Origin of the sequence: Capnocytophaga sp. oral taxon 335 str. F0486 (genome assembly GCF_000277665.1) — a bacterium.
GTDB lineage: Bacteria > Bacteroidota > Bacteroidia > Flavobacteriales > Flavobacteriaceae > Capnocytophaga > Capnocytophaga ochracea.
Genome location: NZ_AKFR01000003.1, coordinates 1 through 52680 on the forward strand (window position 1 = coordinate 1; position 52680 = coordinate 52680).

The 52680-nt window shown below is 41.7% G+C and carries 34 protein-coding genes and 2 tRNA genes; 4 read left to right on the forward strand and 32 right to left on the reverse strand.

From position 1 onward, the window contains the following. Positions 1 to 242: 242 nt before the first annotated feature. From HMPREF1320_RS00280 to HMPREF1320_RS00375, 20 genes are all read right to left on the reverse strand, one after another. A complete protein-coding gene (locus HMPREF1320_RS00280; protein WP_232207514.1) occupies positions 243 to 590 on the reverse strand; it encodes a transposase in 348 nt (115 codons plus the stop codon). 623 nt (positions 591 to 1213) lie between these two features. Beyond that, positions 1214 to 3670 (reverse strand): beta-galactosidase GalA, encoded by a 2457-nt coding sequence (gene galA, locus HMPREF1320_RS00285; RefSeq protein ID WP_009417050.1) that lies wholly within the window; start codon positions 3668 to 3670, stop codon positions 1214 to 1216. Then, entirely contained in the window at positions 3671 to 4459 is a 789-nt protein-coding gene (locus tag HMPREF1320_RS00290; protein ID WP_009417047.1) for a glycoside hydrolase family 16 protein, read from the reverse strand. It abuts the gene before it with no gap. A 32-nt stretch (positions 4460 to 4491) separates the two neighbouring features. Then, on the reverse strand, positions 4492 to 6048 hold the full coding sequence (locus HMPREF1320_RS00295; RefSeq protein WP_009417037.1) for a DUF1735 domain-containing protein: 1557 nt from the start codon (positions 6046 to 6048) through the stop codon (positions 4492 to 4494). 134 nt (positions 6049 to 6182) lie between these two features. Then, positions 6183 to 7883 carry a RagB/SusD family nutrient uptake outer membrane protein gene (locus HMPREF1320_RS00300; RefSeq protein WP_034553701.1) on the reverse strand — a complete coding sequence of 567 codons (1701 nt, stop codon included), beginning with the start codon at positions 7881 to 7883 and terminating at the stop codon, positions 6183 to 6185. Positions 7884 to 7887: 4 nt separating this feature from the next. Then, positions 7888 to 10641 carry a SusC/RagA family TonB-linked outer membrane protein gene (locus HMPREF1320_RS00305; protein ID WP_009417022.1) on the reverse strand — a complete coding sequence of 918 codons (2754 nt, stop codon included), beginning with the start codon at positions 10639 to 10641 and terminating at the stop codon, positions 7888 to 7890. A gap of 24 nt (positions 10642 to 10665) precedes the next feature. Next, entirely contained in the window at positions 10666 to 12414 is a 1749-nt protein-coding gene (locus tag HMPREF1320_RS00310) for a RagB/SusD family nutrient uptake outer membrane protein (RefSeq protein ID WP_009417041.1), read from the reverse strand. 12 nt (positions 12415 to 12426) lie between these two features. Continuing rightward, entirely contained in the window at positions 12427 to 15711 is a 3285-nt protein-coding gene (locus HMPREF1320_RS00315; protein WP_009417028.1) for a SusC/RagA family TonB-linked outer membrane protein, read from the reverse strand. A 764-nt stretch (positions 15712 to 16475) separates the two neighbouring features. After that, complete coding sequence (locus tag HMPREF1320_RS00320) at positions 16476 to 16934, reverse strand: CopD family protein (protein ID WP_009417021.1); 459 nt, start codon at positions 16932 to 16934, stop codon at positions 16476 to 16478. A 75-nt stretch (positions 16935 to 17009) separates the two neighbouring features. After that, on the reverse strand, positions 17010 to 17576 hold the full coding sequence (gene pth / locus HMPREF1320_RS00325) for an aminoacyl-tRNA hydrolase (RefSeq protein ID WP_009417045.1): 567 nt from the start codon (positions 17574 to 17576) through the stop codon (positions 17010 to 17012). A 27-nt stretch (positions 17577 to 17603) separates the two neighbouring features. Continuing rightward, on the reverse strand, positions 17604 to 18905 hold the full coding sequence (gene rimO / locus HMPREF1320_RS00330) for a 30S ribosomal protein S12 methylthiotransferase RimO (protein WP_015782236.1): 1302 nt from the start codon (positions 18903 to 18905) through the stop codon (positions 17604 to 17606). Between the two features lie 106 nt (positions 18906 to 19011). Next, positions 19012 to 20196, reverse strand: a complete 1185-nt coding sequence (locus HMPREF1320_RS00335) for a hypothetical protein (RefSeq protein WP_009417055.1) — start codon at positions 20194 to 20196, stop codon at positions 19012 to 19014. Positions 20197 to 20203: 7 nt separating this feature from the next. Then, positions 20204 to 21388: a hypothetical protein gene (locus HMPREF1320_RS00340; RefSeq protein ID WP_009417039.1), complete on the reverse strand. Its 1185-nt coding sequence runs from the start codon at positions 21386 to 21388 to the stop codon at positions 20204 to 20206. Between the two features lie 708 nt (positions 21389 to 22096). After that, entirely contained in the window at positions 22097 to 27571 is a 5475-nt protein-coding gene (locus HMPREF1320_RS00345; RefSeq protein WP_009417049.1) for an alpha-2-macroglobulin family protein, read from the reverse strand. A gap of 151 nt (positions 27572 to 27722) precedes the next feature. Beyond that, complete coding sequence (locus tag HMPREF1320_RS00350) at positions 27723 to 29381, reverse strand: DUF6909 family protein (RefSeq protein WP_009417024.1); 1659 nt, start codon at positions 29379 to 29381, stop codon at positions 27723 to 27725. Next, entirely contained in the window at positions 29371 to 29850 is a 480-nt protein-coding gene (locus tag HMPREF1320_RS00355; protein ID WP_009417044.1) for a regulatory protein RecX, read from the reverse strand. The genes HMPREF1320_RS00350 and HMPREF1320_RS00355 overlap by 11 nt, the downstream gene beginning before the upstream one ends. A gap of 116 nt (positions 29851 to 29966) precedes the next feature. After that, complete coding sequence (locus HMPREF1320_RS00360; protein WP_009417031.1) at positions 29967 to 30347, reverse strand: hypothetical protein; 381 nt, start codon at positions 30345 to 30347, stop codon at positions 29967 to 29969. A 47-nt stretch (positions 30348 to 30394) separates the two neighbouring features. Continuing rightward, a tRNA-Cys gene (locus HMPREF1320_RS00365) sits at positions 30395 to 30465 on the reverse strand. Between the two features lie 45 nt (positions 30466 to 30510). Continuing rightward, positions 30511 to 30876, reverse strand: a complete 366-nt coding sequence (folB, locus tag HMPREF1320_RS00370; protein ID WP_009411038.1) for a dihydroneopterin aldolase — start codon at positions 30874 to 30876, stop codon at positions 30511 to 30513. A gap of 17 nt (positions 30877 to 30893) precedes the next feature. Then, positions 30894 to 31844 (reverse strand): type IX secretion system membrane protein PorP/SprF, encoded by a 951-nt coding sequence (locus tag HMPREF1320_RS00375; protein WP_009417025.1) that lies wholly within the window; start codon positions 31842 to 31844, stop codon positions 30894 to 30896. A 1076-nt stretch (positions 31845 to 32920) separates the two neighbouring features. On the opposite strand from HMPREF1320_RS00375, the gene HMPREF1320_RS00380 reads away from it, so the two are divergent. Next, the gene (locus tag HMPREF1320_RS00380; protein WP_009417040.1) at positions 32921 to 34990 is read left to right on the forward strand and encodes a GDSL-type esterase/lipase family protein; all 2070 of its coding nucleotides are present in this window, start codon (positions 32921 to 32923) and stop codon (positions 34988 to 34990) included. Positions 34991 to 35387: 397 nt separating this feature from the next. Here the strand turns inward: HMPREF1320_RS00380 and HMPREF1320_RS00385 are convergent, their stop codons facing one another. The 3 genes from HMPREF1320_RS00385 to HMPREF1320_RS00395 form a co-directional block, all read right to left on the reverse strand. After that, complete coding sequence (locus HMPREF1320_RS00385) at positions 35388 to 36470, reverse strand: OmpA family protein (RefSeq protein ID WP_034553706.1); 1083 nt, start codon at positions 36468 to 36470, stop codon at positions 35388 to 35390. A 45-nt stretch (positions 36471 to 36515) separates the two neighbouring features. After that, positions 36516 to 37808 (reverse strand): leucine-rich repeat domain-containing protein, encoded by a 1293-nt coding sequence (locus HMPREF1320_RS00390; protein WP_009417035.1) that lies wholly within the window; start codon positions 37806 to 37808, stop codon positions 36516 to 36518. Between the two features lie 1125 nt (positions 37809 to 38933). After that, positions 38934 to 40235: a hydroxymethylglutaryl-CoA reductase, degradative gene (locus HMPREF1320_RS00395; RefSeq protein WP_009417027.1), complete on the reverse strand. Its 1302-nt coding sequence runs from the start codon at positions 40233 to 40235 to the stop codon at positions 38934 to 38936. A gap of 131 nt (positions 40236 to 40366) precedes the next feature. Here HMPREF1320_RS00395 and HMPREF1320_RS00400 point away from each other — a divergent pair, with 131 nt between their 5' ends. Next, positions 40367 to 41041 (forward strand): porin family protein, encoded by a 675-nt coding sequence (locus HMPREF1320_RS00400; RefSeq protein ID WP_034553707.1) that lies wholly within the window; start codon positions 40367 to 40369, stop codon positions 41039 to 41041. A 106-nt stretch (positions 41042 to 41147) separates the two neighbouring features. Here HMPREF1320_RS00400 and HMPREF1320_RS00405 read toward each other — a convergent pair. The 9 genes from HMPREF1320_RS00405 to HMPREF1320_RS00445 all read right to left on the reverse strand — a co-directional run bounded on the left by HMPREF1320_RS00405 (position 41148) and on the right by HMPREF1320_RS00445 (position 49474). Continuing rightward, positions 41148 to 41220 (reverse strand) — tRNA-Phe (locus HMPREF1320_RS00405). A 175-nt stretch (positions 41221 to 41395) separates the two neighbouring features. Further along, positions 41396 to 42112, reverse strand: coding sequence for a pyridoxine 5'-phosphate synthase (locus HMPREF1320_RS00410; protein WP_009417033.1), 717 nt, complete (start codon positions 42110 to 42112; stop codon positions 41396 to 41398). A gap of 12 nt (positions 42113 to 42124) precedes the next feature. Further along, positions 42125 to 42625: a hypothetical protein gene (locus HMPREF1320_RS00415; protein WP_009417051.1), complete on the reverse strand. Its 501-nt coding sequence runs from the start codon at positions 42623 to 42625 to the stop codon at positions 42125 to 42127. A gap of 12 nt (positions 42626 to 42637) precedes the next feature. Continuing rightward, on the reverse strand, positions 42638 to 42877 hold the full coding sequence (locus HMPREF1320_RS00420) for a NifU family protein (protein WP_009417048.1): 240 nt from the start codon (positions 42875 to 42877) through the stop codon (positions 42638 to 42640). Between the two features lie 36 nt (positions 42878 to 42913). After that, positions 42914 to 43249, reverse strand: coding sequence for a type II toxin-antitoxin system RelE/ParE family toxin (locus HMPREF1320_RS00425; RefSeq protein WP_034553709.1), 336 nt, complete (start codon positions 43247 to 43249; stop codon positions 42914 to 42916). Continuing rightward, entirely contained in the window at positions 43225 to 43413 is a 189-nt protein-coding gene (locus tag HMPREF1320_RS00430) for a hypothetical protein (protein WP_009417029.1), read from the reverse strand. The genes HMPREF1320_RS00425 and HMPREF1320_RS00430 overlap by 25 nt, the downstream gene beginning before the upstream one ends. 19 nt (positions 43414 to 43432) lie before the next feature. Then, entirely contained in the window at positions 43433 to 44554 is a 1122-nt protein-coding gene (locus HMPREF1320_RS00435) for an Mrp/NBP35 family ATP-binding protein (protein ID WP_009417036.1), read from the reverse strand. Between the two features lie 319 nt (positions 44555 to 44873). Next, positions 44874 to 45992, reverse strand: a complete 1119-nt coding sequence (gene msrB, locus HMPREF1320_RS00440) for a peptide-methionine (R)-S-oxide reductase MsrB (protein ID WP_009417034.1) — start codon at positions 45990 to 45992, stop codon at positions 44874 to 44876. Positions 45993 to 46630: 638 nt separating this feature from the next. After that, the gene (locus HMPREF1320_RS00445; RefSeq protein WP_009417026.1) at positions 46631 to 49474 is read right to left on the reverse strand and encodes a triple tyrosine motif-containing protein; all 2844 of its coding nucleotides are present in this window, start codon (positions 49472 to 49474) and stop codon (positions 46631 to 46633) included. A 987-nt stretch (positions 49475 to 50461) separates the two neighbouring features. Here HMPREF1320_RS00445 and hutH point away from each other — a divergent pair. After that, positions 50462 to 51976 (forward strand): histidine ammonia-lyase, encoded by a 1515-nt coding sequence (gene hutH / locus HMPREF1320_RS00450; protein ID WP_009417043.1) that lies wholly within the window; start codon positions 50462 to 50464, stop codon positions 51974 to 51976. A 114-nt stretch (positions 51977 to 52090) separates the two neighbouring features. Continuing rightward, complete coding sequence (locus HMPREF1320_RS00455) at positions 52091 to 52438, forward strand: transposase (protein WP_232207514.1); 348 nt, start codon at positions 52091 to 52093, stop codon at positions 52436 to 52438. Positions 52439 to 52680: the final 242 nt, after the last annotated feature.

Consider the following 52680-nt stretch of genomic DNA (forward strand, 5'->3'; position numbering starts at 1 on the left):
TTGAATAAGTAAATCATTATTATTCAATATCATAAAGAACTTATCTCTCCCTATTTTTGCTACCTGATGTATCTTATCTGATAACATATAATAAAGCTTCTTTCCTCCTATCTTGGGCAGTTCTCGACGTATTTCCTGTACCATCTCAATAATTATACTCTCACTGAGTGCTACCTCCTTAAACGATTTAACTGCTTTATAATGAGCTTGTCTACTAATACCAAAACACTTGCAAAGAGCGCTTATCTTTTCTGTTTTGGAAAGTACTTCAATAACTCTTGTTCTAACTTTTTTTTTATTTCATCGCCCATTCCTGTTTCCTGACCAAGAATTTGAAAATAAGTCTTATAAACTTTATTCTCTAAAGTCGTTTCAGCAAAAGCCTCTTTAAGGGCTTTTAACTCCTTTTTAAGAGCTTGAAGCTCCCCGATTTCATCAATTGTTTCCACGCGTACTATTTTATTTAATAAGTGATTTTTACCATACTTTTTAAGCCATTTTTGAATCGTTGTACTTCCTCCAATGCCGTACTTGCGTCGGCAGTTTTCAATACTCAATCCGTTTCTCTCAATCTCTTCTACGATACTCAACTTAAAGCAATCACTGTACCGAACTGTTTCTTTCCTCCCTATTGTCATATCTTTTTATGGTTTTTAGTGTAAACCTATTTCAGGATATGACATCATTCGCCTCTCGTCCCTACACCCCCTCTCCTTGGGAGAGGGACGGGGTGAGGATTCTTTTTCTTTCGCCTCGAAACCCCGTTTTTACCATTTTTTGCATCGCTGTATTATACTATGAGTCAACTACTTATATACCCTTTCTATACCAATCGTCCAAGATTCGTATAAGCTTCCTATAAGCTCTCTATAAGCTAAGTCCACTCTCCTAACACTCTTTTTTCACCAAAAAGTCTCTTAGTCTCCTTCTGAAAATCTTCGTTTCCTTCCGAAAGTCCTAACCAGCCTGATTTGTCCTACGAGTCAGACCTGTCACCCCCCCTTTTTTTATCATTACCCATTTTCTAATTCTCTCATTTTCTAATCTGCTAATTCGCACCACAAAGTTATAAAATATTTGTCAATACAGCAATATGCTCTCTCTCTTTTCTCTCTAAGTCAGTTTTTCCCTTTATTTATTCTTCGTTCAAGCGTTAACTTACTTTTTACTCACATATCCAGCTCTGGAACCTTCTCTGGCTTTACCTTTTACCTTAATTCATTCTCACCACTGCCTCTTTCAGTCCGTTACTTGTAGCGCGTAATTGTACCTTTCCACCTTTTTCACCTGAGCGGATAATCACTTGGCATTTGCCATTGAAAAGTTTACGCTCTACACGCTCTCCTTCGGCAAAAGTATCTTTCTCGTGCGAACTGGGGTCGCCGTTTCCTACTCCTATAATGCGAGCATCTCCTGTAAGCTGAAACTGTATAAGGGCATCGGCATTGGGTACTTCACGTCCTTTTTTATCTACTACACTCACGTTCACTACTACGGCATCTTGCTTACCGGCTTTCAGTTGTGTTTTATGAGGAGAAAGCACAATCGCAAAAGGTTTTTCGGTAGTAGTTATTTCGGAGGTAATCCGCTTCCCATTCTTAGTGCCTACCGCTTTCAGCGTACCTTTTTCGTAGGGTACTTCCCAATATAAGTGTCCAAAAGCAGGTGTTTTTTGTTTGCCGAGCGTCTTCCCGTTCAAGAAAAGTTCCACTTCTTCGGTATTGCTATATACCCACACTTTTACCACAGTGTTTTGGGGCAGGTTCAGATTCCAATGAGGGGCTATGTGCAATACAGGCGATTCACTCCAATGGGCTTTGTAGTAGTAATACACGTTCTTAGGGAAACCACACACGTCCATTACCCCAAAATGCGAACTGATATTAGGCCACGCAAAAGGGGTAGGCTCTCCGCGATAGTCGAAGCCCGTCCATACGAAACCGCCCATAAAACGAGGGTCGTTAGCAGTCGTGCTGTACCATTGCTGTGCTTGTGATGCCCAACTAGGGTAACTCTTGTCTTGGTCGAGCAGATAGGCGCGTAGGGTATCGGCTACAAAATGACCGCTGTAACCGCCTGCTTTGTCAAGTACGATTTCCGGCAGATACACCCCTCGAGTACCCACGGTGCTGGCTACTTCGGTACCGATGATAGGTTGATTGGGGTGCGCTCTCTCATAATCGGTAAGCCCATAGAGGTTGTAATTGAAGCCTCGTACAGGTATGGCAGCACTCACGCCTTCATTTTCATTACCTACGTTGGCGCCATAAGTGCTCACGCGTGAAGGGTCTAAATGCTGTTGTAAACTCACCAACGTACGCGCAATGCGCTCGCCAGTTTCGGTGCTTTGTATTTTTTCTTCTTCATTCCCGATACACCACATAAAGACGCTAGCGTGATTGCGGTCGCGCTTGATAAGGTCTTCAAATTGTTGGCGGTATTCTCGCCCGCTGTTTAAGAGTCGGGTTTCGTCCATCACTAATAAACCCAAACTGTCGCAGGCTTGTAGCACGGCAGGGCTATGAGGGTGATGGGCAGTGCGGTAGGCATTGGCACCCATTGCTTTGAGTAACCCAATACGATAATACTGCAATTCGTCTAATAGTGCAGTACCTACGCCGGCGTGGTCTTGATGTACGCACACGCCTTTTATTTTCATTTTTTTGTCGTTGAGGTAAAAGCCGTCGGGTTGATAACTAAAAGTGCGTACCCCAAAGCGGGTGCGAATAAGGTCGGTGGTCTTTCCGTTGGAAATGATTTTTGTTGTTAAGGTGTACAGATAGGGGTGCTCAGTATCCCAAAGCTGTGCATTAGGAATGTTAAGGTTACTCTTTACAGTTACTTTTTCGTTAGGGGCAAAAGTAGTATTTGCAGATTTGTGAGTGGCTATTACTTTCTTTTCACGGTTAAGAATAGTCCATTCCACCTGAAATGTTTGTGAGCTTGTCTCTCGGTTATGCACAGTGGCTTCGGCGTGCATTTCGGCTTGTTTGCCAATGCTTTTGGTATAGATAAAAACCTCTTCGGGGGAAGAGTGAACAGAGTTGTAAGAGTTTAGCCACACGTGCCGATAGATACCTGCGCCTTCGTAAAACCAACCTTCGTTTTGGGTAGCGTCTACCCTTACGGTAATCACGTTTGGTTTGCCAAAATACACCAAATCCGTAATATCGTACTTTATTCCTGTATACCCGCTGAGGTGATGCCCTACATAAATGCCATTTACCCAACACCTACTGTCTCTAAAAATACCGTCGAATTGCAGTTCGATGCGTTTGCTCGCTTCGGATTTGCTGAGGTCAAAGGTTTTTCTATACCAACCGATACTATGCTCGGGGAAGGTACTGCCTAAGGCTTTATATCCGTGTGACCAATCACCTTTTTCACTGAAAGGGAGAGTTACTGCCCAATCGTGAGGGAGGTCTACGGTTTGCCACGCGCTATCGTCGTAGTCTATGCTCGAAAAGTTAATGCCTTTGGAAAGTGTTTTTGAGAAGTCGTTATATACACGGTAATACAAATCTTTAGTAGGGTCGGTAGCGTGCCCTAAGCTGAATTTCCAACCGTTATCTAACAATATATGCTCCCTAATGGCTTGCCCATAGATGGGGTGAGCAAGCCATAGGAGCATACCGATGAGAAAGGGAAGAAACTTGTATGGATATCTCATTTACTTTTTAGGTACATATTTGTATACCTTTACCCAATCTACTTGTAGTTTGAGTTGTTTGGTAAAAGGTTTGTTAATGTCTTTTTCAGTTTGAAAGCATAAATGGTGAGGTGCTTTAGCCATTGCTATAGGGTCTTTAAGAGTCCATTCAAGTTTACCGTCGATGTAAATCTTTATGTACTCAGGAGCCCATTCCATTGCTACAATATGCCAATCGGTTTTGCTGTAGTTGCGGAAGCTCTGTTGATACTGTTGGTCTTTACCAGATACTGCATAATGGATATAGGTATTCCAAGCGTTGTCCTCGTGATTTGTTTCATAGATGTCGTTTTCGCCATCGTCAGGCCATTTTTCACTTTCAGGCCAAGTAAGTCCTAAACCGCTGGAAGACTTATGAGGGTCTTCGTCCATACGTATTCTGAACTCAAACTTACCGTATTTGTAGTTCTTTTTATGAGCTATTCCACCTGTTATAAACATTCCTTCGCGTTTATAATCTTTGTCGATAAGGCAATTCAAGAAGCCGTCTTTCACTTCTATGGCATAGGTACGGCGCGTATTCTCAGGTTTGAGTTTACCTTCTTTTTCGAGGTATTCATTGTCATACACAGCCCAATTATCTGTGTTTAAGGCATTGCCATCGAAGTTGTCTTGGAAGTCTAACACCCATTCAGTAGGGGTTTCAGGCATAGGGTTGTCTTCAATAGGAGTGTCTCCTCCCGATTTGTTACAGGCAGTAAGCCCGCACAATAACATTGTAATAAAACTAAAGGTTGTTGCGTTTTTCATATGTTTTTTAATTGTCTATTTAATATATTCATTTAAGGTGCTTTTTTAATAAAGATATCCGAAAAGGTCAAGTCTTCGTAATTGTTATCCCAGCTACCTATCTTTATCACAAAGTATAGTTTACCTGTTTTAGTAGCTGTATAAGTCTTTTCACCTGAAGCTAATTCCGACATCAGTCCGCTTTTAGGCGTTTTGATTTCTCCCGATAGGTCAAACACCTTACCGTCGTTGAAGTCTTTGCCTTCTTCAGGTTCCCACTGACTTATATACACTTGTATCCAGCCCCACGCTTTGCCTTTGGCAGTGAGTGTCATATCGTAAGTATAAGTTTCTCCTCCGCTTACTTCAATAGGCTGATAAATTACGTGGTTGAACATCTTTCCTTCGGTGCCCGAAGTGTAATGAATATTACCGTCGGTAATGGTGATATCAGCTTTTTCTGAAAGACCTCCATTGATGCCTTGCAATAGTATTTTCCAAGCGTCTTTTTTGATGCTAGTCTCTACCGGAGGTTTAGGAGGCTTAGGACTATTATCTTTCTTGAATACGATATCAGAGAGGGCTAAATCCTCGAAATTATTATCCCAGCTACCTATCTTTATTACAAAGTAGAGTGTGCCGGTTTTACCAGCGGTATAGGTCTTTTGGTCTTGGATAGCTGAAAGTTCGGCAAATGAACCACTCATAGGAGAGGTGATGTTGTTTTGGAGCTCTAATACCTTGCCATCGCCGAAGTCTTTGCCTTCTTCGGGTTCGTGTTCACTCACATACGCTTGTATCCAACCCCACGCTTTTCCTTTGATTTCCACGTGCATATCGTAAGTGTAAGTCTGTCCTTTTTCTACGTTTACCGGTTGGTAAATCACGTGGTTGAACTTACCACCCACTTTACCAGATGAGTATTGGATATTACCCTCAACGATATTGATCTTAGCATCGGCTGTAATTTTTCCGTCTATACTTTGTTTTAGAATCTTCCAAGCGTATTTTTTAATCATATTTTCCACAGGAGGCTTAGGAGGTTCAGGTGGAGTAGGCAAGAACTTCGCCCCGTCAATCACTACAATAGTAGTCGCTTTGTTTTGGAGGATTCTCTCATTGCCATAAATGCTTACAGCCAAAGCGATGCGATTCTTGTAGTAATCGGGGTGGTCGGTAAGGAGCTTTTGCACATCTACGTCCAAGTAAAACGATTCTTCACTTTTACCAGAGGCAACGCTTACGCTTTCAGGCAAAGTGAAAGAGCCTTCGGGTAGTACTACAGCCGGTTTTTTCTCGTCGTTTTTGTACTTTTCTACATAAGCATTAGTAGCTTGTGCATCAACTTTTACTTTTACAGCAAAGCTATCGGTAGAGAGACCAGAGTTCTTCACGCCGAGCACTATTTTCAATTTCTTAGTAGTCTCGTCGAAAGTGTAGTTTTCGGAGTTTCCGCCGAAAGGCACATTATATTCATTACCTCCGTTGTTCAACGAGGCTTGCGGCATATAAAGTGTAGTAATGCCGGGGTCTTCAAACACATCGTCTTTTTTACAAGCGATGAAGGCTACGAATAGGAGTAGCAATAATGTAATGTTTTTTGTTTTCATATATAAGAGATTGTCCTCACCCCCTCCTTCTCCCCCTCCCCCAAGGGAAGGGGGAGGGAATCCGCAAAAGCGATGAGGTTTGTTATTCAGTTATTTTTTTCAAATTGACGTATTTCGTCACTCGTCATTCGTCACTACCAACCTGGGTTTTGTTTTACAATTCCGTTAGATTTATTGATTTCGCTATGAGGGATAGGGTAAAAGTACATCTTTTCGGTAAAAGTGCGCTTTTCTACTTCTTTTACTTGATAGCTAAAATGATTGCCGTTTTTGGTAGCTTGCACTCCAGTAAGCGACTCATTGAGCACGGTAGTAGCGTCTTTCCAACGGCGCAAATCCCAATAGCGGTGTTCTTCAAAGGCGAGTTCTATACGGCGTTCGTGTTTTACTTTTTCTCTGAACTCCTCTTTTGATGCTGTAGTAATCGCAGGCATTTCCACACCCGTTCTGCCTCTCACCAAATTGATAGCCTCTTTGGCAGTAAGTGCATAACCGTTGTTAGCATCGGGTCCGTAGACTTCGTTCATCGCCTCGGCATAGTTGAGGTAAATTTCAGCCAATCGGAAGACTACCCAAGAGCGGAGTCTTTTCTCGTCTTGTACTAAATCGAGATTGTCGTTCAAAAACTTTTTGAGGTAGTAGCCCGTGCGTGAAGCGTTTTTGGCGTTGTAGTTGTCAGCACCACCTGCATATATTTCCATTGTACGTCCGTTCCACTGGCTGTTGTTGGTTACTATCGTATAGCCGAGTCTAGGGTCGCGATTGGCGTATATATCATTAGGATCAGGGGTGCCTTTGTACTCATAAGCACTTACCAAATTATGTGAAGGCGTAATACCGCTGTTGCCTCCTGCCGTGCCAATGGGGTAGTTTTTCCTTTCCAAATCATTGGTGGCACTTTGGCGAATAGCAAAAATGGTTTCTGAGCTTTTGGCACTTCTGTCGCCGAGGAACAAATCGCGGTAGCTATTGTCGAGGCTGTAGAGATTTAAGCTGAGAAGCTCATTAGCCGCACTAGCAGCTGCTTTCCACTTGTTCACATCGTTAGTGGGGTTGTACAGTGGACTTGCCGCATAAAGCAACACTCTGGATTTGAGGGCTAAGGCAGCTCCTTTGGTAATACGCCCATCTAAGCCAATATCAAAATCTCTTCCCCAATTGGTAATCAAGCTATCTTTGGAAGCATCGATTTCACTCACGATATAGTTCACAACCTCATCTACTGTGTTGCGAGGCAAAAGTGTGTTACTATCGGCGGAAAGCGTTGTTTTTACAAGAGGTACCCCTCCGTAGCGTTTCAGTAGTTCAAAATAGAAATAAGCTCGCAACACGCGGTTTTCAAAGCGCAAAGCCCTTATGCTCTTCACATCGCGATTGTAGTTGTTGATGTCGTTTTGAGTGATGAGGTTGCGGTTCTGCTTTAAGAAAGAAGCATAGTTAGGGAATTTTTCCAAGAAATAAGTAGCCGCTTGTATGCCTTCATAGTTGTAAGCATACGTATTATCGGGGTTGTTGGTGCTATTCCAGCTTCCTTCGTTAAAAACTTGAGTGTTTGAAGGCGAAAGCGTATATTCAGCCTCGTCGCTCACTGCCGCAAACAGATTGCCATCGATGGCATCAAAGCGGTTTTGCAAACGCGTATAGGCAGCATAACCAAAGTCGTACAACACTTGGTAATTGGTTTTTATCTGCTCGTCGGTATCGTAAATATCTTCTTTGGTGTCTAACACATTACACCCGATGAGTGTACTCATCAGCGCAATGCAGCTCACTGCAAAGATTGTTCTGCTCGGTTTATTACTCTTTAACATAGCGATATATTTTCGGTAGTTTATTTGTTTAAAACTTTAAAGACACACCCATAGTAACCGATTTGAGCGCAGGGTAACCCGAAAGCACTTCGGGGTCTAAGTCGTAATCGGTAAGTAGTGATGAGAAAGTAAACGGATTGGCGGCATTTACGTAAATGCGCAATTTGCTAACGCCTATCTCGTCGAGCATTCGTTTAGGAACGCTGTAACCTACCTCTATGTAGCGTACTCTTAGGTAATTAGCTTTCTTTATCCACAAGGTGGAAGGCTGGGTGTTATTGTTGTTGCTCAATAACGACAAACGTGGGTACTGTGCGCTGCTACGGGTATCGATGCCTTGTGCAGGATAGTAAGCCCAGCGGTTTTTGGCGATAGCATACACATTGCCGTTGTTCTCAAAAGCAACTGTTTTTTGGCGTGCATCGTCTAATAAATTCACCTCTCTGCCTTGTACTCCTTGCACGAGCACGCCAAGGTCAAATCCTTCATAACCGAGGTTGAGCGTACCAGCATAAGTGAGTGTAGGGAGGTAGCTTTTGCCTATTTCGGTTTTATCGGCAGGGTCTATACGGTTGTCACCATTTAGGTCGCGGTATTTCACATCACCAGGGGCAACGTTTCCAAAGGAAGGTTTAGGGAGTGAAGGTAGCAGATTGCCATTGCTGTCAAAATCGTTTATGTCGTAGAATCCAGCAGCTTCATAGCCAAAGCGTGTGCCGATAGGTCGGCCTGTTTGAGCTGAACTCTCGCTAGTAGCGTCGTACTCAGCCATATAGTCTATTTTGTTTTTAGCAAACGAAGCATTAGCGCCTATACTATAAGTGAGTTTTCCTGCTGCGTTGCTGTAGAGCGTACTCACTTCAAAACCTCGGTTAGTTACCTTTCCTATATTTTTATAGGGAGGGGTAGCCCCAAAGACACTTGAAATACTGTAATCAGGGGTGATAATACCTTCGTGTTTGTTGAGGAAAGCCTCTATCATCACGTCCCATTTGTTAAAGAATTTAGCTTCCACGCCTATGTTGTACTTATAGGCTTTTTCGGCAAATATACGCTCATTAGGTACGTATTTTAGTCCGATAGCACTATGCCACGACGGGTCATCGTTTCCTGTGGCAAAACCGCCTCCTCCGTAAGAACCGTAATAGCGTTCGTATAAGTAGCGACCTTCGTTGTAGACATCGTTACCCGTAGTACCTACCGAAGCGCGCAATTTTAACCGATTGATATTGGCATTCGCCGAAGGGTGTTGCTCATTGAAAACCTGATAGGCTGCTGAAAGGGCGTGATAAAAACCAAACCGATTGCCTTTCTTGTAGTTATCCGAGCCACCGAAGGCAAAACCAAATTCAGCCGATACGCGTTTGTTCCAATCGTAGAACACACGTCCGCCGATGTTCTGATAGGCGTAGTTGTTGTTCAAACCCGCTTTTCCGTTGAGATTGTCGTCTATATTATAAACGTATTGAAGGTAATTTACCGCTGTTTGGAAAGTGTTTTGTCCAAACTCACGGGCATAACCTGCACCCAACAGAAACTGCAAACGGTTCCATTGGTTGGTACCCCAGTCGTCATCTACTTTGTAGTTGCTATCCCGATGGGTGGTTTGTGCTACCCCATTGAACATACGAGTGTAATCTCTACTTACAATGCGTGTGCCTCGTGTCCACGAACTGAGCGATACGCCTTGTTGTATGTATAAACCAGGGGTGATGAAGTCTAATTTCTCTTTTAGGTTGAAATTAGCCCCTAAAGTGCGGTCGTGTAGCGTTTTGATACCTAAGGCTCGGATAGAAGCGTAAGGATTATCGGGGTGGATGGCTGTACCAGGGAACGACCCATTGGGGTTTTGCGCCGGATAAATGATATTAGGGTAGCTCGCCAAGTTTTGCCAGAGCTTATACTCGTTGTAATTAGGCGATTTACGGTCTTCTATACGTCCGTTGATATTTACATTTCCTTCAAATATTTTGAGCATACTGAAATCTAAATTTGCTTTTACGAGATATTGGTCGAACCTTCCGCTAGAATGCGAATCGTCGTTCTTAGAGGCGTACAAACCACTGTTGCCAGCGTGCCCTAATAGCACAAAATACTTGGTAGTAGCCGAGCCTCCGCGTATGTTCACATCTTGTCTATCAAACAAAGCCGAATTTTTGAGTACTTTGTCGTACCAATCGGTGTTGTATTTCACATCGTTAGGGATATTGTAAAAGCTTGTCCAAGCCCCTGCATCGTTACTGTAAGCCTCGTTGTATAGCTGAGCATACTCGGTAGCTGATAGCGGTTTGCTCAGTACCGTAGGCATTTGCACGCCCGTTTGGAAATCTACTCCTACCACAGGTTTGCCTTCTGTACCGCGTTTGGTGGTAATCCACACGATGCCGTGCGCTCCTTTCATACCAAATGGCGCTAAGGCAGCCGCATCTTTCAAAACCGTAATCGACTCGATTTCGGAAGGCGATAGCAGTATAAAATCACTTTGGTAACCATCGATAAAATAGGTAACCGAAGGGTAGTTGTAAGAACCCAACCCGCGGATATTTAGACTGGCATTGTCCATTCCTCCGCCTTGCAATACAGTGAGCCCAGGTAGCACCCCAAACAAACTGTTGGTAAAGTTAGTTGTGGGCATTTTCAAGAGTTGTTCTCCTTTTACTGATGAGGTAGAAAGTGTTGAGAGCTCTTCGGGTACGTTCAGAGGGCTTTGTGCCTGCACAGCACCTGCCCAAAGCATACAGCCCACAAGGCTACAAAATAATATGTTATGTTTATATTTCATTTCAGTTGTTTTATTAATTGGTTATTAGTACCCAGGGTTTTGTATCAAGTAGCCTTTGTTCACTTCTGATTGAGGGAAAGGCTCTAAATACTGACTGTTGTCCCAATATCCTGTATAGACAGGTTTCACGGCGTAAGAAGCGTAATCCCAAGCGTTCCACCCTTCCGATTTTCCTGGGGCGTACTCAAAAACTACTCCTTTCTTTTCCCCTCCAATGATACCATTGGCGATATCGGTGAGTTTCCAGTGTTTTACATCAAAGTAACGGTGATTTTCTTCATAGAACTCTACCGCCCATTCTCTTTGCACGAGTTTGCGCAAAGCGTCTTGCCCTGTTTCAGTAACATTGGGTAGCCCTGCACGCGAGCGGATAACGTTTAGGTTTTGCAAAGCCTGAGCAGGATTACCTGCTTCGTTATAGGCTTCAGCAAGATTTAAGTAGAACTCAGCCAAACGATACAGAGGAAATTCAAACCAATCGCGGGTATCAGCCATATAAAAGAACTTCACACGGCGTCCTGCGCCTTCACTACCCGCTCTTTTTTCCCAAGTAGAGGCATTTGCCAAAGTCTCACTTGACCAATAATGCGAACCAGGGTTGTTCCACGCTTGTTGTCCTGCAATCGCTGCTGAGGCTTTAAAACGGGCTTCTAACTCATTGCACTTGTTCACATAAGTTGCGTAGCTTTCCCAGTTTTCACCCGTCCACGTTTGGTCGGTGCCATCAGTTTTGTAGTATTGGGTAAGTTGCAAGTAACTCATAGAATTTGCCCCTCCTGGTTGGCTGTGAGGGTTATAAGCCTCTATAAAACTTTGTGATTTAAAGGCAAGGAGTACTTCTCGGTTGTTAGGGGTTGCTACTGCTGTACCGTAATCGGCTAAGGGGTTGCCCGTATTGATGATTTGGTAACCATTGGCAGTTGCCCAGCGTATCACTTGCTCGTTTGCCTCTATGGCTTGTTGCCATAACGAAGCATCGTGTGTGCCAAAACAAATCAGGTTGTTATTGCCACCCAAACTCATATAAGGTGTATTGCTATTGAACAGCGGACGCGCGGCGTACATCAGCGCTTCGGCTTTGATACACATCGGGATACCTTTGGTTACACGTCCTTTTTCCGAAGCGTTGTAGCTATCGGGCAGGTCGGGAATAGCTTTGTTGCAAAGGGCAATAATATGGTTTAAGGTAGCGCGCAAAGTAGCGCGAGGAATATTCAGGTCGGAATCTACTGAAAGTGTACCCTCTATAATAGGCACCCCGCCATAACGTTTGAACATCTCCTCATATCGGTAGGCGATGAGGGTATACATTTCGGCTTTGATACCTTTCTTTTGTACCTCAGTAAGATCGGGGACTTTATCGATATTCTCAATCACCAAATAGCACTGACGGATAGATTGGTAGTTGAACACGAAACCATCGGAGCTAAGGGCTTTGCCATCGGAGTCGCTGGCTACCATTCCAGAACGTTGAATTTTATAGGTGTCTTCCCAACTGAATTTCACATCGTTCACTTCTCCCGATAGGTGAGAGAGCGTTCCCGCTTTCAGTCCGCTAATGCGCCCATTGTCGTAACGCAAGGTAATACCCGATTGCAGGCTCATCGCGTAGGCTTGGGCAATAGCCGAGAGAGATTTCTGTTTGCTCGAAAAGATAGAATCGACATTCACATCGCTCCCCAGACTCTTTTCGAGGAAGTGGTCTTCTAACTTACAAGAAAATACTTGTGAGAAAAAGACGAGGATTAAGGTGGTATAAATGAGCTTTTTCATTGGTTGTATTTTTTAGAATTGAACGTTGAGCCCTACGCTATAAGTGCGGGTCATAGGGTAGAGATATCCAGAGGCAGCGCCGTTAGAATCTTGTTGTTCGGGGTCGTAACCATCGTGCATTTTAGACCACGTATAGAGGTTGTTACCGCTCACCGATAGTTTTACCGATGAGATACCTGCTTTGTCCAACCACATTTTCTTTTGCAAGAGATAGCTTACCTCTACGTTTTTCAGCTTGATATGGTCGGTAGAGAGCAACCAGAAGTCGCTAAACAATCCGTTGATGTTATCACCGGTGCGCATAGAAGCACGTGGGAAAGTAGGGGTAATGCCGTTTTGGGCTTTCTCGGGAGTCCAACGTCCGTCGTACTGATGTTGGAAAGCTGCCCCTGTACCCATATAGAAAGGGTTGCGCGTATAGAAATCCAAAGGCATAGAACCTTGAGCCGTACCGGTGAAGAGCACTGATATTTCAAATCCTTTGTAGCCTACATTGAGGTTTGCCCCAAAGGTATAACGAGGAAAGTTTGCATAACCAATAGGCACGCGGTCTTTCTCGTCGATAACGCCATCGCCATTCACATCTACATAACGGAGGTCACCAGGTTGCACTTTATTGCCATCAAAACGCGAATAAGGGCGTTGCATTACTTCTTGCCAAGTGTTGTAGAAACCATTGGTGAGATAACCTCTGTACTGCCCGATAGAATAGCCCGTTTCATTCATCCAAGGGTGAGGGTTGTTAGGCTCATCGCGGTAGTCAATTTTGTTTTTAGCATAGGATACATTCCCCCCGATACCATAAGTGAAATCGCCTATCTTGTCGCCCCAGTGCACTTGTATTTCGTAACCTTTATTGCTTACCTTACCTATATTGCTCGCAGGAAGGTCGGAACCTACAATACCAGGCACTGTACCTCTGTTCCACAAGATGTTGTCGCGTTTTTCTTGGAATACATCGGCATTGATAGTAAGCCTATCTTTAAACATATTCAGGTCGATACCCGCATTGCTTTTTTTGGCGCGTTCCCAAGTAACATTGGGGTTCCCAACACGCGTTTCCCAAGCACCAGTATAGAAAGGGTCTTTGGTAGTACCATCGCTACTGCCGAAATAGTAACCTCCGGCGCCATAGCCATCGTTGCGGTAGCCTTCATAGCCATAGCCCCAAGTACTGGGCAAGTATAGAAAACGGCGACCACCTACTTGGTCATTTCCTACTTCGCCATAAGAACCTCTGAGCTTTAAGTAAGTAACAATATTGTTTTTAGGGAAGAACTTTTCGTTAGTAACCACCCAACCCAATGAGAAGGCAGGGAAGAATCCGAAGCGTTTGCCAGGAGCGAAATTTTCGGTACCATTATACCCCATATTGCCTTCAATAAGGTAACGGCGGTCGTAATCGTAAGTAACCCTACCGGCGAGCCCCATAATACCAGCAGGCACGTTGAACTCAAAACCAGGGTCATACGTTTTTTGTCCGTTAGCCAAAAGTAAGGCAGTGATATTGTGTTTTCCGAAAGAGCGGTCGTAGTTGGTAGCTACTTCAAAATACAGGCGACGCCATTTGCTTGACTTAAAGCGGTCGGTAAGGGTAGTGTGTTTGAGTCTGCCGCCAAAGAAGAGTAGTTCAGCAGGGTTTTTAGGGTTGCGAGTTACGTTATACGAAGGGATAGAGCGTTCTCTTTTCACACCTTTTCTATACAAATCGTTGTAAGAAAAAGTACCTGAAATAGAAAGACCCTGAGTGATATAATCGAGTTTGTGTTTCAGTTTTAAGTTTAGGTTCAAGTCGGTTTGATAGGTAGTAAGATAAGGTCGCCAGAGCAAGCTGGACAACACCGAATAACCTGTACCTCCTTTACCTACTAAAGGATTTACACCATCTACATATCCATCGATTAAACGCCCATCTACAATACCAGGACCTGCAAAAGGCGTATTAGCCAAGATATGCACTAACATCGACTTTTTGCGGGCTGTTTCGCTGTTTACATCGCCGTCTTGCTCACTACCCAAAATCCCTCCTACCTTTGAAGATACAGCAGCAAGGTCGAGCGTGAGGTTAGTACGGTCGGTAAGTTCAAAATCGAAGTTAGAGCGGAAGTTGTAACGCTGATATTTAGAGTTTACATCGGCGTTGTGGTAGTTAGTTTCTTTGAAAGTACCTCCTTGATAGAAATATCCCAAAGAAGTAAAATAACGCGTTTTCTCACTTCCCCCTGATACGTTTAAGTTGAATTGCGTTTGAGGAGATACTCCGCCAAAAGCCTCTTTGAAATAGTTATGACTGGTGTAATATAACGCAGGGCTATTTAGCAGAGCTTGTTTTTGTTCAGGAGTGAGGTTCATCGCTTCCACCTCTTGAGGTGTATAGTCGCGATTGTTCTTGAACTTCCACAGCTCGTTGTGAAAACCGCTTTCGCTGAACAGTTTATCGAAGTTACTTGGGTCGTTGTCATTGCGAATAGCTTCGTTGCGGAAGCGAGCATAATCATAAGAATTGAGCAGGTCTAACTGAGTAGCCAACTCGCTCATACCAAAGTTATAAGTAAGACTCACCTTAGGAGCGCCAGAGCGACCTCTTTTGGTAGTTACTACTACCACCCCGTTAGCACCTTTCACACCATAGACAGCTGTTGCCGAAGCGTCTTTCAGTAAGTTAATACTTTCAATTTCGTAAGGGTCCATCGCATTTACGGCATTCATAGAGCTTTGGATACCATCTACTACCACCAAAGGTTCTTGGCTACTTGCATTGAAGGTACTCACCCCGCGAATACGAATGGTAGTAGCGTTCCTACCAGGCTCACCACTGGACTGAGTGGATGTAATACCTGGCATACGCCCTACCAGCGCATTGGAGACGTTGGCAACTGCATTTTCTACGAGTTTATTTCCTTTGACAGAAGAAATAGCACCTGTTACAGTTTCCTTCTTTTGGGTACCATACCCCACAACCACCACTTCTTTTAGTTCGGTGGTTTCGGGCAAGAGCTTTACGGTGATGCTGTTGCGGTTTTGCACCTGTACTTTGGTACTCTTATATCCCATAAAGGATATCTCTAAGGTAGCATTTCCGTTCTTCAAGCTGAGTTGGAAGTTACCGTCGAAATCGGAGGTTACGCCGTTTTTAGTACCTACTTCCAATACGGTAGCACCCATCAGAGGCATATTGTCTTCATCAACTACTTTCCCTTTTACTGTTTGGGCAAACAGGGATTGTGCTCCTACGCATAGCCCGAACAGCCAAGCGAGCATCAGTAGTTTGGTTTTGTATGAATGTAATCTATCCATAATTTTGGAATTTTAGTTATATGGAAAATGTCTTATTTCGTTGGGGCAAAGGTAGGGTGTTATAGTTAAAGGGTTGTTATCATTTCTTTTCGTTTATTTATCAAATTCTATCTACAGTAAGAAATATTAAAGTAAAGGAAATGTTTAGGTGCTTGTTATATTGTGTTTATCAAAGGTTTATAACAAAATATTTTTTTCTTTAACAAGTGCAATATTACATATTTTAAAATAAATAAACAAATAGAGGTTTTATAGTGGCTCTACAGTGGCTCTACAGTGGGTCTACAGTGGGTCTACAGTGGGTCTACAGTGGGTCTACAATGGAGACTAACCGAAGATTAATTGAATACTAAATGAACACTGATTGAGTTTAGAATGTTACTAAAACCAATCGAGGGTGGGAAAAAATCAGCAAATTAAAAAATGAGAGAATTAGAAAATTGGAAAGGTTCGGAAGAGGTAATTCAGGTAAAAGATAAGAGGTAAAGTGGGGGCTTAGCTGATAGGAAGCTGTATAAAGAAGAGAGATTTTTTTGTTATGATACAAAAATGCAACTTAAAGAGCTGGTGTAACCCATAACAACTGACTTCGACAATTGCTTTGTAATCGGAATCAGCTAAAAACCTTAGGTGTGAGTGAAAATGGAAAGTTAAGAGGGGTAAAAGCAGAATTTAACCAGTCGGGAAGTTTGAAGAGAAACAATTCGCGTTTAAATCTTAAAGGAAAGAGGGCTAATAGAAGTTTATTAGTTAGCTCTCTAATATTATTGTATTCCTCCTATTCTTACTAAACTACCCAGTACTACCATTACTACCCCTATGAGGGTTACACAGATGATATGCACCGCCATTTCGGGTAATTTGTTGAGCTGACCTTTGCGCAGTTTGGGCAATACCCTTGTTTGTGCCGAAATAGCAAAACAAATAGAGGTTAGCAAACAAATGAGTTTCAGTGATACTACGCGCTCAATAGGAGTAGCGAATGAAAACCAAGAACTGAAACCAGCGTTGTAGTCGTAAGCCATCAAAATACCTGTGATAACTAATACGGCAAGTGAGGGCATACCGATAGGCTCGTAAGTCTTCTCGAAATTGCCTATATAGCTAAAATCTTTGTGTTTAAGAGCTTTTGGCAAATAGCCGATAGCCAATACTAAGTGTCCGCCTACCCAAATAGTGGCAGCAATGAGGTGCAGAATGAGAATGAGGTGATGTGTGTACATAGTTAGGTTTCAGGGGGTCAGGTTTTAGGGGTTAGGGGTTAGGGGTTAGGGGTTAGGGGTTAGGGATTGCGCTTCCTATTTATTATTAAAGGTGTTCATTGTAATATTAAGCCCTGCTAAGCCAAAAGAAAGGACGGCTTCGGCAGATTTCTGTAGGCGTTCAGGCAAGAGGGTTTGCTCTTCGGGAGCCCACTCGCCGAGTACATAGTCTATTTGCCTGCCTGATTCAAAATTACTGCTAATACCAAAGCGCAAACGCGCATATTGTTGGGTGTTCAGTTGGGCTTGTATATCTTTAAGTCCGTTGTGACCCCCGTCGCTACCTTTGCCTTTGATACGGATAGTGCCAAACGGGATATTTAGGTCATCGCAAATGACCAAGAGGTTTTCCAAAGGAATGTTTTCTTTTTCCATCCAGTAGCGTACTGCTTTGCCACTGAGGTTCATATACGTGGAGGGTTTCAACAATATAAAGGTACGCCCTTTCACTTTAATTTCGGCGAGGTCACCAAGCTTCTGAGTAGTAAAAGAAGCATTATGGTCTTTCACCAATGTATCGGCTACAAGGAATCCTATATTATGACGAGTGTTGGCGTATTCAGCCCCTATATTGCCGAGGCAGGCGATTAAATATTTCTTCATAGTGCAAAGGTAGTAATAATTTGCGAATTAGCACGGCTCTCCATACAAATCGTAATCGGTAGCCTCGATAATCTTTATATCTGTAAAATCACCTATCTTTACATAGTGTTTTTTAGCATCGATAAGCACCTCGTTGTCTACATCGGGCGAGTCGTATTCGGTGCGACCTACAAAGTAGTTGCCCTCTTTGCGGTCGATGAGACAACGGAAAGTCTTTCCTACTTTCTCTTGGTTAAGCTCCCACGATATTTGCGATTGTATCTCCATAATCTCGTTAGCACGTGCAAGTTTTACTTCTTCCGGCACATCGTCTTCGAGCGCATAGGCGGTAGTGTTTTCCTCGTGACTGTAAGTAAAACAACCCAAACGGTCGAAGCGCATTTCTTTTACAAAGTCTTTCAGCTTCTGGAAGTCTTCTTCCGTTTCTCCTGGGTACCCCACAATAAGGGTAGTGCGTATAGCCATTTCGGGTATTGCTTCGCGGAACTTTTTCAGCAGTTTAGTAGTCTTCGCTTGGGTAGTACCGCGCTTCATACTTGCGAGGATAGAGTCAGAAATATGTTGAAGCGGAATGTCTAAATAGTTGCAGATTTTAGGTTCAGTCTTCATCACTTCCAATACGTCCATCGGGAAGCCGGTAGGGAATGCATAGTGTATGCGTATCCACTCGATGCCTTCTACTTTCACAAGAGCACGCAATAGGTCAGCCAAAGCACGCTTTTTGTAGAGGTCAAGACCGTAGTAGGTAATATCTTGGGCGATGAGTATAAGTTCTTTCACCCCTTTGGCAGCCAACTTCTCCGCTTCGGTTACAAGAGCTTCAATAGGGGTCGATAGGTGCGCCCCGCGCATTAGTGGAATTGCACAAAAGCTACAAGGGCGATCGCAACCTTCCGATATTTTCAGATAGGCGTAGTTCTTAGGGGTAGTAGTGAGGCGCTCTCCTATGAGCTCGTGTTTATAGTCGGCGCCGAGTACTTTCAAAAGGGCAGGCAGTTCGCTAGTACCGAAGTATTGGTCTACATCAGGGATTTCTTTCTCCAAATCGGGCTTATAGCGTTCAGAGAGACACCCCATCACAAACACCTTATCTACCAATCCAGCTTCTTTCTGTTGCACATAGTCCAAAATAGTGTTGATACTCTCCTCTTTGGCATTGTTGATAAACCCACAAGTGTTAATCACCACAATATTGCCCTTTTGCTCGTGCACCACCTCTTTGCCACCCGCTTTAAGTTGCCCCATCAGTACTTCGCTGTCATACACGTTTTTAGAACACCCAAGGGTTACGACGTTTATAGTGTTTTTCTTTATACTTCTTGTTCGCATTTGTTGTTAGTTTCAGGGGGCAAAAGTACGACTAATTTAGTAATTATCAAATTGTCCGCCCTCACACAGTGAGGGCGGACAATTTGATTTCTGCTTTCGAAGTCTATTAGTAATTGAGTTCGTAATGGGTTACTAAATGAGGTTTGAATGTTATATTCATTTCTATTTGTGATAACTTTTTCTGATTATTTTCAGTGATATATCTGAAAGTATATTCACAGATTTTATCTACTATCAGGTTGAGTGGTTTACCATTGCTATCTTTCTCTACTTTTATAGGAATGGTAAATTGAATTACACGCTCATTTTGTTTGTTATTGATGATTTTATAACTCTTACCGGTAACTGTTCCGTTATCAATCTTAGTCATAAGATCTTGCAAAGTGTTTGACATAGTTGTAGCATCAATATCTCCATAAGAAGAATTTTGATAATAAGCTCCTACTGAAGTTCCAGTTCTTAAATACTCGTTTTCGCTAATGTTTTTCACAAAACCATCATTATCAAAAGTGTAAGTAAGTTCTATGATTTTGTTTTCTATTTCTCCATTGTAGCGAGAAGAGGGAATAACTACTTTCTTAGGCAAATTTTTAGGAGATGCACCAATTATCAAAGCGATAGGCATTTCGAAATAATTCATAAAACTTCTACTTTCTCTACTGAAATCAAAAGAAAAAACGTTAAATTTGTTCTTATTCTCATTGTTGTAATAAGTTAAGACAGTTTCGAGAATTTTATTTCCTTCTCTATCATCTTTGCTAATAATTTTGGTAATATTGTCATTCTCCCAAGTAATAATCTCGTCACCTACACTTTTAAGTTGTTGTTTTTCGTTGTACATACCAAACCCGAGTGTATTACCTGCTGCATTTAGTCCATACTCTACCGCTTGAATATCGTATTGACCATTCACTTCGGTATCATAAGGAGCGGTAATTATTACCGAATAGTCCTTATAGGTAAAAGTTCTTACATCTTCAGGTTTTCTTTCTTGTTTTATGGTAACCTTGTTGATTCTACCCATATTGTCGTATTCGTATAGGTATTCGGCAGTACGTAAAGTATACGTTTGGTTGTATAATTCAGCTTCTAAATAACTGTTAGGACTATTAGTGTTGCTTGTAGTACCTTCATCAATATAAGTACAGCTTATACGTTTTACTTTTTTAGTAGGCAAATAAGCTTGCTGTTGCTCCGATAGAGGCTTTGCAGGCGTAGGAGTGTTGTCGTCCTTACTGTTACACCCTACAAGGGTAGCCAATGCCAAAAGGCTTAATAAAAATCTCTTCATAGTGGTATTAGTAATTTAATTCGTAATTCGTAATTATATCAGCATAGTAGGTAGCTTCCATACGGATATCAGTAGCAGAAGTATTGTTATAAGATACGGTAAACTTACAAACTTTATTCACGTTCAGATTGATAGTTTTACCATTGCTGTCTTTTTCTACTTTTACAGGCACAGTAATCTCAAAAATACGAGTACTACCATCATCACTGATAAATTTGTAGCTCTTATCAGTAACCGTTTTATTCTCAATGTTTGCAATCAGTGTTTGTAACTCACTCCAATAAGTACCAATTTCGTTGTTGCCATTGTTAGGAACGTATGAATATAACGAACCAGGGACAAATTTATTTTCTTTTTCAGCAATAGTTTTTACAAACTCATCGCTGTCAAAAGTATAACTGAAGCTCACTGGGCGCTCAAAACGACTACTATAAGAATCGTTTTCCTCTAAAGGAGTCGCTTCTATAGGTAAGTTTTTAGGAGCTGTTCCTTTTATGATAGCAATCGAAAGAGCAAAGTATTCCTGATAGCTACGGATATCATCCCCTGTATGATCAATTAAGTAAAATTTATTTTTATTAGTAGCACTATTGTAAGAAAATTTCACCCCTCTTTCTTTAACCACCCCATTTCTCGTTACTTTTCTACTGATTTTAGTGAGGTTGTCGTTTTCCCAAGTAAAAGTTCCTGCACTCATAGAGTTTTTGAGTTGTTGTTTCTCGTTGTATACCCCTAAGCTTAATATGTTACCAGAAGAATTGAGTCCATATTCTATAGAGCGAGGCTCTCTAATCCCATCATAAGGAGGAGGAGTCGTAATGGTTACCGAAATATTTGAATAAGTGAGGGTACTTACAATATCAGAGTCTCCCTCTCTTTTAAAAGTAACCTTAGTGATTCTACCTGCATTGTCATACTCATAGAAGTACTCCATAGTTTTCACTGTAAACTTTTGTCCCTGATTCAACTCAGGTTTTAAAAAGTCTTTGTATTGTACGGAAGGGTAAGAACCATTTTCATAATCAGCCTCTACATAAGTAGCTGTTACGTGTTTTACTTTTTTAGTAGGCAGATAGTTTTGCTGTTCTTTTGTGAAGTCAGGTCTCTGAGGAGGGGTAGGATTATTATCGTCCTTACTACCACACCCTACAAGCGTAGTCATTGCCAAAAGGCTCAATAAAAATTTCTTCATAATGTTGTATGTATTTAAATTTTGGGGCAAAAGTAATGCTTTTTTTTATTCTCAACTATTAAAGGAATGTTAAACTTTTACACAATGACAAAAATCCAACTTCTTTCAGAGTTCCTTCGGTTAATCACACTTCTCATTTGCTAATTTCCAAATTTGCTAATTCTCTAATTATCCCAAACCATCTATTCTCTTTCCGTCACACTCCCTCCTAGTGCCTATGGCCTAAGGCTTATCACCTCTTCCCCTTTCTTTCGCCTCGAAACCCCGTTTTTAACATTTTTTGTATCGCTGTATTATATTATTAATCAATTATTTATACACCCTTCCTATACCAATCGTCCAAGATTCGTATAAGCTTCCTATAAGCTCTCTATAAGCTAACCCCACCCATCTTACAACCTTTTTTTACCAAAATCCCTCTCAACTCTCTTCCGAATTTCTCCGATATCTTCTGAAACCCTCAACCCTTCCCCATTTGCTAATTTTTCCCCGCCTGCCGTGCTATGATTGCCCGCCGTGCTACGGTTGCCTGCCGTGCTACGGTTGCCGTGTTACGACCTCGCACCTCCGAGCTTCTCAGAAATCTTTCAAATAAAAAACTGCCCACATTACTGCAGGCAGTTTCTATATCACATCTCATTTGTTAATTTCCTAATTCCCTCATTTTCTCATTTTCTCATTTTCTCATTTTCTCATTTTCTCATTCTCTCATTTTCTAATTACCTCCACCCATTTACCATTGGTACGGGTATTGTAGCGGTTGCTGTACATTGCCTCAGCATAAGTACCTGGCAGATAATAGTGTCCCGCATACGAAGCATTCAGCTTGAGCTTGATATACTTCGTTTGTTTGGCTTTCAGCGACAAGTAGAAATTCGCACGGTCGTCACGGAAATCAGTGTAGTCTATATAGCCGTTGTCATCACCTTCATCATAGTCAGTAAAGCGGGTGTTTACAATCTCCCAGCCCGAAGGGATAATTTGGGTGAGTGCTACATTGTCTACTCTCTCCCCTGTGAGGTTTGTAATCTCAATAGTAGCTACAAACTGAGTGCTTTGGCGTAGATTGGTCACATCAAGTGTGTGTCCGTTGTTATCGCGGTAAGTCGTGTTGAGCGAAAGACCGTTTTGCATAGCGAGCTCTTTGCCTACAGGTAATATACCGCTGGTAACGAGGCGTACATAGAGGGTTTGGTTGCCGTTGTTCTTCACTTGTAAAGTCTCATTGCCTTTGGCTGCAAGCGTCTTCTGTAGTATTGGCTCGGTAGATTTTAAGTTTTCGGTTTTACCACCCAAAGTATAACTAGCTGCTATATTTCTACCGCTCTTGTTCTTTTGTACGTATTTTGCCATTGCATAAAGTGAATAGGCTGTAGTTTGCGTGCTGAGCCAATCGTTAGTCGAAAGCTTTTCGGCAATCTCCAATGCCCAGCGTCCTGCATCTTCTTTCCTACCGATAAGCAAAGCGGTTTCCATTGCCATTGCTTTATTGCGCAACACCGAGCCGTAATAGCTATCGGCATCGTCGTCTATAGCGGTAGTTAGGAAGAGCTTTTCAGCGGTTTGCTTTTGTCCGGCAAGAGCGTAGGCAGCTGCCAAAGTGCGTTTAGCGTTAGGAGTGAGCTCACTGAGTTCACGCAAGCGGTTCATAGCGCCTATGTTAGGATTTCCGGCGAGTGCCAAAGTATAGAGGCGATAGGCTTGGGCAAAATCGTTTTGATATTTACCCTCGTAACGCCATTGGCGCGCCTCATTGTTCTGATAGTCGAGCCAACGCTGTTTGCTACCTGAGGGCAATACATAACCTTTCTTCTCGGCTTCTACAAAAAACTGACCTATATACGAGGTTACCCAATCATCGGCATACTTGCCACCTTTCCAGTAGGTAAATCCTCCATTAGAGAGTTGGTTTTCATACAATTTGCTAATGGTAGCACTTACATTGCGGTTCACCTCATCGGCTTTTTCTTTAGAAAGGGTTACAAAGTCAGCTAAGAAAAGTTGAGGAAACGCCCCTGAGGTGAGTTGCTCGCTACAACCGTGCGGATAAGCGATAAGATAACCCAAACGCTGGGTAAGGTTCACCCCTGGGAAGCTCGATACTTCTAATACAGTCTTGGCTTTTTCACCAAAAAGATTGATATTGAGAGAATGCGACTGTCCGCCCTGCAATACGGCGTTTTGTACTACATATGTTACAGGATTAGGGTTGTACACATCCATTTCCACCTCATAAGTCGCTTTTTCCTTACCCGAAGTAGCAATGATTTTCACCTTACCAATACCCGTTTGCGAGGTGGTTTCAAGTTCAAAGTAAGCCATTTGCTCCCCTGTTTTCTCAAAGTGCAACTGTTGGTTGCGTGTGCTTACTACTTTAAACAAACCGTTAGTCTCTACTTGTAGCGATACGTTCTTCACTTGTTTTTCCATAGCAAAAACGGTTACCGGCAACACGATTTTCTCGTTAGGCACTGCTTTGCGTGGTAAGGAACCCAAAATTGATAACGGACTCACCACAGGTATATCTTTTTTCTCAGCACTACCATAGGCATTGCCCTTTACATCGCTGGCTACTACCATCACACGAGCAGAACCCATATAGTTAGGAATTTTCACGGTATGAGTATTGGCTGCCCCTTTTTTTAGTTCAAAAGGACCTCTAAATATCACAAACGGTTTGAAACGGTTTGCTTTCTGTGCATCGGCACCGCCTAAATCTTCATCTCCTCCTATACTGAACGCTTGATTGATAGTACCTCCATAAGCACCTATTACATCATCGTACACGTCCCAAGTCTTTACTCCAAGAGCAGTTTTGCTAAAGAAAGTATTCCAAGGGTTAGGAGTTTTGAAGCGGGTGAGGTTTAGGAGTCCATCTTCTACGATAGCCAAAGTGTATGTCATCGGTTTACCCGATTTCTCACTTACTTTTATCTGTACCTTTTGGTTAGGTATCAATCGGTCGGGCATTTGGATTATAGGATTGAGGACGGTATTCTTGTCTACCACCTTCACCGGTATCACCCCATAGAGGCGTATAGGCGCATCATTGAGCGTTTTGTTGTGAGGTTGCAAGAGGGTAACGTAAAAATACATATTAGGCGTCATTTTATTGGTGATAGGTACCTCAAAAGTAGTTTCTTTATTAGCGGTCTCTACCCAGTGAGTTTCGAGTACATCGTTCCCGTTTTCTACCGAGATGAGCGCGCGACCGCCTTTGTCTGACGGGAAACTAATCTTAGCTTTTTCACCTACGCTGTATTCTTTTTTGTTAGTACCCAAAGCGAGCATTACCGCTTCACTACCTTCACTGCCACGCGATTTGCCAGTCCAGTCACCCCAATCAAAATAAGCAGTCGTGCCACACTTATGACCGCTTTGGTCATCAGTGAGCATAATAAAATAGCGACCCCAGTCGGCATCCGGAATATTGAGTGTAAAACGTGCTTTACCACTGCTGTCGGTAGTGATGTTTTTAGTGGTGTAAATAGCATTGCTACTACTGCTATTATAGGTAGAGATATTCTGGTTCGAAGCGTCCCACCACCAGTTCCAGCCTACTTTATACACGGTTACCGACACATCTTTATGGCTGAGTGGTTTGCCTTCTTCGCTGAGTACTACTGCATCGAAAGTGTGGTTTTGTTGGGTGTTGTAATAATCGTATTTGTTGGTTTCGGGCAAGCGTAAACCTACATACTCACTATAAGGTGAAAAAGAGGCGGTACTCACATCGGTACTGAAATCGCCACCACTTTCGTTGGCTTGGGTGAGGAAGTTCACTTTTAGCATACCAGGAGCATCTAAGTCGTTCGTTCTGAAGTAGAAATTCGCATTCCCGTTGCTATCGGTACGCCCTTCAAATACGTTCATCTCTTCGCTCTCAAACTGATAAGCGCGATTGTTGAACACGTATTTTTCATAACCTTTGAAGGCAGTTTCTAAGGGGTAGAACTTCGCTTTCACGCTCACACCTGTATTACCTGCTGGAGAGCCGTGTAACCACAACACTTGCAAGCGCACATTGTCGCCTTTTTGACTGATAAGTTTACCGTTGAGGTTGTTCTCTATCTTCAAGCGGTTAGGCTTAATGGTTTCAATCTTGATGCGTTTGCTGAATTTTGTAGCCCCTGCCGAGATACTCACATTCCAGTTGCCCGTAGGCGCATCGGAGTTGGTTTTCAGTCCAAATACATACTGGTTGGTAGGGTTGCTACTCTGCATACGCTCGGCTATCACCTTTCCATAAGGGTCAGTAAAGCGCAGTTTGATAGGCAGTTTTTCAGGGGTCTTTTGGGCAAAGTCGTTCAATATAAAGCCCACATAAATGCTATCACCGGGTCGCCATACGCCGCGTTCGGTATAGATAAAACCGTTGAGCCCTTTCTGTAAGCGCATACCATCTACATCGTATTTGCTTACCGACTGTGGTGCGCCGTCGTCTAACTTCACATAAGTAGTGAATTTGTCTTTTTTCACTTTGGCAAAGTAAGCACGGCTACTGAGATTTAACCGTAGTATTCCCTTACTATCGGTTTTGCCTTCTTGTATTTTCTGCTGTTGGTAGCTGAAAACCTCTACTATTGCTCCAACTACTGGTTTGGTAGTGAGCAAGTCGTTTACTACTATGGTAAAGTTGTTCGTTTGTCCTTTTTTTACAATCACTCCAAGGTCGGAAGCAAGCACATTGGTACCCACCGTTCTGCCGTAGTAATAATTGTCTTTACAAGGACTATCCTCGTCTTCTTCCCAATAGAATTCTTCGTCGTAATCATAGTATTGAGAGTAGGTTACATCGTCGTCATTTAATGGTTTTTGTTCAAACGAAAGGTCAAGAGGTTCTTCGTTTTTAGCACCACAAGCGTAGAGTGAATAGTTTTTGGTCATTCCTAATTCTACTCGGTAAATTGCCCCTGGTTCGGGTGTAATCACCGAAGCAAGGTCGAGCGAATAAGTGTTCCACTCGTTCAGCGGATAGAGCGCGCTGTCGTTCAGTTTGAGTACTTTTCGTGCAATAGGTTTGCCTACACGCTGTATGTACGAGCCTCCGCCCAAATCGTTATCTTGCAAAAACTGAAAGATATTGTTCTCGAAAATGCGGTATACTGTTACATTCACCGCGCGCAAGTTGATAGTTTGGAAGTTGATTTTCAAATTCTGTGAGCTCGGTAGGATAGTACCGCTCTTAAGGAAGCGAATATCGGGTTTTTGCTGTAAAAATTTGATGTCAAAAGTTGCTTCTTTTTCCAATCGGTCGCCATAGATATTCTTGATACCTTTAGAAACGTACACCTTGTAATCGCCCTCTTTTTGTTCCTCGCGGAAGACTTTCACTACGTTGCCGTTTACGCTGTATTTCAGTGCAGTATTGGTATTGCTGAGGCTTATGAGTCCCGTAAAATCTTGTTCTTTTTCTAAGGGGTCAGAAAAGTTTACACTGAAAGCCTGGTTGGCACCGTCGGTTTTAGCGTTCAGTGCCTTGAATACCCCCTTTTGCGGAATAGTATAAGAGAAAGGTATGAGGTTTTCTTTAGGTATATCTTTAACGTCCCATTTTATTTGAAGAGTTTGTTCTTTGTTGAGACGAGGCAAGCTGTCGAAGATAATTACAAACTTGTTATTAGTGCCTTGCGACTGGAACTTCACGCCTACTTTCTTCCCATCAAGAGTCGCTTTTAAAATCTCTTTAGCGGTTTCGTAAGGTATTTGGTCATTAGCCAAAAGTTCAGCGCTAAGAAAATAATAATCACGGTTGTACGACTGTAACTCGTTTGACCTTACTCGAAAGGCTTGTTGAAAAGTTTTCACTGTAAAGTTGAAAATCTCCAATTCCTTTTTTGGTACTGCATAGAGCTTCTTTACGTGAAACGACACGCGGTACTCTGTGTTTTGAGCCAAAGGTTTTTCAGGCATAAACTCTACAAGTGTAGGGTTTACGCACACCACTTTTCCTTTCACCTTAGGCGAAATTTCAAAGAGGTTAAGGTCGTTCACCTTGTCCATTTTGTCTTGCGACAAAGGTTCGTTCAGTAGTATTTTTATTCCTGAGTGAGCAGAGATAAGCCCTGAGGTATACCCTGAAATATAATCTTTAAAAGCTAGTGGGTCGCTGTTGAAATTTACATTCTTCTTACAAGCGATAGCGACCAACAACGCTATCAGTACAAAGCTTATTTTTTTCATATTTTGATGACACTAATATTTTAAGGTACAAAGGTAGGAATTAATTATCAAATTAGCAAATGCTTTCTGAAAAAGCGTACCCTCTAAAAATAATACTTGTGTCGTTCACTTTAATTGCTTGTACTGTTACGACTGTTTGTGTGACTTGTACTTAATTAAAAATCTGCTCTAATATTTTAAAGGTGATGAGGTAGGTAGGCTTTACTCCCGTAGTGCCCAAGCCTCCTGAGGCAAGAGTGCTACCAGTTTCCAAAGGATTGTCGGAAGCGTAGTAGGCATAACGCACTTTCACATCTTCACGTATGCTCTTGCGTATTTTTGATGCCGACTGTATGGCTTTTTGGTAATGTACACCTTCCATCTCCAAGCCTACTGCATTCCACGTAGAGTGTAGGAAGAATTTTAATATATCTTTGTTTTGTAGCGAAGTTCCCAGCACAGTAATCATAGAGCCCTCAAACACTTTCAGTCCATTACCTTCAAAGTCGGCTTTGGTAAATTCGTTGTGGAAAGGATAGTTATCTGCTGTACCTTCAAAGATGTGTGCAGTAGGAATCATTAGGTCTCCTTTCTCGCCTTCCAAGATGCCTGCCTTACCCATAATTGAGATAGAAAGTACGTCTAAGAAATAGGTCTTGCCTCCTTTGTGATAAGGTTTTAGGAGTTCATCTATGGTCTCAAAGGCTTGTTCACCAAAAGCGTAGTCCATTACAAATATCACAGGTTTTTCTCCCTTCTCAAGGTGATGTACTTCGTATGGTGTATCTGTAAAGTCTATTTTCGCAGTGTCAAACAGTTGCACATCGATGTTCGTGCCAGAAGTATCGTCTACCGAAATCATTCCGTGTTTATGAGCGTATTCCTTCACTTTTTTGCGCAGAGGTTCACTTTCGGGCAGACTTAGGAGCTCGAAGAGTTCTATACGTGAGTTTACTTCCACTTCTTTGGCAAGTGCTTTTTCAGCAAACAAGCTGTTCATCACGCTGTGCATATTGGCACTGATGATGTGTAACGGGCGTTCTAAGAGTCCATTTTTTAGTAATATATGCTTGATGTGTTCCGCCCATATCTCTCCGTGCAGGTGATGCCCGATACGCTCGCGCAATACAGTGCTAAACGTAATAGTGCGCTTATCGTCGTTCACGCGTTCGTTCAGAGCGAGCTTGCCTAACCAGTAAATAATGTGGATAAAGCGGTCGGGTAGGGTAGGAGTAGCTAAGGCTTTGTAAGCCCCAAGCACTTCTTCAAAAGTGCGCCCCAAGAGGTTGCCTATGTGTATAAAGGTAGCCTCACGCTCGGCAAGGGTGAGTTTATTCTTTTGTATATTGGCTTCTAATTTTGCCCAATCGTGCGAAATTTTATTGTCGTCTAACAGAATGCGGTCAGCGATTTTGTGTGACTCTATAAATAGGAAAGTAAGGTGCGTAAGCACGTCGTAAATATCCGAGCGACCACGAGTGATTTCAATATTCATCTGCTCAGGGTCTATACGGTAACAATTGCGGCGACGCTTCGGTGGGATAATAGGCTTGAAGTGCGATTGGCGGTATCCCTCATCAGCAATTAGGTTGATGTATTTACACTGCTCAATCCCTTCCGGCAGACGGTCAAGTACGTAAATAAGCCCGTTCAGTTCCGATTTGCTCTCAGCAATACTGCCATAGATTTCTGGGCGCAATACCAGTAGCGATTCGCGTAGTGCCTCGCCCGAGATACCCATAGGTTTATAGAAACCCCTTGAAAAGAGGTGTCTCATCGTTACATACATACGCTCTATAGCGTTCGTGGATTCTTGTGCTCTACTTTTCATATAATTCTTCTACTTTCTCATAAACTAAATCCGGCTCCCAACCGCGGTACAGTAGGTAGTTTGTCAGTTTAGCTTTAGCTTTATAAGGGTTCTTTTCTTTAATGGTAGCTTGTTTTTTTTCAGCCACTATTTCAAAAGTATCTATGTATTCTTCTTCGTCAATTTCTTCTAAGCCAACTTCAATATTGTAATCCGAAAGCCCTCTGGTTTTTAGTTCCCGCTCTATGCGCACACGTCCCCATTTTTTGATGCGAAACTTACCACGGGCAAAGCTTTTAGCAAAGCGCTCTTCGTTTAGGAAGTCGTTCTGTATCAGGTGTACCACTATATCATCAATAGCCAAAGGTATCATACCCATCGCGCGCAGTTTCGCTATTACCTCGCGGTGGCAACGCTCTTGGTAAGCACAATAGGCTTCCAATCGCTCTTTTGCCTCTTGTACGGTATAGGTCTTTGCAGTAGCTTCCATTATATTTTGTAATTAGGCAAAGATACAAGAAAAGCTACCAATACGGTAGCTTTCTTTTAATAATAACTTCTTTACATTCTTTTACTAACTTAATTATGCGGGAATTAGAGCTGTGATTAGAATATAGTTGCTAAATCTTTTTTGTACTTAGCGAGTAAAGCTCTTGTTATACCATAGTTTGCTTTGGTTGAGTCTACTACTAAATAAATGAAATAACTACCATTTGCTGACACATCAATAATGTGATTTTGGTCAGAGAGAACAATAATAATCTCATCTATTTTTTCCTTAGAAGCCAATCCTAATGCTTGAAGCGCATTTTGTTTAGCTTTTATTACCTCTAAGTTATAACCTGCGGCTAAATTAGGATCCAAACTAGGGTCTACTGATTCTGCGCCGTAAGAAACTCCTGAACGTACTTCAGTTACTGAAACGGCGATAAATCCAGGAATGTTGTTTTTTACATCCTGAATGAATTTGTCTAAAACGTTTGTCATCTTTTTGAAATTTTTACTTTGTGGATTAATAAATTACTTAAAAAGTGAGGCATCGAGCGGATTTGAACCGCTGTAAAAGGTTTTGCAGACCTCTGCCTAGCCCCTCGGCCACGATGCCTTTTTAGTTCTTGTAGTATCAGTGCGCAAAGTTACTACCTTTTTTTTAATTAGCAAGTTTTTTCTGTTTTATTTTTACACTCACCGAGGCTACGTCGCCATTAATAGGGGGATTGATTTTTGCAATCTCAAGTGTTATCTTCTGAACCTCAGAAAGTTCTTTGAATATCCTGTCTATAATGCGACCCGCTACGTGCTCTAATAATTCCGACCGTATAGCCATCTCTTCTTTTACAATCCTGTTCAAGTGTACATAGTCTACCGTGTCAGCAAGCCGGTCGCTCTTAATAGCTTTTTCAAGAGGAACTTTCACCTTCACATCCACGCGGTAATCACTCCCTATAATACCCTCTTCAGCAAGGCACCCGTGATTAGCGCGAACGCGTATGTTCTTTAAGATAATATGTTGCATTCTATATTGTTATACTACTATCGCTGTGCACATTTACAGTTACTTACTCCTTGGAATAGGTCAAGACCTAAGGTTACCACGTGAGTACCTGAGTTGTATCTGATAAGTTCGTTTAAGTGGAGTTGGTAAGAGTATGCAAAGTACACCATTCCGCGTTTGAGCCCTGCCATAGGACCAATGTTTAGTGGTTTGAAGATTTGGTCATTTAACGAGCGATAGTTCACCCCTACCCAATAATAATCGTCTAAATCCATCCAGCGGAATTTGAGGTTAAAATCAGTAGTAGAACGCCCGTCGCTTTCGTAGTACTGATAAAGTACTGAAGGCTCTATTTCAAAACGACTGTTCTTGTCTTTTTTATAACGGTATCCTGCGTAAACAAGGTAGTTGCGCAAAGCCTTAGGCTCTTCTTTGTAGAAACGCTCAATATCCTTGTTTAAGATGTTCAAACCCGATAGGTTTACAAACCATCTTTTATAGCGGTAAAGCACTGCTACATCAAAGTTGTGATTCACAGTAAAGCGGTCGTTAGTAACTTGTGGGTCAGGAATATTGTCGAACTTGTCGATGTCAATCCTAAAAGTGTTCAAGGCATACGAAATACCAAATGAAATAAAGTGGTTGTCATAACGGTCAAGTGTAAGATGGTGCGCAAACGTAGCTTTACCCCCCATTTGCTTGGTATTCCCGTTGCGGTCATTATAAAGCATAAGCCCCACGCCACTGCGTTCTCCTAAACGCATATCTCCCGCAAGCGATTGATAATCAGGAGCGCCCTTAACGCCTACCCATTGAGTACCTGCTGAAAGACGTATTCTCACAAAGTCCCCAATACCTGCATAGGTAGGGGCAATAAGAAATTCGCTATCTGCCAAATATTGGTTCATTTGTGGCAAGTTCAGCTCTTGCGAAAGAGCTTTCCCTCCCATAGTGCATAGTGCGAGCATTAACAATACTATTCTTTTCATTGTCGATAAAAATTTACTTAAACTATTTTCTTGCTATAAAATTACTAATTATCTCACAACACCTATATAGTACGTAGCTATAGTGTGCAAAATTTTCAGCAAATATACTCATTATTTTTTTACTGCACTATTTTTTTACAAAAAAAATGTGCATATTTAACACATTTATATTTTTATTAACATTTTTAAAGCTGTTTTTCAGCTTTTTATATTTTTATGTTTTGTGAATAATTAACATATAAAAATAGCCTATTTATACTTTTTTATGAAGATTATAATGCTAAAAATAGCTTTTGATGCGTTTTTTCATATGTGTAAAAAACATCGTATCTTAATGACCCCACCTAAACAATTTTAACGTTTCAAAATGATGAATTTTTTCTATAAACCACAAAACTTCTTCCTCACAGCACCCTAAAATCACCCTTCCGACATTACATTCCCCCTTTGAAGGAGGCTAGGGGGATGTTTTCTCCTATTGTCTATAGCCTAAGACCTTACATTTTCCCTCCTCCGCTGGAGCGAGCTTTTAGCTCGTGCTATCACTACTAATTTTCTAATTTGCTATTTTTTTAATTGTCTCTTCTCCTTTCCGTCGCTATATCCCCCTCTCCTTTGGAGAGGGACGGGGTGAGGATTCTCTTTTCTTTCGCCTCGAAACCCCGTTTTTAACATTTTCATACTCGTTGTATCATATTATGAATCAACTCTTTATATACCCTTTCTATACCAATCGTCCAAGATTCGTATAAGCTTCCTATAAGCTCTCTATAAGCTACCCCCACCCTCCTTACACCCTTTTTTCACCAAAAACCCTCCCTTCCCTCTTCCGAAACCCTCCGTTTCCTTCCGAATCCTCCAGCCCTTCCTCTAACTTGTCCGACCCGTCTGAAAACTCCCACCCGTCCATTCCCTTTGGTGGTATTTCTGGTATTATCGGTATTATTGGCATTTACCTCATTTTCTCATTTTCTAATTTCCTCATTTCCTAATGTTATTTGTATACAACCTAACACTTTTTTTCTTACCTTTGTAGCTTAATATAAAACATTCTTACTTTCTAAGTATACTAACCAATGAAAAAGCAACTTTTCTTTATCACACTCTTACTCCTTACCGTCTTTGCTTGCGCACAAAAAAAGCCTCTTAAAGTGGCGTGCGTAGGCAATAGTATTACCTATGGCTATGGCATTGAAAACCGCGAACAAAACAGCTATCCTTCGGTGCTCCAACGTCAGTTAGGAAAAGGCTATGAGGTGGAGAACTTTGGTCATTCAGGAGCTACTTTGCTCAGCAAAGGACATAAGCCTTACATTCAGCAAGAAGAATACAAAAAAGCACTCGCCTTTGCAGCAGATATTGTGGTCATTCACTTAGGTATTAACGATACCGATCCCCGCAACTGGCCTAACTACCGCGATGATTTCGTAAAAGATTATCTATCTCTCATCGCATCGTTTAAAAAGGCAAACCCCAAAGCGCGTATCCTCATCGCTCGTATGACCCCACTCGCACATCGCCATAAGCGATTCGAATCTGGCACCCGCGATTGGCACGCCGAAATACAACAAGCCATAGAGCGCATCGCCAAGCAAGCGGGCGTCCAACTTATCGACTTCCACGAGCCTCTATATCACTTCCCTCAAATGCTCCCCGATGCGGTACACCCTAATGTTCAAGGGGCGGCTATCTTGGCACAGGTAGTCTACAGTGCCATTACAGGCGATTACGGAGGTTTGCACCTCCCCGCTATCTATTCCGATAATATGGTCTTGCAACACGGTATACCTCTCACCCTGGGCGGTATCGCCAATACAGGTACTAAAATCACTGTGAAGATAGGCAAACAACAACTCACCACTACCGCCGATAGCAATGGCAAATGGCAAGTAACCTTATCGCCACTTACTGCCAAAGAAACCTATACGCTCCAAATTACAGCAGGAAAAGAAAAACGCACCTTTACCAATGTAGTAGCTGGCGAAGTATGGCTTTGCTCAGGGCAATCGAATATGGAGTTTTATATGAACCAAACTTCTACAGGCGAAAAGGATATTCCGCAAGCCGATAATCCTAATATCCGCCTGTTTGATATGAAAGAAAGGTGGCGTACCGACCCCGTAGAATGGAATCCCTCAGTATTAGATTCGCTGAACCATTTACAATATTACCGCCCTGCTCAGTGGCAAGTGTGCTCTCCTAAAACAGTAAGCCATTTTTCTGCGGTAGCTTATTACTTCGGGCGTACTCTCCAAAGAGATTTGGATATGCCTGTGGGTCTCATTTGCAATGCTGTGGGGGGCTCACCTACCGAAGCGTGGATTGACCGTCGTACTTTGGAATACAACTTCCCAAGTATTCTTTATAATTGGCGTGAAAACGATTTTATAATGGATTGGGTGCGCTCTCGTGCTTCCGAGAACATCAAAAAGTCTACGGATAAACTCCAACGTCACCCCTATGAGCCTGCTTATTTATTCGAAGCGGGAATACTCCCTTTAAATCATTATGCTATCAAAGGGGTAATATGGTATCAAGGCGAATCGAATGCGCATAACAAGGACGCTCATAGCAAGTTATTCCCTCTATTGGTGAAGAGTTGGCGCACTGAGTTTCGCGATCCACAAATGCCTTTCTACTACATACAGTTATCTAGTATCAACCGTCCGTCGTGGGGTTGGTTTAGAGACAGTCAACGTCGATTGATGAAAGACATACCACACAGCGGAATGGCAGTATCTTACGACCACGGTCACCCCACCGATGTACACCCAAAGAACAAACAACCCATAGGCGAACGCTTAGCGCAATGGGCTTTGAATGATACTTATGGCAAGACAAATATAATCCCTTCAGGACCTTTGTTCCGTTCAGCGACTTTCAGTGGGAAAGTAGCCACAGTTTCTTTTCAGTATGCACAAGGCTTGCACACCGCCGATGGCAAGACCTTACGCGGTTTTGAACTTTCTGACGGCAATGGTATTTTCTATCCTGCTACCGCCGAAATAGTAGGTGAAGAAGTGAAAGTAACCAGCGACCAAGTCGCTACCCCTAAAACCGTGCGCTACGCTTTTACCCCTGTTACCGACGCCAATTTGGTAAACCAAGCCAACCTCCCGGCTAGTACCTTTACAAGTGAAGAATAATGGTTAGAGGTTAACGATTAGTGATTAGTATAAAGCAATCGCTTTTGTATCCCGTTTCCCCCTCTCTGAGGCAGAACTGGTTTGCAAATTCTGCGTCGCTACACTTTGCTAAAGTTTTGCCTGTGCGGCTCGCACCTCATTTCCTAATTCTCTAATTTTCTGCCCGTGCGGCTCGCACCTACGACTAAATAAGGCTTCCCGATATCTCATCAGGAAGCCTTCATTACTGTATAATTTAAATAGTTGCGGTGAAGAAAAATATCACCTTATGAAAAAAACCTTCTTATTTTTGGTCTTAAAATGATGTTCTTAAAAAACTCCCACAGAGGCTAAAAACAGTTTTTGTGTATCATTGTGATGAAGTTCTATCGCCTATTTCTGTGGGAGACTGCCATTACTACTGATTATCTTTCACTACGTTTATTTCCACCCTACGGTTAATTTCCTTTCCGCGTTCAGTCTCATTGCTCTCAATAGGTCGTGTTTGTCCATAACCTTTGGCGTCGAGGCGTTTTTTGCTTACACCGTGGCGAGAAAGGTATTGCTTAATGGCATCAGCACGGTCTTGTGAGAGTTTGAGATTGTGCTCAGGAGTACCGGTGTTATCAGTATGACCTTCTACTACAAAGTTAAAATCAGGGTTCTCGTTCATAATGATAGCAATGTTATCCAAGATAAACTCAGCTTGTGGTTTCACTACCGATTTATCAGTGTCGAACAAGATAGTCTTAGCATAAAGGTTTATCTGTTTCACCACGCGCTTAGTACGTTCTTCACGTTCTTCGGGAGTTTCTACACGCGTGATAGCTCCTGTTTTGGTTACGCGTTTGCGCTCTTTCTTTACCTTAGGTTCTTTTACCTTGGTGCGTTCTACGTGGTCTACAATAGGATTCTCACGGGCAGTAAGAGGCAATTTAAGCACTACACCAGCACCCCATTGGTAGTAGTCGTGACCGGTTCCACCTCCTACGTTGTAGGCAGTGTTCACATTAGCACCTACTACATCAGTAAACCAGAAGTTCACTCCTACACCAGCAATAAACTTAAACTTGCTCTCGTTATCTACTGAGGCAACGCCTACACCCACTTGTGGATATGGGTCGAGCCAAGGCAATCCGTTCCACAAGCGGTTTAGGTGATAACGACCACGTACATCAAAAGCCCAATAACTCTTCGCATTGGTGAGTTTCGTTTCCTCTACATCGGGGAAGTAATTTTGGTCTTTCTTAATGCTTGCATAAGCAAAACCAGCTTCGGCAGTAATGCCTTTTTTGATATATCGAGCAGCGTTCACGCGGAAGCCCACATTCATATCAGGATACCCGAACCAGTCTTTCACGAAACTTCTTTCAGGTACTTTAAAGTCTACGGTGCTCACGCCCGCTCCTACGAGCCAAGGGCGGTAGTTATCTTGCGCTGATAACACACCTGTGCTAAGGGTTGCTAAGGTAGCAACCATAAGTATTTTTATTCTGTTCATTCTCGTTTTGTTTTAGAAATTAGTTTGTCGCTACACGCGCTTTTCTTACATTCCTTTTATTCCCCCTTTAAAAGCTTGTTCTATCCAAGGGAATTTAAGCTTCCAGTCATTTACATAGGCACTTGGTACATACAATGTTGTATTGTTGTTATAGCCTGTAGGAGCATTCCAAGAGTATGATGTAGAAAAGACCATTTCAATTTGGTTAGGAGTAGTAACGCCTATGCGCACCTCTCTCGTTCCATCAGGGAATATGCTGTATTGTAAACTTTTAAGTTTACTACCAATAATAACTGATTGTATAGGGGTTGACCAGAAAACATTATACTGTATTGATTCTACCTCAGGTAAGTTAATCCTAGAGATTTTTGTACCCCAAAAAGCTCCTTTATATATGTATTTTACTTTATCTGCCACTACAGTTGTTAAGTTTTGAGAATTATAAAAAGCATATTCATCAACAATTTCTACATTGTTAAGGTCTATTTTAGTAATCTTAGCATTCCCGTAAAGGTAATAACCACCACCAGTACTAGTACTGCTACCAGGGTAGACTCTTTTTACTGTATAAGGTACTTTTGGTGGATTTTGCAACATATCAAAACTGCGTTTGGTTACGTACGTATCACTAGAAAGCCCTGTTAATCGGGTGCCATTATTATCAGTTCCCCAGAACTTAGTCACACGTTTAATAGTTACCACACGGTCTTCCGCGTTGGTCTTTTTCAATCTAAAGGTAATAGGGGTTGTCTCATCGTAATGGTTTTTAGCCGTTACTTTTAATAAATTACCTGTTTGCTTAACGGTTACCCTTTCGCCGGCACCATCTGGTTTTAAAGTAGAGTCATCGTAAGTAAAGCCTTCGGGAACCTCTATATCTACATAGTCCTTAGCGTCTTTGGTAGTTTTGTCACCGTCAATATTCTCAATAACAAAATTATTGCCGTCCCAACCTCTGTCACGTTCGCCCACTATTACAGTAAGGGTAGCAGTAATGCCTACGCCATCAGCAGTTTTATCGGTGATACGAATATCGTGACTGCCTGTACTGCCGTCTTCAGCTTCAATAACAAGTGAGGGAGAGGGGTCTGTACTCTTGCTTACACTCAAATAACCCACAGGAACTTCATAAGTGAAGTTATCAGTCGCACCGTCAATAGTAACGGTCCGTTTTTCTTTTTCTTGCATATGGATAGTGTGCGTAGCACCATTGCGGAAGAAAAAGTTGGTCTCGGTGCTAGAACGCGGTTTCTCGCCCACACCGTCATCGGCTTCTGATTTGCATCCTACTAAAGTAAGTGCTGTAAAAGCTACTAATGCAAAGATGTTTTTTCTCATATTTCTTTTCGTTTTTTAGTAAAAATTGAACATTGCAAAGGTAAGGGGGCTGTCAAGTACTTGCCAAACTTTTTAAGATTAATTTAACGCGTTTTACCTCAATGACGTACTAATGACGTAGTTTTTTAACAATTGTTAAGGGAAATTATTTATTCACGTAAAATAAGGGCTCGCAAAGGGTCTTACTCTACGAAAAATCACTTAAAAACTCTCTAAAATTGCATTTGTAACCTATTGTTCTCTAATTATTTATTAAATCTTGTAGTACTTTTGACGTAGTACCCAAAACATACTAAAAAATTACTCTTTTATATAATTCCCATTTTTTCCTCACTTTTCAGCCCTTTTTCCTCTATTTTTCCTCATTTTCTTCCTGTAATTTTTCCTCGTTATTCCTCATTGTTGTTTCACAAGGCGTAACCTTGATACTATTTTTAACGTCAGTTCGATATATACAACATTAATTTACAATCGTCTTTCTGTTACTGCTTCGTGAAAATCCGGCAACGCAGTTGCCAATCCGTGCGCATCACATTTGTCAATTATCAATTGTCAATTGTCAATTGAAAGACTATCCGTGTAATCAGTCCGAGACTTTTAGGTCGCTTGCTATTTATTTATTTGATTTTTAAAGAATTGTAAGATTCCTGTAGTGTAAGCTACACTTTTCTTATATCGAACTCACGTTAGTTATTTTATGTCCGATAAGTCTAAACAGTAGAACGAGAGATATTAGAAGATAGTAGCTCTATAAGTTCGATTAATGTTCAATTATAATTTAATTAATCATCATCGTAGAGCCACTGTAGAGCCACTGTAGAGCCACTGTAGAGCCACTGTAGAGCCACTGTAGAGCCACTGAAAACCCACTGTAGTTTCGTTTGAAGTATATTTAAAGTCCATCAGAATTGGTTTGCATATATTCCTCCTCTCTGAAGAAGTCCGCGAGAACGGAGTATGTAATAGGGGAGAGGTTTCTCCGAGTCTCTCCGAGTTCTTCGAAGTCCTCCAAATCTCCGAAATATTCGAACAATCTGAAATCCCAGCCACCCCTCAACTCCCTAATTTTCTAATTTTCTTATTTTCTAATTTTCTCATTTTCCACCTACCCGTGTGGCTCGCACCTCATTTCCTAATTTTCTTGAGAGCTTCGGCTACTTCGTTATATGTTACGGTTTTATCTTTAAAATAAGAAGAAAGTACGCGCTTCTCCTCTTCGGTAGCCCCTAATTGGTTAAAAATGTTGTTCAAGTGCATTTTCATATGCCCCTTCTGGATTCCCAGACTAATCAGCGAACTTACAGCCGAAAAGTTCTGTGCTAACCCCACACAAGCCACTATTTGCATTAGCTCACGGGCGTTAGGCTTTTCAAGGATTTCAAGAGCCGTTTTTACCAAAGGGTGCAATGTAGTAAGTCCGCCTACGGTGCCCAAAGCCAAAGGGAGTTCAAGGGCAAAGAAGAAAGTATCACCCTCTATCCACGCAGCCGATAAGCTCTTGTACTGCCCGCTACGAGCAGCATAAGCGTGCGCACCAGCTTCTATGGCACGAAAATCATTACCCGTAGCCAAAACTACCGAGTCAATACCGTTCATTATACCTTTGTTGTGAGTGGTAGCACGGTACACATCAGCATTGGCAATAGCGAGAGCTTGCACAAATTTCTTCGCAGCTTCAGCACCTTTTAAGTGGGCAATCTCCAACTCCTCAATAGGGCATTGCACTTTTGCGCGCACCAAACAGTTAGGCACATAGTTTGAAAGTATTGACATTACGATTTCATACTTATCACCGATAGAGGCGTCCTGTTCCGCTTCTTCTCTAAACGTCTGTGCAAAGGATTCTAAGCACGAATTGATGAAGTTCGCACCCATAGCGTCTAAGGTTTCAAAAGTAGCCGAAAGCTGATAATAGTGCGCCAAAGCACCAGTCTTGTCCACTAAGGTAAGAGAAGTAATACCGCCCCCGCGTTTTTCCATATTGGCAGTAATGGGTTGCGCTTTGGCGAGCATCAAGGGTTGTATGTGGTTGAAGAAGTTTTCTAAATTAGTTTTTTCACCGTAGAAGAAGAAATGTACGTGCCCTGTTTTTTCGGTAGAAAGCACTTCGGTATGAAAACCGCCACGGCTTTGCCAGAATTTAGCTGCCCTGCTAGCAGCTGCCACCACCGAACTCTCTTCAATAGCCATAGGTACAGTATAAGTGCGCCCGTTGATGAGGAAGTTAGGTGCTACCGCAAAAGGCAGATAGTAGTTAGAGACTGTATTTTCAATAAACTCGTCGTGCAGTTTTTGAAGGTCAGTATCAGCGTTGTGGTACTTTTCAAAAAAAGATGCAGCATTCTCTATATTAGGGAAATAAGTATCGCAAAGCCAGGCAATCTTTTGGGCTTTGGTAAGTTTAGAAAAACCGTCTATCTGTTTCATCAGTTGTTAAGTATTAGAGTTCAGCTTTTAGTTTGGGAGGCAAAGGTAATAATAATTAATATATTCGCAAGTTTGTTCATTTACAAAATATTTTGTATCTTTGTGCTTTAAATAACAAAAATCAGTATAGAATGAAAAGAACAAAACTATTTTTAGCTGTAATGTTATTCAGCAGTATAGCGATGTTACAGGCACAAGTAAAGCCAGGTTTAGAAGTGAAAATAGGAGGCAATATAGCGGGACTTTATTACGCCGATTCTTCTAATAGTGATAGAACTTTTACCCCAGGTTTTCATACGGGGGCGTTGTTCAGTTTGAACTTCCCTACCGGATTTGCTCTTGAAACAGGTTTAATGCTCAACACCAAAGGGCAAGCCTATGAGTATAAATATAAAGAAGGTAAAGAAAAACAAATCAGTGAGTTGCATTACACTTATGGTTATTTAGAGATGCCTTTTTATGTAGGCTATAAACTTAAACTCAGGAATGTGAAACTCGTTTGGAAAGCAGGTCCTTATGTAGCAGCAGCTTTATGGGGCAATAGTCGTGAAGAATGGGCTTACTACAAGAAAGATAAGTTAAAGGACTATAAAGTAACCAATCGCCATTCCCTCAGCATAGGTAATCGTTCTTCTGATGATTTACGCCCTTTTGATGCAGGATTAAACTTAGCCACAGGCGTAGAAATCAAACGATTTACAGCAGGCATTCAGTACGGTATTGGTTTCAGCGATGTGCTCCCTAACCGTTCTGAAAGTACCTCAAACCAAGTGTTTAGCCTTTCATTAGGATACAGAATATTTTAAATAGGAAAGTATAAAATAAAAAACAAAAGCCTCAGCATTACGCTGAGGCTTTTGCAATTCCTAATCCTTAAAAATATGAAAAATTTCCTCTATGAAGAAGATCTCGTGGTACCTCCAGGAATCGAACCAGGGACACAAGGATTTTCAGTCCTTTGCTCTACCAACTGAGCTAAGGTACCTTCTTTCATTACGGGTGCAAAAGTAATACTATTTTTGAAACTTGCAAAATATTTAGTGATTATTTTCTAAGTTTTTTCACTACTTTTTTTCAATACTTTGACATTCAGAATAATTATTAAAGAGTTTTCGTGTAAAATTCTCTGCTTTTTTAGCTAATGAATCTTTTGTTATTTGCTAATCTGCTAATTTAGCTAAGTACAATTGCACTACATTTTCCAATCCCAAATACAACGCTTCACAAATAAGTGCGTGCCCTATGGATACTTCTAATAGATTAGGGATATTATCTTTGAAGTACTTCACATTGTCGAGACTCAAATCGTGTCCTGCATTGAGTCCTAACCCTACTTTTTGTGCTTCTAAGGCTGCTTTTATATAAGGGGCTATTTGGGTTTTATCACCGCGAGCATACTCACGCGCATACCTCTCAGTATAAAGCTCCACACGGTCAGCTCCTGTGGTAGCGGCAGCCGTTACCATTGCTTCTACCGGGTCTACAAAAAGAGAGGTGCGAATGCCGTTACGCTTAAATTCGGTAACTACTTCGGTTAAGAAACTTTTGTGTTTAACAGTATCCCAACCTGCATTAGAGGTAATAGCATCTTCGGCATCAGGAACAAGAGTTACTTGGGTAGGTTTTACTTGTAACACTAAATCTATAAACTTAGGGATAGGGTTGCCCTCAATATTGTACTCGGTGGTTACTACTTTTAGCAAATCGAAGGCATCTTGGTAGCGGATATGACGTTCATCGGGGCGAGGGTGAATAGTGATACCCTCGGCACCAAACTGTTGTACATCTTTGGCTACTTGTAACAAATCGGGGATATTGCCTCCACGTGCATTGCGCAAGGTGGCAATCTTATTGATGTTTACACTTAGTTTTGTCATTGTTTTTTTGTATTATAAACTGTCTTGAGGTTGAGGTTGTGTCTCTTCCTCTTCTACTTCTTTACGAAGAATAGAATCTTTTTTGGTAGGAGTTGTCCTGTAAGCCTTAGGGTTGTATTTGGGGTCGGAGATGTTAAAGCTGGTAGTATCTTTGTCTTGTTGAGGTTTGATATTGCCTACAAGCACCTTTTTCAGTGAAGCAAGATACTCATCATTACTTTGTATTTTACCTTCTAAGGAATCTACCCTAAAGAGCAGGTTTAAAGTCTCGCGTTTGTTTTCTACGGCAGTATACCCTAAGATATACTGACGCAAAGGAGAATAGATAATCAGCACGGTGGTGAGCGTAATGAGCACAAAGGCAAACAAGGAACCAAACACAAAGATATTAAGACGACTCAAGCGGAAGGAGGTTTTCTCCTCATAAGTACTGTCGTCCATTACTACCAAGCGGTATTTGCTGAGCCACTTGCGTTTCCAATATTCTTTTCTCGATTCTTTATTCGTTGCCATTATACTGATTAGTTATTCCACGCTGATTACCTTTTCTATTTGAGGTACAAACTCTTTGATAGTCATTTCCACTCCGCTTTTAAGTGTGAGTTGGTTTACTGAACAGTTAGTACAAGTACCTTCTAATCGCACTTTTACGATTTTGCCATCTTCGATATCCACTAAAGAAATATCTCCCCCATCGTTTTGCAAATAGGGACGTATCTTATCTAAAGCTTTTATTACTTCTTGTTTAAGTTTTTCTGGGTTCATTAATATTGTTGTTTATTAGTTATAAGAAGTTAGTAATTAATTTAAATTTAATTCATCAGGATCATTCCTATTGTCCCAAAAAACAATAAAGCGAATTTCTTTCTTATCTTCTATGATTTTGTAATAGATAGAGAAATTATGAAGCACTATCACCCTTCTTAATTCTTCTGTTGTATTTTCAATATCATATACTTTCTGTCCTATTCTTGGAGTTTGTTTAAGTAGATTAGCAATCTTTTCTACTTCCGTTTCTATTTTATCACTATAAGACCTTGAGAAGGTCTTTTTCATCCAAAACAATAGAGCATCTAAGTATTGTATTTGTGCTTTGGGCATCCATACAATTCTCAATTCATCATCTTTTGCTCCCATCGGTCTATAACTCTTTTGGCTTCTTTCATAACATCATCGTGGGGTATAAAAATACCCTTCTTTTCATCTTCTAAGCCTTCTTTTATAGCTTTTAGAGCTTCTTTTGATATGTTAGAAAGAGGTAAAACATCTCTTTCTTTAGGTTCTACAATAGGTGTATCCATAATTATTACTTATTAATTGTTACTTACTACTGCACCCTGCCATATTGGTAATCTTGATAGCCTCAGAGGGTGGTAGGGTTTCGTTGCGAGCGACTACATTCTTCACCACTTCTTGTGCTAAGGAGTGGAAGGCTTTTGCTTGCGGACTGCCTTCTTGCAACGCTATGGGTTGCCCTGTATCGCCTGCTTCACGAACGGCTTGTACTAAGGGTATTTCGCCTAAGAAAGACACTTTTAGTTCTCCTGCCAAGTGTTTAGCTCCTTCTTTACCAAAGATATAATACTTGTTGTTTGGCAATTCCTCAGGGGTAAAGTAAGCCATATTTTCTACGATGCCCAACACAGGCACATTAATATTTTCTTGTTCGAACATTGCTACCGCACGACGAGCATCGGCAAGGGCGACAGGCTGTGGAGTGCTCACTACTACTGCCCCTGTGATAGGTAAGGCTTGCATAATGCTCAGGTGAATGTCGCCTGTACCTGGGGGAAGGTCGATGAGGAGAAAATCTAATTCGCCCCAATAAGCCTCGAAAATGAGCTGGTTAAGGGCTTTGGCTGCCATAGGACCTCTCCATATCACTGCTTGATTGGCATTGGTAAAGAACCCTATTGAGAGTATTTTTACCCCGTAGTTTTCGATGGGCTGAATAAACGATTTATCTTCAATAGTTACTGAACGCGGACGCTCGGTGGCTACATCGAACATCATAGGGATAGAGGGACCATATACATCGGCATCGAGTACTCCTACTTTGAAGCCCATTTTGGCAAGTGCTGCTGCTAAGTTGGCTGTAACAGTACTCTTTCCTACGCCTCCTTTGCCTGAGGCAACGGCTATGATATTCTGAATACCTGGAATAGGTTTTCCTTTGATTTCAGTAACTTCGGGGGCGATTACTTTTACATTTACCACTACTTTGGCTTTCTCGTTTACTTCGCCGTGAATGGCTTTCATCACCTCTACTTCGGTGCGTTTTTTGGCTTGCAGACTGGGGTTGTTTATCACTACATCTACTACCACTTCATCACCAAAAACTACTATATTTTGTACAGCACCGCTATCTACCATATTTTTTCCTTCACCAGGAGTGGTAATCTTGCGGAGCGCTTCTAATACGTCTTTTTTTTGAATAATCATCTTTTAGTTATGAGTTAAGAGTTAATGAAAGGTTAATGGTTAAAAGTTTTGCAAAGGTAGAACTTTAAAATGAGAAAAGCAAATTTAAAGAATTGTTTGTAGGGCGAAGAAGCGAAATTAAAGATAAGAGGAAGTATAGCTTGCGTTATAGAAATTAAACAAAAATCAGAATAAAATCAACAGAAATGGTTATAAGGCTTCAACTTTGCCAAAGGTGCGAACCGCACAGGCAAAAACTTTGGCTAAGTGTATAATAAGTAAAAAGGGGAAGACCTAAAATAGTAGTCTTCCCCTTTCTTAGAATGAGAGTATTAATTTTCTATTTTTTAGTTTTTTTCTCTAAGAGGGGTATATATTTGCCATAACCTTCTTTTTCCATATCGGCTTTGGGGATAAAGCGCAATGAGGCACTGTTGATACAATAGCGCAAGCCTCCTTTATCCTTAGGTCCATCGTTAAAAACGTGACCGAGATGTGCGTCGCCTAGCTTACTGCGCACTTCGGTACGAGTCATATTATGAGATTTATCGGTTTTTTCTTCTATGAGTTTTTTATCAATAGGTTTAGAGAAACTTGGCCAGCCACAGCCTGATTCGAACTTATCGGTAGAGATAAAGAGGGGTTCGCCGGTGGTAATATCCACATAAATACCTTCGCGAAACTCGTTGTAATAGGCATTGGCAAATGGGCGCTCAGTAGCGCTTTCTTGGGTAACGGCGTATTGTTCGGGGGTGAGTTGTTTACGAAGGTCGGCTTGAGAAGGTTTTTTAAAGCCTTTCTGTTTAGCTGGATTGGCTTTGCGGGCTATTTCAAACAAGGCTGGTGAAATATGGCAATAGCCTTGCGGATTTTTATCTAAATATGCCTGATGATATTCTTCGGCTTTATAAAAGTTCTTTAAAGGGAGCACTTCTACTACTATGGGTTTACTGTATTGAGTGGCAAGTGCGGCAATAGCTTTATTGATAAGCGGTTTTTCGGTTTCGTTTACGTAATAGATGCCTGTGCGGTATTGCGTGCCACGGTCGTTGCCTTGTTTGTTGAGGGAAGTGGGGTCGATGATTTTGAAATAGAGGTCGAGCAGTTGGTTGAGGTCGATGAGTTGAGGGTTGTAGGTTACTTTTACGGTTTCGGCAAAACCTGTATTGCCTGTACTTACTTGTTCGTAACTGGGGGCTTTGGAGAGTTTGCCATTGGCATAGCCTACTTCGGTGGCGAGTACTCCGCGAATTTGTTTAAAGAAGTGTTCGGTACCCCAGAAGCAACCTCCTGCAAAATAGATGTCAGTAGATTTTGATTTGTTTGTTTTTTTCATTTCTGCTTGTTGATGAGTTGAATTTTCGTCGTTAGTGATAAGTGAGGATGTTCTTTGGCTATTGCCGTTAGCACACCCTGTTGTGAAAGCTATTGCCATAAGGCAGAAAAAATAGGTTTTCATTCTTAATGATTTTTTTAATTGATGAGTTCTTGTTGATGATTTATTTTACCGCAATAGAGCTTCAAAAATAATGCCAGATTAATACTAATAATACCAGAAATGCCAATAATACCAATAATCAACTTTGCCAAAGGTCGTAGCACGACAGGCAGAGAAAATTAGAAAATTAGAGAATTAGGAAATTTGGAAATTAGCAAATGGGTAGTGATAAAAAAGGTTTTTTTGACGGGGTCTGACTTGTCGGACAAATTGGACTGGCCTGAGCTATCGAAAGGAAACAGAAAAGAACGGAAGGAGGCTGAGAAAAGTTTTGGTGAAAAAAGGCTGTAAGGAGGGTGGGGTTAGCTTATAGAGAGCTTATAGGAAGCTTATACGAATCTTGGACGATTGGTATAGAAAGAGTGTGTAGACAGTTGATTCATAATATAATACAACAAGGCTAAAAATGTTAAAAACAGGGTTTCGAGGCGAAAGAAAAGGGAATAGGCACTAGACCTTAGTCCACAGGCACTAGGAGGGAGTATGACGGAAAAGCGGAGGAAACCTCCCCCTTTACACATACCCAACTGTCCCTGCCTACCTTCAAAAGGAGGATTAGTGACAGGAAAGACAAAGGAGAGGTGGTGGAAAGGTGTTTTTTACTGGAATTTTACAAAAAAGTCGTACAGGTTATCGGTTTCGGAAAGGTTGAGTTTTTTGCGGATACGGTAACGGGCAGTTTCAACCCCACGAATCGATACACCTTGCATAGTGGCGATTTCTTTGGTTGTGTAATTAAGCCTTATCAGTACGCAAATACGCAAATCGGTGGTGGTGAGTGAAGGGAAACGTTCTTTGAGATTCTTGAAGAAGTTCTTGTGAATCATATCGAAGTTTTCTTGGAATACAGCCCATTGGTCTTCTTCTGAGATATTCTCGCGGATATGTTGCAAAATGAGATGACTTTTGGCTTTACTTACTTTCTGGTTGTCCATTAGTTGTTCCAGCTCTACTATGAGATTGGTAAGGAACTCGTCGCGCCTGATGTTTAGCATAGTGGCTTCGGCAAGAGCCTTACTCTTGTACTCTAACTGGTTGGCGAGCATTTGGTTTTGGAGTTTAGTCACTTCTTGTTCGCGTGACTCGAGCAGGCGTTGGCGACGTATTCTTTCACGCAAGAAGGAACGCTCTTTTTTCTTCATTTTATAACGGAAGTAGATAGCTGTTGCTACGATACTTACCCCGATGAAGCTGACGAAATACAATATATAAGCCCAGAGGCTTTTATACCAAGGAGTGGTAATTTGAAACGGGAGGGAATAGAGGGAGAGCTCTTTGTTTAGTTCGTTGAGCACTTTTACTTTGAGCCTGTATTTACCAGGGGGGAGATTTTGATAGCTGATGATAAAATCGGGGTCGGCTTGCGCCCACCGCTTGTCATATCCTTCTAAGACGTACCACAGTTGGTAATGTTCTTTACTAAAATTGGGATACTGAAATTGGAACACCAAATTGTTTTTGGCGTAAGGGAAAGAAGGATTGGCGGTAATTTCTTCCAAAAGATATTGGTCGGTATCGCGTTCGTAAGAGCGGAGGCTTTTTAGGCTCAGGTTATCGGGGTAGGTGGTTTGAGGAGTATTATCGGTATAACGAGCAATACTACCGTCTAAACAAAAGAAAGAAGCGCCGTCGGAGGACACGAATACAGAGGCACGGTCTTCGGTGGTAGGGTGTTGGAGGTCATCGAAAGCAATCTTTTCGGTTATTTTGTATTGACCATCGACAAAGGAAACTAAAAAGTAATCGGTGGCAGTGATAAACCAGAACCGATTATCGTTTACGGGTACTATATTGCGGGTTTTGGTGAGCTGAGGGAGTTGTTCATTGAGGATAGTATAAGGTACAATTTCTTCTTTATCGTCGTCGTAGTAGTAGAATTGAGAGCCGTCGGCAAAGACTATTTTTCCGCGTATTTTTAGGAGGCGGAGGGCTTCTTTGGTTTTAGGTTTATTGAACACTGTTTTGTGTTTCACCTTTTTTAGGTCTTCGGTAAGTGAGAGTTTGCAGACGCCTTTATAGATGTGATTCGTCCAGATGTTGCCCATAGGGTCTATTTCGATGCGATAAGTAAGGTCGAAGAAGCCATCGACGATATGTGAGGGCTCCCACTTGCCAGCTTTGTCTCTCTTGTAAATAGTAAGGACAGAATACGAAGAGCCGACGAGTACCTCCTGACCGTGAATCATTCCCTTCTTTAAATCCATACCTCCGACGCCTACATTGCTGAGGGGGCGTAATTGGTCACCTACGAGTTCGGAGACACCTTTGTTATGTCCTACAAATAACTGGTGGTCGTACTGCTTTACGAACCACACTTGGCTTGAGAAGTTGGGCAGTTTGTTGAGTTTTCCGTTAGTAAGGGAAAAGACTCCTTTATTAGAGGCTAAGTAATAAGAGTTACCTTGCTCAGCCATATCGCTGATGAGCTCTACATCGCCATTTAAATTTAAGAAGCGGAGTTTGCTAGGGATTTCAATCATAGCAATACCGTTGTCTAAGGCTACCCAGAGGTTGTGCTGGATATCTTCATAAAGCCCGAGTACGGTGTTATTGTTCAGTCCGTTTTTCTTGTGGATATGCCACAGGAGTTTACCTGTGCTGACATTGATAGCATACAAACCTTCGGAAAGGCTTCCTAAGATGAGGTTACCTTCATCGGTAATGAGCGCACGGTTCAGCCTAATGGAGGGTAATAGGGTGTCGATATCGGTAGTGAACTTGCGCAACTGGTCGGTTTGAGGGTTGAAAAAGAACAAGCCGTTCTTGTCGGTTACCAGAAGGAGTTCTTTTTGATAGGGGATAGTAGCGATTACCAATCCTCCTAAGCTGTTAGTAGAGAGTTTTTGATGGAGGCGATGTTGAGGGTCGATGGTATAAAAGTCGGCATTTACGCCTTGCATATAGAGGGTATTGCCGTCGGAGAACATTGCAAAAGGGGCGGGTTTAGGGTTGAAGGCGCGTACTTGGTTGCCGTCGAACACAAAATAGGAGGAGAAAGTTTGGAAGTAAATTTTATCTTGATGCTTGAATATGCGCCAGACTTCATCGTTGTGAAAACGGTAATCTTTGAGTTGGTCTTTTAGAGAAGTGTAGACCAATTGGTTTTGAGCATTGCGCTGGAAGTAGCCAAACTCTTCGAAAGAGCCTACATAGACGCGCAGTTTGGAATCGTTATTATCGGCAAGAACAGAACGGGCTATTTTTTTCTGGGGCAGGTAGTGGAGTTGCCATACCTGTCCGTCGAAAGTAAGTAGCCCTTGGTTATTAGCCACGTAGAGGACGCCCGTTTTGCATTGGCTTATTTGCCAATTTTGCAAGCCTGCCTTGTATTGAGTTTGAGAGTAGTTATAGATAGGTGGGACAAAGGGCAAGTCCTGATTTTGAGCTGTTGTGGTGGGGAAATGCCCCAAAAGAATGATAAGTAAGATGATGAAGTGCTTCATATCTATCGCACAATAGTGAGCGACAAAGGTACGAAAAAAAATTAAATAATGTGCATTGGATAGGTAAAAGATATGAGGGAAATTAGAAAATGAGGAAATGAGGAAATGAGAGAATAAAAGAAAAATCGATTAAAAAGATAAATAATTTAGGTGGGAGTAAAAAGTAGTGATGGCTATTAGGGTGAAAGACAAGGTTTGTCAGGAGGTAGAGCGGGGGTAAGATAAAGGTAGGGTGAACGATGAGTGGCTCTACAGTGGGTCTACAGTGGCTCTACAATGATGATTAATCAAATTATAATCGAAGATTAGTTGACTTTATAGTGCTACTATCTGCTAATATCATTGGCAACTAGTTAGATTTGTCGGATATAAAATAACTAACGTGGGTTCGATGTAAGAAAAGTGTAGCTTACGCTACAGAAATCTTACAATTCTTTACAAATCAAACAAATAGGTAACAAGTTGCTTTTAGACACATACTCTGCTATGCCAGCTCGCAAACTACAGACAGATTATAATACAAATACAATTGTAAATCAGTATTGTATATATTGAACAGATATTATAGTCAAACAAAAATAGATTACGACTCAATAGGCTTGCTTTTAGAGGGCGATTTGCAAATCGCCCCTACAAAATATACTGAAAAAGCGACTGATTATCAGTGTATCAATTTACTAAGGGTCGTAGCACGACGAGGTGAGAGCTACACGAGCAGGTAGAAAATTAGAGAATTTAAAAATGAGGGTGTGTAGTTAATCAGAGTTCTCAGAAAATCTCGGAGAGGCTCAGGACATCACTGATGACTAAAAACTAAGTACTAAATTTTGCTAATTTACAAATTAGTTATTATCTTTGTCGCCAGATTACTAATGGAGAGAATTGCCTTAATAGGGCGAATTGCCTCACATACTCAGCTGTGCCAGCTCGTTGACTTTGCCCCTATGACATAACACAAAACTTGATTTATATTAATAACTAAAAACAATGAAAACATTACGTACTTACAGCGATTTTAAAGATATCGTTTTTGATAAGAAAGAAGTGGCTATTAGCAAAGAAGCTAAAGCCCTCATTGAAGAGAGTTACGCTTTCTTAAAAGACTTTGCAGAGAACAAAATCATTTATGGCGTGAATACGGGCTTTGGACCGATGGCGCAATATCGCATTGAAAAAGAAGACCAATTGCAGTTGCAATACAACCTTATCCGCAGTCATAGTTCGGGCTTAGGGGAGGTGTTTGATGAAGAAACCGTGCGTGCGGCTATATTGTGTAGACTTACGAGCTTGTCGTTAGGCAAATCGGGGGTGCATATAGAGGCAATTGAACTGATGCGCGACCTATTGAACTACCGCATTACCCCGCTTATTTTCCAACACGGAGGCGTGGGAGCTAGTGGCGACCTTGTGCAGTTAGCCCATCTTGCCTTAGTGCTCATAGGCGAAGGAGAAGTGTTCTACAAAGGCGTGCGCAGACCTACGGCTGAAGTATTTGCCGAAGTGGGACTCAAACCGCTACAAATACACTTACGCGAAGGACTTTCGCTGATGAACGGCACGTCGGTAATGACGGGCTTGGCAGGGGTGAATGTGTATTACGCACAAAAGCTATTGGATTGGACAGTGAAGTTCACAACGGCTATCAATGAGCTAGTACAGACTTATGACGACCATTTTTCATCTGAATTAAACAACGCCAAACAACATACTGGGCAAAAAGAAATCGCCCGAATGATGCGCGACTTCTTACACGACAGCAAACGCACCCGCAAACGTGCAGAACACCTTTACAAAGGGCAACACAACGAAACTGTATTTAAAGAAAAGGTGCAAGAATACTACTCCTTGCGCTGTGTGCCACAGATACTCGGGGCTGTATACGACACCATTGCGCATACTGAGCGCATCGTAGAAGAGGAACTGAACTCGGCTAACGACAACCCAATAGTAGATGTGCCTACCCAGCAGGTATATCACGGGGGTAACTTCCACGGCGATTATATATCTCTTGAAATGGACAAGCTTAAACTGGTAGTTACCCGTATGACAATGCTTGCTGAGCGACAGCTCAACTACCTTTTGAACCCTAAAATCAACGAGCTATTGCCACCATTTGTGAACGCAGGGAAATTGGGCTTTAACTTCGGTATGCAAGGGGTACAGTTTACCGCTACTTCTACCACTGCCGAAAACCAAACCCTCTCTACCTCGATGTATGTGCATAGTATCCCGAACAATAACGATAATCAGGATATAGTGAGTATGGGTACCAATGCGGCGACTCTTACCCATAAAGTGATAAACAACGCTTTTCAGGTGCTTGCTATTGAGGTTATCACCATTGCGCAGGCTATCGATATCTTGGGCTGTTATGACGAGCTTTCGAGCACTACGCAAAGATGGTATAGGGAAATAAGAGCCATTATTCCGTTCTTTAAGGAAGATTTGGTGTTTTATACTTACTTGAAGGAAGCCACCAACTTTTTAAAAGATAAGAGATAAGAGGTAAGAGGTAAGAAATGTATGTCATATCCTGAAATAGGTTTACACTAAAAACCATAAAAAGATATGACAAAAGGGAGGAAAGAAACAGTTCGGTACAGTGATTGCTTTAAGTTGAGTATCGTAGAAGAGATTGAGAGAAACGGATTGAGTATTGAAAACTGCCGACGCAAGTACGGCATTGGAGGAAGTACAACGATTCAAAAATGGCTTAAAAAGTATGGTAAAAATCACTTATTAAATAAAATAGTACGCGTGGAAACAATTGATGAAATCGGGGAGCTTCAAGCTCTTAAAAAGGAGTTAAAAGCCCTTAAAGAGGCTTTTGCTGAAACGACTTTAGAGAATAAAGTTTATAAGACTTATTTTCAAATTCTTGGTCAGGAAACAGGAATGGGCGATGAAATAAAAAAAAAGTTAGAACAAGAGTTATTGAAGTACTTTCCAAAACAGAAAAGATAAGCGCTCTTTGCAAGTGTTTTGGTATTAGTAGACAAGCTCATTATAAAGCAGTTAAATCGTTTAAGGAGGTAGCACTCAGTGAGAGTATAATTATTGAGATGGTACAGGAAATACGTCGAGAACTGCCCAAGATAGGAGGAAAGAAGCTTTATTATATGTTATCAGATAAGATACATCAGGTAGCAAAAATAGGGAGAGATAAGTTCTTTATGATATTGAATAATAATGATTTACTTATTCAA

Excerpts from the sequence above, each read along its gene's own strand:
- HMPREF1320_RS00290 (WP_009417047.1), bottom strand. The coding sequence starts at position 4,459 with ATGAAAAACGCAACAACCTTTAGTTTTATTACAATGTTATTGTGCGGG.
- HMPREF1320_RS00430 (WP_009417029.1), bottom strand. The coding sequence starts at position 43,413 with ATGGATACACCTATTGTAGAACCTAAAGAAAGAGATGTTTTACCTCTT.
- HMPREF1320_RS00355 (WP_009417044.1), bottom strand. The coding sequence starts at position 29,850 with ATGGAAGCTACTGCAAAGACCTATACCGTACAAGAGGCAAAAGAGCGA.
- galA (WP_009417050.1), bottom strand. The coding sequence starts at position 3,670 with ATGAGATATCCATACAAGTTTCTTCCCTTTCTCATCGGTATGCTCCTA.
- HMPREF1320_RS00390 (WP_009417035.1), bottom strand. The coding sequence starts at position 37,808 with ATGAGAAAAAACATCTTTGCATTAGTAGCTTTTACAGCACTTACTTTA.
- HMPREF1320_RS00305 (WP_009417022.1), bottom strand. The coding sequence starts at position 10,641 with ATGAAATATAAACATAACATATTATTTTGTAGCCTTGTGGGCTGTATG.
- HMPREF1320_RS00315 (WP_009417028.1), bottom strand. The coding sequence starts at position 15,711 with ATGGATAGATTACATTCATACAAAACCAAACTACTGATGCTCGCTTGG.
- HMPREF1320_RS00400 (WP_034553707.1), top strand. The coding sequence starts at position 40,367 with ATGAAAAGAACAAAACTATTTTTAGCTGTAATGTTATTCAGCAGTATA.
- msrB (WP_009417034.1), bottom strand. The coding sequence starts at position 45,992 with ATGAAAACCTATTTTTTCTGCCTTATGGCAATAGCTTTCACAACAGGG.
- HMPREF1320_RS00335 (WP_009417055.1), bottom strand. The coding sequence starts at position 20,196 with ATGAAGAGATTTTTATTAAGCCTTTTGGCATTGGCTACCCTTGTAGGG.
- pth (WP_009417045.1), bottom strand. The coding sequence starts at position 17,576 with ATGAAGAAATATTTAATCGCCTGCCTCGGCAATATAGGGGCTGAATAC.
- HMPREF1320_RS00410 (WP_009417033.1), bottom strand. The coding sequence starts at position 42,112 with ATGACAAAACTAAGTGTAAACATCAATAAGATTGCCACCTTGCGCAAT.
- HMPREF1320_RS00415 (WP_009417051.1), bottom strand. The coding sequence starts at position 42,625 with ATGGCAACGAATAAAGAATCGAGAAAAGAATATTGGAAACGCAAGTGG.
- HMPREF1320_RS00295 (WP_009417037.1), bottom strand. The coding sequence starts at position 6,048 with ATGAAAACAAAAAACATTACATTATTGCTACTCCTATTCGTAGCCTTC.
- HMPREF1320_RS00435 (WP_009417036.1), bottom strand. The coding sequence starts at position 44,554 with ATGATTATTCAAAAAAAAGACGTATTAGAAGCGCTCCGCAAGATTACC.
- HMPREF1320_RS00320 (WP_009417021.1), bottom strand. The coding sequence starts at position 16,934 with ATGTACACACATCACCTCATTCTCATTCTGCACCTCATTGCTGCCACT.
- HMPREF1320_RS00350 (WP_009417024.1), bottom strand. The coding sequence starts at position 29,381 with ATGAAAAGTAGAGCACAAGAATCCACGAACGCTATAGAGCGTATGTAT.
- HMPREF1320_RS00360 (WP_009417031.1), bottom strand. The coding sequence starts at position 30,347 with ATGACAAACGTTTTAGACAAATTCATTCAGGATGTAAAAAACAACATT.
- folB (WP_009411038.1), bottom strand. The coding sequence starts at position 30,876 with ATGCAACATATTATCTTAAAGAACATACGCGTTCGCGCTAATCACGGG.
- HMPREF1320_RS00380 (WP_009417040.1), top strand. The coding sequence starts at position 32,921 with ATGAAAAAGCAACTTTTCTTTATCACACTCTTACTCCTTACCGTCTTT.
- HMPREF1320_RS00310 (WP_009417041.1), bottom strand. The coding sequence starts at position 12,414 with ATGAAAAAGCTCATTTATACCACCTTAATCCTCGTCTTTTTCTCACAA.
- HMPREF1320_RS00385 (WP_034553706.1), bottom strand. The coding sequence starts at position 36,470 with ATGAACAGAATAAAAATACTTATGGTTGCTACCTTAGCAACCCTTAGC.
- HMPREF1320_RS00420 (WP_009417048.1), bottom strand. The coding sequence starts at position 42,877 with ATGAACCCAGAAAAACTTAAACAAGAAGTAATAAAAGCTTTAGATAAG.
- HMPREF1320_RS00425 (WP_034553709.1), bottom strand. The coding sequence starts at position 43,249 with ATGGGAGCAAAAGATGATGAATTGAGAATTGTATGGATGCCCAAAGCA.
- HMPREF1320_RS00345 (WP_009417049.1), bottom strand. The coding sequence starts at position 27,571 with ATGAAAAAAATAAGCTTTGTACTGATAGCGTTGTTGGTCGCTATCGCT.
- HMPREF1320_RS00395 (WP_009417027.1), bottom strand. The coding sequence starts at position 40,235 with ATGAAACAGATAGACGGTTTTTCTAAACTTACCAAAGCCCAAAAGATT.
- rimO (WP_015782236.1), bottom strand. The coding sequence starts at position 18,905 with ATGCGAACAAGAAGTATAAAGAAAAACACTATAAACGTCGTAACCCTT.
- HMPREF1320_RS00340 (WP_009417039.1), bottom strand. The coding sequence starts at position 21,388 with ATGAAGAAATTTTTATTGAGCCTTTTGGCAATGACTACGCTTGTAGGG.
- HMPREF1320_RS00445 (WP_009417026.1), bottom strand. The coding sequence starts at position 49,474 with ATGAAGCACTTCATCATCTTACTTATCATTCTTTTGGGGCATTTCCCC.
- hutH (WP_009417043.1), top strand. The coding sequence starts at position 50,462 with ATGAAAACATTACGTACTTACAGCGATTTTAAAGATATCGTTTTTGAT.
- HMPREF1320_RS00375 (WP_009417025.1), bottom strand. The coding sequence starts at position 31,844 with ATGAAAAGAATAGTATTGTTAATGCTCGCACTATGCACTATGGGAGGG.